Annotated in this window: 42 protein-coding genes and 6 pseudogenes (1 of these 48 only partly in view); 29 read left to right on the forward strand and 19 right to left on the reverse strand. The window is 69.8% G+C overall.

The features are described 5' to 3' along the window. The 6 genes from ACZ62B_RS17270 to ACZ62B_RS17295 all read left to right on the forward strand — a co-directional run. A protein-coding gene (locus ACZ62B_RS17270) for a ribonuclease J (RefSeq protein ID WP_469690936.1) crosses the window boundary here: on the forward strand, positions 1-1014 show its 3' portion. The gene continues 672 nt to the left of window position 1, outside the view; 1014 of the gene's 1686 nt are visible here — the last part of the coding sequence; the start codon falls outside the window, past its left edge; it ends in the stop codon at positions 1012-1014. Positions 1015-1904: 890 nt separating this feature from the next. Next, positions 1905-2126, forward strand: a complete 222-nt coding sequence (locus ACZ62B_RS17275) for a hypothetical protein (protein WP_468728679.1) — start codon at positions 1905-1907, stop codon at positions 2124-2126. A gap of 747 nt (positions 2127-2873) precedes the next feature. After that, positions 2874-3566 carry a TetR/AcrR family transcriptional regulator gene (locus ACZ62B_RS17280; protein ID WP_468728682.1) on the forward strand — a complete coding sequence of 231 codons (693 nt, stop codon included), beginning with the start codon at positions 2874-2876 and terminating at the stop codon, positions 3564-3566. A 48-nt stretch (positions 3567-3614) separates the two neighbouring features. After that, positions 3615-5138, forward strand: coding sequence for an FAD-dependent oxidoreductase (locus ACZ62B_RS17285; RefSeq protein WP_344569167.1), 1524 nt, complete (start codon positions 3615-3617; stop codon positions 5136-5138). A gap of 86 nt (positions 5139-5224) precedes the next feature. Then, the gene (locus tag ACZ62B_RS17290; RefSeq protein ID WP_468728688.1) at positions 5225-5527 is read left to right on the forward strand and encodes a hypothetical protein; all 303 of its coding nucleotides are present in this window, start codon (positions 5225-5227) and stop codon (positions 5525-5527) included. A gap of 313 nt (positions 5528-5840) precedes the next feature. Further along, the gene (locus ACZ62B_RS17295) at positions 5841-6971 is read left to right on the forward strand and encodes an alpha/beta fold hydrolase (RefSeq protein ID WP_468728691.1); all 1131 of its coding nucleotides are present in this window, start codon (positions 5841-5843) and stop codon (positions 6969-6971) included. Positions 6972-7120: 149 nt separating this feature from the next. Here the strand turns inward: ACZ62B_RS17295 and ACZ62B_RS17300 are convergent. The 4 genes and pseudogenes from ACZ62B_RS17300 to ACZ62B_RS17315 all read right to left on the reverse strand — a co-directional run. Beyond that, positions 7121-7285: pseudogene (locus ACZ62B_RS17300) on the reverse strand (IS701 family transposase); the annotation flags it as partial. A gap of 529 nt (positions 7286-7814) precedes the next feature. Beyond that, complete coding sequence (locus tag ACZ62B_RS17305; RefSeq protein WP_344569171.1) at positions 7815-8705, reverse strand: NmrA/HSCARG family protein; 891 nt, start codon at positions 8703-8705, stop codon at positions 7815-7817. A 98-nt stretch (positions 8706-8803) separates the two neighbouring features. Continuing rightward, positions 8804-9229 (reverse strand): MarR family winged helix-turn-helix transcriptional regulator, encoded by a 426-nt coding sequence (locus ACZ62B_RS17310; protein WP_344569175.1) that lies wholly within the window; start codon positions 9227-9229, stop codon positions 8804-8806. Positions 9230-9389: 160 nt separating this feature from the next. Then, positions 9390-9977: a TetR/AcrR family transcriptional regulator gene (locus ACZ62B_RS17315; protein ID WP_344569177.1), complete on the reverse strand. Its 588-nt coding sequence runs from the start codon at positions 9975-9977 to the stop codon at positions 9390-9392. Positions 9978-10097: 120 nt separating this feature from the next. On the opposite strand from ACZ62B_RS17315, the gene ACZ62B_RS17320 reads away from it, so the two are divergent. From ACZ62B_RS17320 to ACZ62B_RS17330, 3 genes and pseudogenes are all read left to right on the forward strand, one after another. After that, positions 10098-11219 (forward strand): saccharopine dehydrogenase NADP-binding domain-containing protein, encoded by a 1122-nt coding sequence (locus ACZ62B_RS17320; RefSeq protein ID WP_469690939.1) that lies wholly within the window; start codon positions 10098-10100, stop codon positions 11217-11219. Positions 11220-11229: 10 nt separating this feature from the next. Further along, positions 11230-11383: pseudogene (locus ACZ62B_RS17325) on the forward strand (IS481 family transposase); the annotation flags it as partial. A gap of 18 nt (positions 11384-11401) precedes the next feature. Then, positions 11402-11479, forward strand: a pseudogene (locus ACZ62B_RS17330) (DUF4262 domain-containing protein); the annotation flags it as partial. 60 nt (positions 11480-11539) lie between these two features. On the opposite strand, the pseudogene ACZ62B_RS17335 reads toward ACZ62B_RS17330, so the two are convergent. Continuing rightward, positions 11540-11761 (reverse strand): annotated as a pseudogene (locus tag ACZ62B_RS17335) (MFS transporter); the annotation flags it as partial. Positions 11762-11847: 86 nt separating this feature from the next. Further along, on the reverse strand, positions 11848-12114 hold the full coding sequence (locus tag ACZ62B_RS17340) for a hypothetical protein (RefSeq protein ID WP_469690941.1): 267 nt from the start codon (positions 12112-12114) through the stop codon (positions 11848-11850). Between the two features lie 151 nt (positions 12115-12265). Between ACZ62B_RS17340 and ACZ62B_RS17345 the strand changes: the two are divergent. Beyond that, positions 12266-13017: pseudogene (locus ACZ62B_RS17345) on the forward strand (transposase). Positions 13018-13432: 415 nt separating this feature from the next. Here the strand turns inward: ACZ62B_RS17345 and ACZ62B_RS17350 are convergent. Continuing rightward, on the reverse strand, positions 13433-13903 hold the full coding sequence (locus ACZ62B_RS17350; protein ID WP_053637133.1) for a nuclear transport factor 2 family protein: 471 nt from the start codon (positions 13901-13903) through the stop codon (positions 13433-13435). A gap of 161 nt (positions 13904-14064) precedes the next feature. On the opposite strand from ACZ62B_RS17350, the gene ACZ62B_RS17355 reads away from it, so the two are divergent. Then, positions 14065-14508, forward strand: coding sequence for an Rrf2 family transcriptional regulator (locus ACZ62B_RS17355; protein WP_344569186.1), 444 nt, complete (start codon positions 14065-14067; stop codon positions 14506-14508). Between the two features lie 175 nt (positions 14509-14683). Here the strand turns inward: ACZ62B_RS17355 and ACZ62B_RS17360 are convergent, their stop codons facing one another. Further along, complete coding sequence (locus ACZ62B_RS17360) at positions 14684-15181, reverse strand: hypothetical protein (protein ID WP_468890230.1); 498 nt, start codon at positions 15179-15181, stop codon at positions 14684-14686. A 171-nt stretch (positions 15182-15352) separates the two neighbouring features. Next, positions 15353-16039 carry a transposase gene (locus ACZ62B_RS17365; protein ID WP_469690988.1) on the reverse strand — a complete coding sequence of 229 codons (687 nt, stop codon included), beginning with the start codon at positions 16037-16039 and terminating at the stop codon, positions 15353-15355. A gap of 30 nt (positions 16040-16069) precedes the next feature. Here ACZ62B_RS17365 and rpmF point away from each other — a divergent pair, with 30 nt between their 5' ends. From rpmF to ACZ62B_RS17380, 3 genes are all read left to right on the forward strand, one after another. Further along, complete coding sequence (gene rpmF / locus ACZ62B_RS17370; protein ID WP_344569190.1) at positions 16070-16240, forward strand: 50S ribosomal protein L32; 171 nt, start codon at positions 16070-16072, stop codon at positions 16238-16240. A 6-nt stretch (positions 16241-16246) separates the two neighbouring features. Then, positions 16247-17434 carry a GTP-binding protein gene (locus ACZ62B_RS17375; protein WP_344569192.1) on the forward strand — a complete coding sequence of 396 codons (1188 nt, stop codon included), beginning with the start codon at positions 16247-16249 and terminating at the stop codon, positions 17432-17434. A gap of 74 nt (positions 17435-17508) precedes the next feature. Next, on the forward strand, positions 17509-18339 hold the full coding sequence (locus tag ACZ62B_RS17380; RefSeq protein WP_468877976.1) for a class I SAM-dependent methyltransferase: 831 nt from the start codon (positions 17509-17511) through the stop codon (positions 18337-18339). Positions 18340-18426: 87 nt separating this feature from the next. Here ACZ62B_RS17380 and rpsN read toward each other — a convergent pair whose 3' ends face one another. Then, a complete protein-coding gene (gene rpsN, locus ACZ62B_RS17385) occupies positions 18427-18732 on the reverse strand; it encodes a 30S ribosomal protein S14 (protein ID WP_344569196.1) in 306 nt (101 codons plus the stop codon). Beyond that, a complete protein-coding gene (rpmB, locus tag ACZ62B_RS17390) occupies positions 18732-18968 on the reverse strand; it encodes a 50S ribosomal protein L28 (protein WP_344569198.1) in 237 nt (78 codons plus the stop codon). Before rpmB ends, rpsN begins: the two co-directional genes overlap by 1 nt. 68 nt (positions 18969-19036) lie before the next feature. Between rpmB and rpmG the strand changes: the two genes are divergently transcribed. Genes rpmG through rpsR form a run of 4 tightly spaced genes read left to right on the forward strand, consistent with a single transcriptional unit; the run spans position 19037 to position 20931 of the window. Continuing rightward, on the forward strand, positions 19037-19201 hold the full coding sequence (rpmG, locus tag ACZ62B_RS17395) for a 50S ribosomal protein L33 (protein ID WP_129802794.1): 165 nt from the start codon (positions 19037-19039) through the stop codon (positions 19199-19201). A 46-nt stretch (positions 19202-19247) separates the two neighbouring features. After that, complete coding sequence (locus tag ACZ62B_RS17400) at positions 19248-19502, forward strand: type B 50S ribosomal protein L31 (RefSeq protein WP_310870305.1); 255 nt, start codon at positions 19248-19250, stop codon at positions 19500-19502. Then, positions 19502-20656: a CobW family GTP-binding protein gene (locus ACZ62B_RS17405; protein WP_469690944.1), complete on the forward strand. Its 1155-nt coding sequence runs from the start codon at positions 19502-19504 to the stop codon at positions 20654-20656. The genes ACZ62B_RS17400 and ACZ62B_RS17405 overlap by 1 nt, the downstream gene beginning before the upstream one ends. 38 nt (positions 20657-20694) lie before the next feature. After that, positions 20695-20931 carry a 30S ribosomal protein S18 gene (gene rpsR, locus ACZ62B_RS17410; RefSeq protein ID WP_344569206.1) on the forward strand — a complete coding sequence of 79 codons (237 nt, stop codon included), beginning with the start codon at positions 20695-20697 and terminating at the stop codon, positions 20929-20931. Between the two features lie 241 nt (positions 20932-21172). Here rpsR and ACZ62B_RS17415 read toward each other — a convergent pair whose 3' ends face one another. Beyond that, positions 21173-22819, reverse strand: a complete 1647-nt coding sequence (locus tag ACZ62B_RS17415) for a glycoside hydrolase family 27 protein (RefSeq protein ID WP_344569208.1) — start codon at positions 22817-22819, stop codon at positions 21173-21175. Positions 22820-23157: 338 nt separating this feature from the next. Between ACZ62B_RS17415 and ACZ62B_RS17420 the strand changes: the two genes are divergently transcribed. Beyond that, positions 23158-24768, forward strand: coding sequence for a glycoside hydrolase family 43 protein (locus ACZ62B_RS17420; RefSeq protein ID WP_344569210.1), 1611 nt, complete (start codon positions 23158-23160; stop codon positions 24766-24768). Positions 24769-24882: 114 nt separating this feature from the next. Here ACZ62B_RS17420 and ACZ62B_RS17425 read toward each other — a convergent pair whose 3' ends face one another. Continuing rightward, complete coding sequence (locus ACZ62B_RS17425; RefSeq protein ID WP_344569212.1) at positions 24883-25896, reverse strand: LacI family DNA-binding transcriptional regulator; 1014 nt, start codon at positions 25894-25896, stop codon at positions 24883-24885. A gap of 208 nt (positions 25897-26104) precedes the next feature. On the opposite strand from ACZ62B_RS17425, the gene ACZ62B_RS17430 reads away from it, so the two are divergent. Continuing rightward, a complete protein-coding gene (locus ACZ62B_RS17430; protein ID WP_468726540.1) occupies positions 26105-27070 on the forward strand; it encodes a glycoside hydrolase family 6 protein in 966 nt (321 codons plus the stop codon). Between the two features lie 330 nt (positions 27071-27400). Beyond that, positions 27401-27592: a hypothetical protein gene (locus ACZ62B_RS17435; protein ID WP_468726538.1), complete on the forward strand. Its 192-nt coding sequence runs from the start codon at positions 27401-27403 to the stop codon at positions 27590-27592. A 45-nt stretch (positions 27593-27637) separates the two neighbouring features. On the opposite strand, the gene ACZ62B_RS17440 is transcribed toward ACZ62B_RS17435, so the two are convergent. After that, positions 27638-28669, reverse strand: coding sequence for a GlxA family transcriptional regulator (locus tag ACZ62B_RS17440; RefSeq protein WP_344569221.1), 1032 nt, complete (start codon positions 28667-28669; stop codon positions 27638-27640). A gap of 118 nt (positions 28670-28787) precedes the next feature. On the opposite strand from ACZ62B_RS17440, the gene ACZ62B_RS17445 reads away from it, so the two are divergent. The 5 genes from ACZ62B_RS17445 (at position 28788) to ACZ62B_RS17465 (ending at position 32891) form a co-directional block, all read left to right on the forward strand. After that, positions 28788-29417 carry a cysteine hydrolase family protein gene (locus ACZ62B_RS17445; RefSeq protein WP_344569223.1) on the forward strand — a complete coding sequence of 210 codons (630 nt, stop codon included), beginning with the start codon at positions 28788-28790 and terminating at the stop codon, positions 29415-29417. A gap of 213 nt (positions 29418-29630) precedes the next feature. Next, entirely contained in the window at positions 29631-30995 is a 1365-nt protein-coding gene (locus tag ACZ62B_RS17450; RefSeq protein WP_468726532.1) for an MBL fold metallo-hydrolase, read from the forward strand. Positions 30996-31031: 36 nt separating this feature from the next. Next, positions 31032-31397: a rhodanese-like domain-containing protein gene (locus ACZ62B_RS17455; protein ID WP_344569227.1), complete on the forward strand. Its 366-nt coding sequence runs from the start codon at positions 31032-31034 to the stop codon at positions 31395-31397. Next, entirely contained in the window at positions 31394-32131 is a 738-nt protein-coding gene (locus ACZ62B_RS17460; RefSeq protein ID WP_344569229.1) for a sulfite exporter TauE/SafE family protein, read from the forward strand. Before ACZ62B_RS17455 ends, ACZ62B_RS17460 begins: the two co-directional genes overlap by 4 nt. A 184-nt stretch (positions 32132-32315) precedes the next feature. Beyond that, the gene (locus ACZ62B_RS17465) at positions 32316-32891 is read left to right on the forward strand and encodes a rhodanese-like domain-containing protein (protein ID WP_344569231.1); all 576 of its coding nucleotides are present in this window, start codon (positions 32316-32318) and stop codon (positions 32889-32891) included. Between the two features lie 550 nt (positions 32892-33441). Here the strand turns inward: ACZ62B_RS17465 and ACZ62B_RS17470 are convergent. The 4 genes from ACZ62B_RS17470 to ACZ62B_RS17485 form a co-directional block, all read right to left on the reverse strand. Then, positions 33442-34308, reverse strand: a complete 867-nt coding sequence (locus tag ACZ62B_RS17470; protein WP_344569233.1) for a cytochrome c biogenesis CcdA family protein — start codon at positions 34306-34308, stop codon at positions 33442-33444. Further along, positions 34305-35054: a DsbA family protein gene (locus ACZ62B_RS17475; protein ID WP_469690948.1), complete on the reverse strand. Its 750-nt coding sequence runs from the start codon at positions 35052-35054 to the stop codon at positions 34305-34307. Before ACZ62B_RS17475 ends, ACZ62B_RS17470 begins: the two co-directional genes overlap by 4 nt. A gap of 50 nt (positions 35055-35104) precedes the next feature. After that, on the reverse strand, positions 35105-35599 hold the full coding sequence (locus ACZ62B_RS17480) for a hypothetical protein (RefSeq protein WP_344569237.1): 495 nt from the start codon (positions 35597-35599) through the stop codon (positions 35105-35107). A 649-nt stretch (positions 35600-36248) separates the two neighbouring features. Continuing rightward, complete coding sequence (locus tag ACZ62B_RS17485) at positions 36249-36530, reverse strand: metal-sensitive transcriptional regulator (RefSeq protein ID WP_344569249.1); 282 nt, start codon at positions 36528-36530, stop codon at positions 36249-36251. 160 nt (positions 36531-36690) lie between these two features. On the opposite strand from ACZ62B_RS17485, the pseudogene ACZ62B_RS17490 reads away from it, so the two are divergent. After that, a pseudogene (locus tag ACZ62B_RS17490) lies at positions 36691-36835 on the forward strand (IS5/IS1182 family transposase); the annotation flags it as partial. An 8-nt stretch (positions 36836-36843) separates the two neighbouring features. Here ACZ62B_RS17490 and ACZ62B_RS17495 read toward each other — a convergent pair. Then, positions 36844-37731: a DUF1963 domain-containing protein gene (locus tag ACZ62B_RS17495; protein ID WP_469690950.1), complete on the reverse strand. Its 888-nt coding sequence runs from the start codon at positions 37729-37731 to the stop codon at positions 36844-36846. Between the two features lie 293 nt (positions 37732-38024). Here ACZ62B_RS17495 and ACZ62B_RS17500 point away from each other — a divergent pair, with 293 nt between their 5' ends. Both ACZ62B_RS17500 and ACZ62B_RS17505 read left to right on the forward strand, forming a co-directional pair. Next, positions 38025-39365 (forward strand): endonuclease domain-containing protein, encoded by a 1341-nt coding sequence (locus ACZ62B_RS17500; protein ID WP_468878014.1) that lies wholly within the window; start codon positions 38025-38027, stop codon positions 39363-39365. Between the two features lie 446 nt (positions 39366-39811). Then, positions 39812-40878, forward strand: a 1067-nt coding sequence (locus ACZ62B_RS17505) for an FG-GAP repeat domain-containing protein (RefSeq protein ID WP_469690951.1), incomplete at its 3' end; no start/stop codon positions are given.

The raw sequence follows: 40878 nt of genomic DNA on the forward strand, positions 1-40878 counted from the left end.
ATCGAGCAGGTGATGCGCACCGCGCCGCGCCGGGTCATCGTCTCCAGCTTCGCCAGCCACGTGCACCGCATCCAGCAGGTCCTGGACGCCGCCCACCAGCACGGCCGCAAGGTCGCCTTCGTCGGCCGGTCGATGGTCCGCAACATGGGCATCGCCCGTGACCTGGGCTACCTGAAGGTCCCCTCCGGCCTGGTCGTGAGCACGAAGGAGCTGGAGAAGCTCCCGGACCACAAGGTCACTCTGGTGTGCACCGGCTCCCAGGGCGAACCGATGGCCGCGCTGTCCAGGATGGCCAACCGCGACCACATGATCCGCATCGGCAAGGACGACACCGTCCTGCTCGCCAGCTCCCTCATCCCCGGCAACGAGAACGCCATCTACCGGGTGATCAACGGACTCACCCGGTGGGGCGCCCACGTGGTCCACAAGGGCAACGCCAAGGTGCACGTCTCCGGGCACGCCAGCGCCGGCGAACTCGTCTACTGCTACAACATCGTCAAACCCCGCAACGTCATGCCCGTACACGGCGAATGGCGCCACCTTCGGGCCAACGGCGACCTCGCCATCCGTACCGGCGTCGACCCCGACCGGGTCGTCATCGCCGAGGACGGCGTCGTCGTCGACCTCGTCGACGGGCGCGCGTCCATCACCGGCAAGGTCCCCGCCGGCAACGTCTACGTGGACGGCATGGAAGTCGGCGGAGCCACCGAAGCGTCCCTCAAGGACCGCCTCACCCTCGCGGAGGAAGGCGTCGTCACGGTGGTGGCGATCGTCGACGCGGACACCGGCGCCCTCGCCGAGGCCCCCGACTTTCTGGCCCGGGGCTTCGTCCACGACGACACCACCTTCGAGCCGGTCATCCCCGTCATCGAGAAGACCCTGGCCACCGCGGCCGAGGAAGGCGTCGGGGACGCGCGCCAGCTCGAACAGCTCATCGCCCGTGCCGTGGCGAACTGGGCCTTCCGCACCCACCGCCGCAAGCCCCTCATCATCCCCGTCATCATCGACGCCTGAGCCACAGCCCGGCAGCACGGCTTCCGGCCCCGGTCGCGGCCCCGCCGGCACCGAGGTCGGGCACGGGAGTCAGCAGCCACCCCCGGCTCCTGCCCGGCGGCCACCATGCAGGAGAAGCCGGTGCCCTGCGCACCGGCACGTCATGGCTGCGATCGCAAATTCAGCGTCCCCGCAACAGCACTGGAAGACAAAAACTGCATGACGAGCCGAACGCGTCACGCGTGCACGCACAGTCAACTTCACGGTGATGCCCCACCGGAGCGCTCCGGTGGGGCATCGTCCCATGGCTCCAAGCAGAGGCCCGCCAAGGATGCCCCCGGCGGGGCCTCGGTCTGTCACCGGCGCTGTCACGCGTCTGTCACCAACTCCACCGACGCCACCGGACCGCAAAGCCCTGACCTGCTACAACACACACCATGGACTGGCGTGGACGCCCATGGACGGTCTCTACAACCTGTGCCATGTGGTACCCAGTGAGGGGCCGAGGATCAGGACCGGGGCCTCTTCCGGCCCGTCAAAGCGGTATTGCAGGGTGTTCGGTGGTGTCTCACTCACGCCCCAGACCCTCTCACGTCTCACGAAATCTCACACGGCCAGGTGAACCCGGCAGCTCGTGACCCTCGCGGCGCGGCACGCCCGACGACGCCCCCACCCGCGAACTACGCCAGACCTGCATCGACGTCCTATGCGCCTACCTGCGACTTCCTTTCACTCCAGACCCTGGTGACGCCCCTGAACACCAAGAGGAACACCATCGCTGCCTGGCCTTTCGCAAGGTCCGGCACACAATCCTTCGCCTCATTGGTGACCACTACCGACGTCCCAAGGGAACTCCCGGGTCCTGGCAAGGATGTGACCTGGACTTCAGTGGCGTCACTGTCGACCAGCGCTTGGACTTCGCGAACGCGTGCTTCTCGGGCTGCAGGGTGTTGTTCGACGGCGCGGTCCTCTCCGACGGCAGGGTGTCGTTCACCGACGCAACCTTCTCCGGCGGCCAAGTCGAACTCGATGCGGCGACCGGGACCGTGCCCATTGGCCTGGTGCCGGGAGACGGATCGCCTTTGCCGACGGGGCTCAACCTGCCAGAAGCCTGGTATCCATCTGGTCAGTGACCTCTGCGGCAGGCACTCGCCAGGCCCTCCCTAGGACCGCACAGCGAGCGCGGGGACGACACTCCATGAGCTGCGGAGATGTGAGCAAGGGTATCTGTTTTCCTTCACCTCGTGGCCTTGCAAGGCACCTCGCGGGTGCGGGGACGACGCGTCCGAGTTGCAGACGAACCCGCCGAAGCGGGAGCTACCCCCGCGGGTGCCCGGGGAGTTCGTGGACGCACACTTCCGTGCCCGGGAGCGCAATAGCACCCTGACCAGCACCCAGCGGCGCGCGCCCCTCGATCCCTCCCGGCCGTGCGGCCCCGGCGTACGCGGAGACCGCCGCCCCGGGAGCCATCGCCGCCTGGAGCATCCTCGGGTAAGCAGACTGCCGCCGGACCGCTCCCCGCATGAAGGAGTTCCTCGACGCCATTGCGGACCACGGTGGTGACGGAGAGGCTCAGAGCGGGTTGAAGACGTAGCGCACGCCTGCCTTTGCAAGTTTCGGGAGGCTCGGGCGCAACCGGTGGACGAGGCCGCCTTCGTCTCCTTCGCCGCGGTGTGCGCCGTGAACGTCACCGTCCCGCTGAGCTCGGCGTACTCGCCTGGACCGACCGCGCGGTTCTCGCCCTTCACGTTTGTCGGTTTCGGGGCCCACTGGGCAATGGGCCGGCCCGCTGGGTCACCAGAACCCGCCAGGTCTGACAGGCCCCCTTTGGAGCGCTGCACCAATTTGGTGCAGCGCTCCAAACGTGTCATGGTTGAGGCATGGCAACGAGGAACCCCCGCTCGGCGCGGCGCAATCAGGTGCTCTCCCGGGAGCGGATCATCGAGACGGCGATCGAGTTGCTCGATGCGGGCGGTGAGGCTGCCATGACGACGCGGGCGCTCACCGAGCGCCTGTCCACCGGCTCGGGAGCGATCTACTACCGGGTAGGTAGCCGCGATGAGCTGCTGGACACAGTGACCGAGGCGCTTGTCACCGCTGCGCTGGCCGCCGACTCCGTGACGGTTTCATCCTCGCCTGAGGATGAAATCCGCACCGTGGCGCTTGCGCTGTTCGACGCGATTGCCGAGCACCCGTGGCTGGCGTCGCGACTGACCCAGCAGGTGGTCCGCAAGCCGTTCGGGCCGGTGACGGTCGGCATCTTCGAGCGGATCGGCCGTCAGGTCGGCGCGCTGAGTGTGCCGCGGGCTTCCTGGTTCGATGCGGCATCGACGCTGGTGCACTACATCCTCGGCGCCGTCAGCCAGAACACCCGGATGGAGGGCGACACTCCGGACGGTTCGCACAACCGTGACACGTTCCTCGATGCGACCGCGGCGGCCTGGCAGGGCCTCGACGCCGAGGACTACCCGTTCATGCACGCCGTCGTCTCCCAGATGCAAGCTCACGACGACCGCGAGCAGTTCCTCACCGGCATAGCCGTGATCATCGACGGCCTCTCCCGGCTCGGTTGACCCCGCACTGGGCGGCCCACCCCTTCGTGTTTCAGAAAGGAATCCCTCATGCGTGACGTAGTGATTGCAGGCGGCGGCCCAGTCGGCCTGTTCCTGGCCACCGAGCTCGCCCTGGGCGGTGCCTCCGTCCTGGTCCTGGAACGGGACGAGAACGCCGCCTCGCCGTGGAAGACACTCCCTCTGGGGCTGCGGGGCCTGAGCGCGGGATCGGCCGAGACGTTCTACCGCCGTGGCCTGCTGGATGCTGTGCTCAGTGCCTCGCACGCCGACCCGGCCAAGATCGGCGCTGCACCCGACCTGACCGAAACGCCGGCCCCCCGCGACGTGAGCCACTTCGCCGGCATGGGCCTGGACGCGGCCGACATCGACGTGGCCTCGCTCCCGTGGCGGCTGCCCAGCCCGGCGATGGAAGGCTTCATGACCAGCCTGGAGGCGGTCACCGCGGTCCTGGCCGAACGCGCCGCCGAGCTGGGTGTCCAGATCGTGCGCGGCACGCCTGTCACGGCTTTGGCACAGCACGCCGATCATGTCACGGTCGCCGCCGTCGGCCAGGAGTACCAGGCCCGCTACCTGGTGGGCTGTGATGGCGGGCGCAGCACGGTGCGCGGCCTGGCCGGCTTCGACTTCGTCGGCACGGACCCGCTGTTCACCGGCTACGCGGCCCAGGTCACCTTCGCCGATCCCGACCAGCTGTCCCTCGGCTTCAACCTGACGGACAACGGCATGTACCTGCGCACACCCTTCCCCGGTCATGTAGGCATGATGGATTTCGACGGCGGCTCCTTCGACCGGTCGCAGCCGCTGACCCGCGAGCACCTCCAAGAAGTCCTGCGCCGTGTCACGGGCGCCGACGTGACGCTGAGCGAGGTGCATCTGGCGTCGAGCTTCACAGACCGTGCCATGCAGACCACGACCTACCGCAACGGCCGCGTCCTGCTGGCCGGGGATGCCGCCCACATCCACTCGCCGCTCGGCGGCCAGGGCCTGAACTTGGGCATTGGCGATGCCGTGAACCTCGGCTGGAAGCTCGCGGCGACCGTGCGCGGCACCGCACCCGAGGGCCTGCTCGACACCTACACGAGCGAACGCCACCCCGTGGGCGCTGCGGTGCTCGACTGGTCGCGCGCACAGGTAGCGATCATGAAGCCGGGCCCCGACGCACCCGCGCTGCGCAAGCTGGTCCACGAGCTGCTGAGCACCACCGACGGCACGACCCTCGCCTACCGGCGAACGAGTGGCCTGTTCCACCGCTACGACCTGGGCGATACTCACCCCCTCGTCGGCAGCACCGCCCCCGACTTCTGCTTCGAGGACGGCACCCGCCTCGGTGACCTGCTGCGCCACGGTCAGGGCGTTCTGCTCGACTTCGGTGCCGACGACGCCCTGCAGCGTGCGGCCGAAAGTCACCAGGGCCAGATCGTGTACCGGTCCGGCCCGGCGCGCAACGACCTCGGCTTCACAGCGGTGTTCGTCCGCCCGGACGGCGTTGTGGCCTGGGCCGCAGCACAAGACCGTGACCCGAGCGCCTTCGAGCAGGCCGCAATACGCTGGTTCACCCCCGCCCAGCACTGACCCGGCCTCAGCCCATCACCGACAGGGCTGCCGGACACCCCGCCCGGCGCCGTCCATGACGGCGCACCACACGCAAGGAGCACGTCATGACCGATCCGAGCCAGCCGGGCACGGTCCTGCGGTTCAAGGCCAAGCCCGGCAAGGGAGAGGAACTGTTCGTCCTGTGCGCCAAGCTGAGCGACGAGTCCGCCGTCACCGACAAGGTCGTCATCGCGCGCGCCGAGGAGGCCCCCGACACCCTGTGGGCCATGGAATTCTTCAGGAGCGACGAAGCCCTCGCCGCCCAGGACGCCGACCCCACATGGGACGAGCTGCAATCCCAGATCGGCGCCCTCACGGAGGAAAACTTCACTCTCGCCCTGGTCCGCGCCGACTACGCGCACTTCTGAACCACTGCCCGGCACCGCCGGGCATTCCGTGAAGACGGTTGGCGCCCGAGGCGGGCCGCACCCAATCGTAGAAGGTATCCGCTGACACCACCGGCCCCCTCACGTGCACCCGCACAGAACGCAGCGGCACCTCCCTCTCCTCCACGAAGCTCGCCAGCGTCCCGCACTCGCACCGCCCGAGCCGCTCTGGTGCCGCACTCCACTCCGCCTTCATGCCGGACGTCTTGGCGCGAGCGTTCACACCGTCCGCGCCCACCGACGGTTCTTCGGCCACCTCTCACGCCCTTCACGGTCCCCTTCCTGGAGAACGATCATGACCGGACGCCGTCGTACCTTCTCGACGAAGACCAAAGCCTTCACCGCCGTGCTGACGGCCGTAGCGGCGGCGGGGATCGCCATACCGGTGATCGTGAGCGGCCAAGGCGAGCCAGCGACGTCCGCGAACGCGGGCACCACGCACACGCCCCCCAGCCGTGTGCAGAAGCTGCACCCCGACGCGGCCTGCCACGAAGTACGGGTCCCGGTGTCGGTGAAGGAGACAGGCAACGCCCACATCTACGGGGAGCTGTGCCAGCCGCGCCACCGGAGCACGACCAGCAAGACCGTGCAGCTACTGGTCCCCGGCTCCACCTACAACCACAGCTACTACGACATGCCGGTCGCCAACGGCCGCTACTCCTACGTCTCCTCGGCACTCGACGCGGGCTTCTCCACCTTCAACGTCGACCGCCTCGCCACCGGCAGGAGTACGCTGCCGCCCAGCTCCAAGTACACCCTCGCCACCGGCACCGACGCCCTCCACCAGGTCATCACCCAGCTGCGGGACGGCCGGATCAAGGACCGCACGTTCGACAAGGTCGTCTGGGTCGGCCACTCGCTGGGCTCGTCCATGGCCTGGGCCCAGGCCGCGAAGTACCCCCGTGACGTGGACGCCTTCGTGCTCACCAGCATGAGCCACGTCGTTCGTCAGGAAGAGCCCTCCGACGACGGCCCCGGCCAGGACGTCCAATTCGAAATCAAGGCGAAGGACGACCCCAAGTTCCGCGGCTCGATCGACGACCCCGGCTACCTGACCACAAACGCCGGCATGCGGCAGTTCTTCTACGACACCGCCCACACAGACCCTGCCGTCATCAAGGCTGACGAACGCCTCAAGGATGTCAGCACCGCGGCAGACTCTGACACCACCCCTCTTCCGCCCGCCAAGTCCCCCTCCCGCGCCATCAAGGTGCCCACCCTCCTGGTCACCGGCGACAAGGATCAGTACTGCACCGCCGGCACCTGCACCTCCAAGACGATGCTGGCCAGCGAACAGCCCTACTACTCCGACCAGGCCGGCCTCACATCGATCGTCGTGCCCAACAGCGGCCACAACGTACAACTGCACAAGAACGCACCCGAGACGAACACCCAGATCCTGAACTGGATCAAAACCACGAGCTGAGGGCGGCCTCGGACGCACAGGCTCCCATAGCCGTCCCTGTCATTCGTCGCTGCCGACAGAAGGCGTTGTCGGGATCGCCCTCCCTGAACCAGCGGGCGCAGGGCTGCTTCGGCGGTCCTGCCGTCTGGTGCTCCAGCCGTAGATCGTGATCAGGGTTGTTGGGCGGCCTGTCGCCGGTGGTGGCTGGTGCGGGCGCGGGCTTGGTGGCGCCGGCGCCAGTCCGACCAGCGGAGTCGGTGCGCGCGGCTGCGGGGCGGCGGGGTGGTGAATGCTGCGAAGAGGCGTCGGATCTCGCCGCACGTCAGCGGGGCGAGATCCGACGCCTCTCCAACTCGGCACTCAGGTGAGGGTCACCGCCGTAGACCTCGTCGCCGGTGACCCGGCGTGAGCTCTCACTGAAACCGATCCATGCCGAGCGGCGCTGAACTGCGGTGGATCAGATTCGGTGAGACATGAGGTGGACGACCATATGTCAATGAAGTCGACCTGCCTCTGGTCAGACGGAAACCATGCCTCAGCGGCGGTCAGAGACGCGCCGGGCACCGTTGCGGATGGCCGGCACGGTCAAGCCCGTTCCGGCCATCCGCTGTACGGGTCCAGACGCCGGCGCGGCGGCCCCGCGGGCCTGGTCGGTGAGGTCTTTTGGTTGGCGGCCCGGGGCCTCCTGGACATGGATCTTCACCTCGGCGTCGACTGGCGGCCTCTCGACAACCAGTGTGCCTGTGTCCGCCTCGGGCACGCCCCGGGAGCTCCGTGACTCCTTCAACCGTTGGCGGATGCGTTGCCGTGCCCGGAGCGCCGAGACCGTGGGCACGATCGCGGGCGTTCGTCGCGGCCGGAGGTTCAGGAACCAGCCGCGTTCGCGGGTGCGGTCCAGCCGGTGGCTCGGATCCACTCGACCAGGTCCAGGGTGGCCGGCTCGATCGAGCGCACCACCGCGGGGTCCGCAGGGTGTTCCGCCGCCTTCGCGAACTCGCGGAACATCACCCTGTCGAGGTCGTTGGGAAGCACGCTCACCGGGAGGGCCTCGTACCGTGCCGGGAGCCCGGCGCGCGCGCCGAACGCCGCGGCGATCTGGGGGCCCGTCAGCTCGTCACCCACGAGCTCGACGGCTCCGCCAGGCGCCTGGGCGATGCCGAGCAGGAGCGCGGCGGCGACCCGGCCGATGTCCCTGACCGAGATCATCTTCAGAGGGACGTCCTCCGGCAGCGGCATCCTCAGCACGATCTCCCCGTGCTCCAGGCTCGGTGCCAGCACGCTCGCGAAGTTCTCCATGAAGGCGGTCGCGCGAACCATCGAGGCCCTGAGACCGGACTTCCTCAGGTGCTCCTCGATCGCGTGCTTCGAGTCGTGCTGCGGCACACCCCGCTCCCGGTCCGCTCCGAAGACCGAGTTGAACACGACGTGCGGGACGCCCGCCTCGGCCGCCGCGTCGACGAGCGCGGTACCGATGCGGATCTCCGCCTCGACCTCTTCGAGGCTGTTCGCCTCCGGGGTCATGAAGTAGAACCCCTCGACCGCCGCCAGCGCGGCGGCCAGCGACGCCGGGTCGTCGGCCCGGACGGCCGCCAGCTCGACGCCGCGGGCGGCCAGCGCCTGAGCCCGGTCGAGCTGCGGGTCGCGGACCAAAGCCCGCACCCGCGCCTTGTGGTCCAGCAGCGCGTCGACCACCGCCCCGCCCTGCTGCCCCGTCGCGCCGAAGACGGCGATCGTGCCGGTCTTCTGAGTGCTCATCGCTGCCACCCTTCACTGGTTCACGGCATGAACGAAATTAGTTCACGGCATGAACTTCGTCAAGGCATGGGTGTGGCGAGACCTCGCGATGTGATGGGTCAGTCCGAGGCGGGCGAAGAGAGGTCCGAGGTGTCCACGATGGCGGTGGTCACGCGCTCGAAGTCGCGCTGGTCGTCAGCGTCAAGGTTCCTCGTGATCTCGGGCAGGCGCTTGGCGACCTCGGCGTAAACGGCCTCGGCGAGCACCTTCCCCGCGGGTGTCACGCTGAGCATGACGACCCGTCGGTCCTGCTTCGGGCTCGCCCGGTCGACCAACTCGCGCCGCGCGGTGCGATCGACCAGCTGGCTCAATGCGTTCTTGGTCATCCCCAACGACGCGGCGAGGTCGGCCATCTGCCGCGGCTCGTCCCTGACTGCGCAGAGCAGCGTGGCCTGCGAGGGGGTCAGGTCGAACTCGGCGCAGATCTGCGCGTACTTGCGTTGAATCACAACCGAGAGCCAGAAGAGCTTGTCGCCATAGTTCACGCTGACCTCCCCGGCCCGACGACGAACAGCATACTGGCCTCGGGCCGGCGGACCGCGCCACTCACCAGGAGATGCGCACCTCCGCGAGCCCAGCCCGGCACTCGCACCCCAACCACCGTGATCGACCCAATTGCCCCAGCTGTAGATCTTGGTGGAGTGGTCACTCGGAGCGAATGGTCTCGTTGTCCGCGATGAGCACGTCTCGAAGTGACGCAGCGGCTGCGTGGAGGCAGGCAGCGAAGTCCTTCTGACCGCGCGCGTCAGTCCAGCGGTCGAAGGCATTCTGGGAGGCGACGGTAGCGATCTGGGCCACCAGTTTCGCGCTGTCGTCGCCGACGCCTCGCTGCAGGAGTGCTTCGTGGATTGCGCTGGTGACTGCGGCGAGTTTGGTGCGTTCCCGCTCTTGGAGCTCCGGGCTCGAGGCGATCACGGCGCGGCGTTCGGCGATGTGGCCGATGTGTTCGACGAGGGTGGTGCCGAACCGGGCGAGGGCCTCAAGGGCTGCCGATAGAGGGGAAGCGGCCGGGCGGGCATCGAGGACCGCCTCACGGATCACGGAGGGCAGTCGTTCCGAGCCGGCGAACAGGACCTCGCGCTTGTCAGGAAAGTACCGGAAGTACGAGCGGCGGGTGATCCCGGCCCGCTCGGCGATCTGCGTCACGGTCACGTTGTCGTATCCGTGCTCCGTGTAGAGCTCGAGCGCCGCCTGTGTGAGGCGCTCCTCGGTTCCGGGGTCCCATCTGGCCATGGCCGGACGATAGCAAGTGACGTCTCACTGTGTCATTCATGCTAGGGTCGGTGATGACACAGTGAGACATCACTGTGGAGCGGGCGGCCACCGCATGTGCCGAACGACAGGAGGCAGCACATGACTGACACAACCCAGAGCGCACGATCTGGAGAGATCTGGATCCTGGGCGCTGGCGGGCGCATCGGAAGTGCCGTCACGGCGAATCTCGCCGCTCAAGGAATCAAGCCCGTTCTCGTCGGTCGCGAAAGCGACCGGTTGCGCGAGGCCGCCGCGGGCCTCGGTAGCCGTGTCGTCACCGCGAACGGCGTCGACGCCATCGCGGCGGAGATCACTCGGCAGCGACCTGCTGTGGTCTTCAACGGCATCGGCAACTACGCCGAGACGGCCACGGTCATCGCCCGGGCCTGTATGCCCGGTGGCCACTACCTGGACCTGGCCGCAGATCTGACAGCAGTCCCCCGCCTGCTCGAACTGAACCGGGAGGCCGAACAGGCGGGCAGCACACTGGTGACCGGCTCCGGATTCGGCGTGCTGGCCACCGAAGCCGTCGTGATCAAGCTGTGCGAGGACCGCCCGGCCCCCGCCGCCGTGCGCGTCGACGCCCTGGCCTCGGTGTCCCTCAGCGCCGGAGTCGTCGGCGCCGCCTTCGCGGCCTCCATGATCGACATGTTCGCTACGGGTGGACGCCGCTACACCGACGGACGCATGGTCGCTTCACGTCTCGGCGCCGATCTCCAGAACCTCACCCTGCCCGATGGGCAGCAGGCGAAGTCTGCGGGCGCTCCCAGCGCGGAACTCCTCGCCGCGCACCGGGCCAGCAATGCGCCGTCCGTCACCGTGACCACCGGGATGGCTCCCACCTCGCGAGTTACGCGGTCCGTGGCCCCGCTGGCCGAGAAGCTGCTGTCCATCGAGCCGCTGCGACGCTTCGCCGTCGGCCAGATGGCCAAGGCCAAGATGAAAGACGCCCCGGCCCCGCGCCGGCACTCCTGGGGGCACGCGGTCGTCACCTGGCCCGACGGCACCCGCCGCGAGGGCTGGCTGCGCGCCGACGACGGCATGGCCTACACCGCCTCGGTGGCAGCAACAGTGGCCGCCAAGCTCGCCCACGGCGAGGGCCGGCCGGGCGCCTACACACCCGGCGCCCTGTTCGGTGCAGGCGTCGCCGAGCAGGCGGGTGGACAGATCCTCCTCCCCGACGAGCCCCGTCCCGCCCAGGACGGATCGGTCATCGACTGAAGAGGTGCCCATGCCTCATCCCAACGCACGGCTGACCGCTCACGGCGTTCGACTCCTCGTCGACCGGGTTCGGGCCGGACGTCCCGTCGCCCACGTCGCTGACGAGATGGGTATCCCCGGGCTACGCCCACAAATGGGTTCGGCGCTGGCGGGCACGTCCAGACGCAGCGCGTCCCCCTGATGTTGTCCACGGGTATCGAGTCGCGCTCAGGCAGGTTGATCGCGGCTGGTACCGGCCCTTCTTCGGGCAGGCCATCGGGTTCTACCGGCGGCCACCGCTCCCCGTGCCGCAAGTCGCGTGGCCGGATGCCGAGGGCCGCGCCGCCCGCGAGCAGAAACACGATCGCAGGGACGGTGTCCGTGGCAAGCACCACACCGAGAGAGCCCGCTCCACCGCCTTGCTCGATGACAGCGTAGGCCAGGGCAAGAGGGGCCATCGCAGGCCCTGTTGCCGAGATGGGATTGGCCGACACAAATCGCCGGAAACTCGCGATCTGCAACAGCGTACTGATCGGCTTCGGTGACTCGTCGGCGATCGTCATGATCTCCCTATGGCTCGACGCAGCGAGCACCCTGGTGCAGAAACCCGGAGCGCCGAACGTCAGTGATCACAGTTGGCCGACGCCCCTCACTCCCCGAGGACCATGCACCAGGCCTCCGACGGTGAGTTCGGCCACCAGCACGCAATGGCGGGCTCTGCCCCAGCAGTGAACAGCGCAGCCCTGGAGTACTGCGGCTTCACCAGTAGGTCGGCGGCGAGCACCCGTGGACGGGGCGGACGTTCACCGCCGGGTGGGGCAGCCGCGACGTCCTGGAGGTCACGCTCGTCGACCCGCAGCTGGTGGTGGAAGTAGACGTGGACGTCGCCCGCGACACCGCCGTCCGATGGCGCCACCCCGGGCGCCTCCACCGGACGCGCCCGGACCTGTCCGCCGCTGACGTCCCGGCGTTCGGGGCCGGGAGGGGGTAAGAGAGCGTCTGATCCATGTAGTTGGTAGTTAGGGATGGTTCTGTGACTGTTGGTGTTGGCGGTCGTCGGGCGGGGTGTGAGTGCTCGTCGTCCGTACCGCAGTGATGTCTCCGACGCCCGCTGGGCCTTGATCGAACCGGTCTTCGCCGCCTGGCGAGCCAGGAGAACCGGTCCCGGCACGGCGGCCCGGGTGCACGAACTGCGGGAGATCGTCAACGCGATCCTCCATGTCAACCGCACCGGCATCCCGTGGGAATACCTGCCCCACGACTTCCCGCCGTACAAGACCGTCTACGGCTACTACGCCGAGTGGGAAGCCGACGGCACCACCCAGCAGGTCCACGACCTGTTACGCGACAAGACTCGTCGATCCCACGGCCGCAGCGCTCAGCCGACCGCGGCCGTGATCGACGCGCAGAGCGTGAAGACCTCGGCAAACGTGGCCGAGACCAGCCAGGGCATCGACGCCGGCAAGAAGATCATCCTGCTCGACGACCTGGCCGCTCATCCCTCCGTGGCGAAGGTCTGGGCCAACGATGGCTACCAAAGCAGCATCTTCAACCACGGCGCCGGCCTGGGGATCGACGTCGAGGTGGTGCAGCGGCCACGGACGAAGGGGTTCGAACCGCTGCCGAAGCGAGGGGGATCGAGCGGACCTTCGGCTGGCTGATGCAGCACCGCCGCCTGGCACGGGACCACGAAGCCCTCCCGCAGAGGTCCCGGGCGATGATCCACTGGGCGATGGCCAACAAAATGTCCCGCGAACCGACCGGAGAATCCGCACCGACGTGGCGAATCGAAACGGACATCCCACTCGCATCCGCGTGAACATTGATCAGTTGCTCTCTCACGCCGGCCTCCGCGCCGGTTCTCGTGATCGTCACGGACTCATGGCAGGCCGAGCCCTCCACGGTCCGCGCACGCGTGGAACTCGTCCACGGTCAGCGTCGGATGCGCAGGGCTTGGCGCCATGGGGAAGGGCAGTCCGGCCCCGCGTACCTCGATGACCTTTGGGGTGGGCTCTCGTCGCAGCCGCGTGCCTCGTGGAGGCGGGCCCGGAGAACGTCACTCGATGTGGGTCGTTGCCCTACCCGCCGGCCAGGGCCGCTGATACTCGATGAGTCGGCCTGCCGGGTCGTGTCGGCGGCTGGGTGCGAACAACAACTTCGTTCAAGAAGCAGCGCCGGGTATGCGGCCCGAAGAAGGGAGTGTCTTGTCGCATGCTCGGCGCTGACCGGCAGAGTTATGCCGTCGTGGCCGCTGTCTCGGTGGCTTCGACTGCGGACTTGAAGTCGGGGTGGACCCCGATTTGATCAAGCCACACGCTCATCGAGTTGTAGCAATTGAACCTTTCGATCTTTCCGTCACGGAGGTACCAGAGATCCGCCGCCGGCACGTCGATCCGGTTCCCGGTCGGCGGGATCTCGCCGACCGGAGTCGGAAACCCTCCGAGATGCGTGCCCTGGATTCGCAACTCGACGGCGACGACATCACCGAACGCATGCACCTCGAGCAGCTCACGGTGTACATCGGGGAACGAGCGGGCGAGGCCCGCGATCACCTGAGGAATCTGCTCTCCACGGAAACTCTGCGAGGTCGACATGTCGTTGAACGACCCGTCCTCGGTGAACAAGGCCAGGAAACCGTCACCGTCGAGAACGTTCCCTTCCGCGAGCCGGTAAGCCTCGCGAATGGTCTTTTCGTTACTTTCCATTCCTGTTCTCCTTCGAGTTCGCAACACGCTCACGGTCCGCGCCTGTCCTTGATCGACCCTTCCCGGCTGTCGTAACGATAATTGTTACGGCAGATTGTCGCAACCTTCACTGTTACGACTGTGCTGTCGTAACATGGAGCGTTGCGACCGGAGGAGGGATCATGAGCGCCAACAGCAGGCTGACCATTGCCGCCCATGCGCTGGCCTGGATCGGTCTCTACCAGCGCCAGGGCCACGAGGTCGCCACCTCCGAGCAGATCGCAGCCAGCGCGAACACCAACCCCGTGGTGATCAGACGGATGCTCGGCGAACTGCGCAGGGCCGGGCTCGTGGAGTCCCGGCGGGGCGCGGGCGCGGGCTGGTCGCTGGCGCGCGAGCTGGGGTCGATCACCCTGCTCGACGTGTACGAGGCAGTGGAACCCGGCCCGCTGTTCGCGATGCACCGCACCACCCCGGACCAGGGATGCGTGGTGGGTCACGGCATCCAGCCGGCGATGCGGGGCATCTACCAGGACATCGAGGAGACCCTGAGACACGAACTGGCCCGCGTCACGCTCGAGAACGTACTCAGGGACGTACTCGCGGCACCTCGCCAGCCTCTCTGATCAGCTGGGCGACCCCGTGCGAACCCTAGGGTTCGGCGTGGGTTCTGCCCACCGGGGCGGAGTGACCTGAGCGTGGAGATGGAATCCCGCGCCGAACGCGTTGGATCCGCCGCCGGAACAGACGGCGGGCGCAGGCCGAGCTCACCGCGGACCAGGCCGTGCTCGTCCAGCGGCTCTACGACGACGAGCGGGAGAAGACCGTCCAGCAGATCCCGACAGACTCGGCGTGCCCCGTGACCAGGGCCTCGACGAAGGCGAGCAGGACCGGAGAGACCTTGCCGCCCAGCCGCCGGACCACCTCGTCGGCCGACGCCTCCTCGTCCAGCCCCTCAACGGCCGCCCTGGTCTCGGCGGTCATCTCCGCGGCTTTCGCCAGCGCCGGCTGGGCCGGGCCGTCCGCGTCGATGTCCTTGAGCACGACGCGGTAGTTCCCGAGCAGGGCCTCGGCGATCTCCCGCTCGGCGAGCCGGATCTCCTCCAGCTCCGTCCTGGCCTTCTTGATCTTCGTGGCGACGCGCTTGCAGAACATCGTCGCCAGGTCGTCACGGACCCGCATCCCGGCCTTGTGGACCAGGAACGCGATCAGCGCGAGGCGCTTGACGGGCGTGCAGTCCCGAAGCGCCGGCGCGTCCCCCGCGTCCGCCTCCCCGGCGAAGTCGGTGATCGCCGTCAACGCCCCCACCCTGCTCGCCGACCCCAGCGGACTGACCCCCGACGACCCGAACGACGGGGAGCCCGAAGTGCGTCGAACCCGGTTCCCTGCAGTAACGTCCCCCGCCCGGCTCGACCGCGGCTCTGCGCCATCCCGTCAGGCCGCCGATTCCGACGAGGGCGATCTGCTGGGTCAGTTCTTCGGCGGCATCGGAAAAGACGTCGACGAACGCATCCCCGAAGGTGCCCGCTTCTTGCCCTCCTGGACACGGCGTTCGAAGTACGCCTGGGTGCGCGGGTCGTGGCGCAGGCGGGTGAACACGATGCGGTACAGGGCGGCGTTGGCCCGCCGGTCGCCGCCGTGGTTGAGCCGACGCGTGCTCCGACGCCCGGAGGAGCACGCGATGGGACTGACTCCACAAAGGGCGGCAAAGGACGCCTCGGTGTTCAGCCGCTCGGGATCGTCCCCCATGGTGATCAGGAGAGTGACGGCACTGTCCGGACCGATGCCCACCGGTACGAGCAGCTGTGGGGCGTGGTGTTCGACGAGCTGGGTCAGGCGTTGGTTCAGCTCGTCGATCTGCCCGGTGAGCTGTTCGATGCGCTCCGCGAGCATTCTCAGGGTCATGCGGGTGGCCCGGGCCACCGCGTTCCCGCCGTCCTCACCGCCACCTGGCCCGAGGCGTGCGCAGGTGCGGAACAGCTCACGGTCGCCCAGGCTGGACAGTCGTTTCCGCCGTGCGGGATCGGCGATGACCAGGACGACTTTGAGCCGGTTGGTCGCCTGGGCGCGGGCCTTGGCCGCCCCAGCCTGTCCTGTTTCAGGGCAATACCGGGCATCATCTACATAGTAATGACATCCATTTTCATGTATCGTCATCTCGCTCACCGATCGCACCCGGAGGTCCTCATGGCCGTACCCAAACGGAAGATGTCGCGCAGCAACACCCGGCACCGTCGCGCGCAGTGGAAGGCCACGACGTCCCAGTTGGTGACGATCACCGTCGATGGGGTTCCGTACCGCGTCCCTCAGCGGCTGGCCAAGGCGTACGAGCGCGGCCTGCTCCGCCCCGAGGGCTGACACCGCATGACCCACGTCCCCTCGCGGCGCCTGCCCGTCACCGTTCTGTCGGGGTTCCTCGGCGCCGGCAAGACCACCCTGCTCAACCACGTCCTCGGAAACCGCGAGGGCCTGCGCGTCGCGGTCATCGTCAATGACATGAGCGAGGTCAACATCGACGCCGCTTTGGTGCGTGGCGGCGAGGCCGCCCTGTCGCGCACCGAGGAACGCCTGGTCGAGATGACCAACGGGTGCATCTGCTGCACCCTCCGGGACGATCTGCTCGAAGAGGTGGACCGCCTGGCACGCGAGGGGCGTTTCGACTACCTCCTCATCGAGTCCTCCGGCATCTCCGAGCCCATGCCGGTGGCCGCCACCTTCGCCTTCGCCCGCGACGACGGCGCCACCCTCGGCGACCTGGCCCGGCTGGACACCATGGTCACGGTCGTGGACGCCGCCAACTTCCTGCCCGAGCTGGCCGGCGGCGACGAACTGACCGAACGGGGCCTGGACCAGTACGAGGACGACGAACGCACGGTCAGTGACCTGCTGATGGACCAGATCGAGTTCGCCGACGTCATCGTCCTCAACAAGCTCGACCTCGTCGACGCCGCGTCCGCCGACCGGCTCCGGGCCACCTTGGCACGGCTCAACCCCGCCGCCCGCGTGGTGCCGGCCGTGCGAGGCCGCCTCCCGGTCGGCGAGGTCCTGGGTACCGGCCGCTTCGACCTGGAGCGCGCGCAGCAGGCCCCGGGGTGGGTCAGGGAACTCAACGGCGACCACGTTCCCGAGACGGAGGAGTACGGCATCTCGTCGACCGTCTTCCGCTCCGGAAGGCCCTTCCACCCCGGGCGGTTGTGGACGTTGGTGACGGAGGCTCTGGACAGCGGCGCCTACGGGCAGGTTCTCAGGTCCAAGGGCTTCTTCACCCTCGCCAGCCGCCCCCGTGTGACGGGACTGTGGTCGCAGGCCGGTTCGGTGGCCCGCTTCGAGCCCTCCTCCGCACGTGACGCCGACAGTCCCTTCGCTCAGGAACTCGTCTTCATCGGAACCCATCTGGACGCGGAGCCGCTGCGGGCCGCCCTGACCGACTGCCTCATGCGGGACGGCGAAGCCCTGCCCGATTCCGACCCCTTCCCCGCCTGGGACACCTACGGATTCGACGAGAGCTGCGCGCACGAGCACGACCCCCTCACCACGGTGACAGGGCGCTGAAACTCCGGGTCGGGCGGTGGTCGCAGCCACGGCACCGTCCGGCCCGGTACATACCTGTGTCAGAGAGGCCGCTCATGGACGACAGGAAGAAGCCGCACCTGGGGACGGTGCAGGAGACCCTCCTCATACCGCTGTATGCCCGCGCCGTGGAAAACCGCAAGGAACACGCACTTCTGAGGGACGCGCGGGCCGAAGAGATCGTCGCCTCGATCGACTACGACTTCGAACGCTTCGACGATCTTCCGAGCCTCACCGGCGCGCTGCTGCGCACCCTTCTCTTCGACCGGTGGGTGACGGACTTCCTGTCCGCGCACCCCGACGCCACCGTGGTCGAGATCGGTACCGGGCTCAACACACGCCACGAACGTGTCGACAACGGCCACGCCCGGTGGTTCGACCTCGACCTGCCCGATGTGATCGGTCTGCGCCGGAACTTCTTCACGGACAGCCCTCGGCGGACGATGATCGCGGCCTCGGTGACGGACGAGGCGTGGGCCGCGGAGGTGGCCTCGCACGCCACCGGGCCGTACCTGTTCGTCGCGGAGGCCGTACTGCCCTACCTGCACGAACCCGATGTGCGCGGGGTCATCGACCTCCTCGCCGACCGCTTCCCGGGCGCCCTGCTGGCCCTGGACACCGCCGGTCCCGGCTTCTTCGACACTCAGGAACAGCACGACGCCCTCAGCAAGGTCGAGGCCCGCATGCACTGGTACTGCCCCGATCCGGCCCGACTGGCCGACTGGCGGCCGGGCGCACGTGTACTGGCGTCCCACACCCTCACCAGCCTTCCCGAACCCCTGGTGGCTCAATTGCCGCTTCCCTACCAGCAGATGGTGTCCGCCATCGCCGCGCAGCGGCTCCCCCAGGCCGAGGACTACCGGCTCAGCCTCCTGCGCCTGCCCTGACACCCACCGGCACGCTCCGCGGCCGGTTCCGGCCGTGACTCCGCCGAGTCACGGCCGGCGACTCCGCCCGCTGTGCGAGCGGCGCGGCTACCAGGAGGACTTGGTGACCCCGGGCAGGAAGCCGGCGTGGGCCTGCTCACGCATGCGGACCCGCGACAGGCCGAACTTCCGGAGGTGACCGCGCGGCCGCCCGTCCACGCCGTCCCGGTTGCGCACTCGCGTAGCGCTCGCGTTGCGGGGCTGGCGCCGCAGTTCTTCCACTGCGGCTCGGCGTTCGGCGTCGGTGGAGGACGGCCGGCGGATGATCTCCTTCAGCTCCGCGCGGCGGGCCGCGTACCGCTCGACGGTCGCCTTGCGCTTCTCGTTCTGCGCGATCTTGCTCTTCTTGGCCATCAGACCTTCCCTCCTCGGGCGCGGATGCGGGCCACGGCGGCCTCGATGCCGATGCTGTCCACGGTCTTGATCGCCTTCGCACTGAGCGTCAGCCGGACGTGCCGCCCCTCGCTGGGCAGCCAGTAGCGCTTGCGCTGGATGTTGGGGTCGAAGCGGCGCGAGGTGCGCCGATGCGAGTGGGAAATGGTGTTGCCGAAGCCCGGCCGGGCGCCGGTCAGTTGGCAGTGGGCGGACAAGGTCGTACCTGCCTCTCGTCGGACGACTAGTTTTTGGTAATGGAAACCATTCCCATATAGTACCGCTCATGGCACGCAACGAGGTACGCCCGATCATCAAGCTCCGCTCCACCGCGGGAACCGGCTACACGTACGTCACCCGCAAGAACCGCCGCAACGACCCCGACCGCATGGTCCTGCGCAAGTACGACCCGATTGCCCGGCGCCACGTCGACTTCCGCGAGGAACGCTGACCTCCAGCCACTCCGCCCCCACCGCCCCAGACCCCAAGGACGCCCCATGAAGCCCGGAATCCACCCCGCGTACGGCCCCGTCGTCTTCCGCGACCGTGCCGCGAACTACGCGTTCCTCACCCGCTCCACCATGACCAGTGACAAGACCATCGACTGGGAGGACGGCAACACCTACCCGGTCGTCGACGTCGAGATCTCGAACGTCAGCCACCCCTTCTACACGGGGACCGCCCGAGTCCTGGACACCGCCGGGCGAGTCGAGCGCTTCGAACGCCGATACGGTCGACGCGGGGCCAACTGATGCGGGAAGAGACCGGACTTCCCGTCGTCATCGTCGCCGGGCTCCACTCCGAGGCACGCCGCGAGGTCGTGGAGCACCTCCTGCGCCTGGTACCCGGCAGCGTCGCCCTGCACCACGACCTGTCCTCCGCGGCCGACGGCACCGTCCTGCGCCGGGTGCGCGACGCTTCGGGCGAGTTGTCCCGGGGCGACGCCCCGCTGGTCAACGACTGCGCGTGCTGTGCCCTGCGCGAAGACCTGGTCCCCGAGCTGGAACGGCTCGCCGACGCCGGCCTCACCCGGCTCGTCGTCATCGAACTGTGGGACTCCGTAGAACCCAGGGGAATGGCCGAGGTCGTCGTCCACCACGGCGGCGACGCGGTGCGGCTCACCAACGTGATCACAGCGGTCGACCCGGCTCTCGTACTCCCCTGCCTCGGCAACGGCGACGACCTCGCCGAGGTGGGCCTCGCGGCCGCAGCCGGCGACCGGCGCACGGTCGGCGACACCTGGGCCAGGCAACTGGAGTACGCGCCCGTCCTCGCCGTCGTCGAGAGCGAGGACGCCGACGACGAGGACCGCGCGCTGCTCACCCAACTCCACCCCACCGCCCACCAGGTGGGCGCAGACTCCGGGGAACTCGCACGGCTGGCCTTCGCCGGCTTCGACGTCGACGCGGCCGCCGCGGCCCAGCACCCGGCCTGCGCGCTGCTTCCCCAGGAAGCCGACGCGGCAGGCGTCACCACATTCGTCTGGCGCCGGCACCGCCCGTTTCACCCCGAACGCCTCTACGAGGCGCTGGAAGACCTCTGCTGTTCCGCCGCCCGCAGCCGCGGACGGTTCTGGCTCGCCGACCGCCCCGACACCCTGCTCGCCTGGGACGCCGCGGGCGGAGCCCTGTGCGTGGAGAGTGCCGGCCCGTGGCTCGCCTCCCTGCCGGACGCCGCCTGGGAGTTGGTCCCGCCCGTACGCCGAGCGGCCGCCGCACTGGACTGGCACCCCGAACACGGCGACCGCTGCCAGCACCTCGTCTTCACCTCACCCGGCCTGGACCGCGACGGGCTCGCGCGAGTGCTGGAGTCCTGCCTGCTCACCGACGCCGAGTACGCCGCGGGACCCGAAGCGTGGAAGCAGCTCCCGGCCGCGTTCGACTCTCTCCTCGACCCCGTCGCGTAACTCCGGCCCCGTCCGCATCGACACAGAAAGAGCACACCATGGCCCCCCGCCAAGTCCCCCGCAAGCCGCTGAAGTCCCGCCCCAACCCGCTGGACGCCGCTGGGATCACCTACATCGACTACAAGAACACCGATCTGCTGCGGAAGTTCATCTCCGACCGCGGCAAGATCCGCAGCCGCCGCGTCACCCGCGTCACGGCCCAGCAGCAACGACAGATCGCCACGGCGATCAAGAACGCCCGGGAGATGGCGCTCCTTCCGTACTCGAGCCGGTGAGGAACAACCACTCACCCCTGCGCAAGCCTTTCTGCGGGAAATTCGAAAGCACATGGAACGCGCCCCCGACGAGCTCGTACACGGTAAGCGGTGAGACGTCGAGCCTCTGATCATCGATCATGGCCGTGTGGTGGGGAACGCGTCTCGTGCGGCGATCATCAACGGCCGGAGGATGCGGCAGCCGTGCGGGAGGCCGTGGCCGGGGCGTTGTCGCTCCGGCCACGACCCGGTGCCGTGTCGCTCACGCACGGGTCCACTTCTGGTTGGCCTGGCCGTTGCAGGTCCACAGCACCAGCGGGGTCCCGTTGGCGGTGCCGGCCCCGTTGGCGTCGAGGCACAGTCCGGAGTGGACGTTGCGGATCGAGCCGTCGGAGCCGACGGTCCACTTCTGGTTGTTCTGGCCGTTGCAGGGCCAGGTGATGACACGGGTGCCGTTGGTGGTGCCCTGGTCGTAGGCGTCCAGGCACTTGTCGCCGTAGACGCGGATCTCGCCGCCCGCCCATGTGGTCCACAGCTGGTTGGCGGCCGTGTGGCAGTCCCACAGCAGAGTCGTGGCGCCGGCGGCCGTGGAGGCGTTGTCCACGTCCACGCAGCGGCCGGAGGCGTCGCCCCGCAGGCGTGAGGTGGTGGCGGCCAGCGGGCTGCCGCCGCTCACCCGGTACGCGGCGACGCCGTGCGCGGGGACGCTCGCCGAGATCCGCCCGGACGTGCTCGACGTGCCGCCGGTCCACAGGTCGGTAAGGGTGAACGGTCCTCCGCCCAGGCCGATCTGGGCGGCCGTCGTGGTGACCGTCGCCGCGCTCCCGCCCCGGTTGAACAGTCCCACCGCGACCGAACCGTCCGCCAGGGGCTTGGCGAACACCTCGATGTCGCCGTCGTCGCGCACCCTGCGTCCGCCCGCGCCCAGGGAGTCCTGGTTCACCGCCAGCAGGCGCGGGTTGCGCAGGATCGCGCTGACGTCGGCGGACATCGTGCGGATGTCGTTGCCGGCCATCAGCGGGGCGCTCATCAGCGCCCACAGGGCGAAGTGGGAGCGGGACTCGGTCAGCGACAGGCCGGGGCGGCCGACGACCAGCATGTCGGGGTCGTTCCAGTGCCCCGGGCCGGACTGTGCGGCCAGCGGCGCATTGACGTCCAGGACGTTGCCGACGCCCATCGGGTAGCTGTTGGTGTTGCCGTTCTGCCAGATGTCGAGCAGGTCCTCGGTCGTCCGCCACAGGTCGGCGACCTCGCCCCAGTTGTACGTGGACCCCGTGATGGCGTGGAAGCTGTTGGGGTTGATGCTGTAGACGATCGGCCGACCGGTGGCGCGCAGGGCATCGCGCATCAGCTTGAACCGCGCGACCTGCTCGTCACGCGTGCCGCTCGAGGAACACCAGTCGTACTTGAGGTAGTCGACCCCCCACGAGGCGAACGTGGCGGCGTCCTGGGCCTCGTGGCCCCTGCTGCCCGTGGAGCCCGGGTAAGTGCCCACGGTCTGCGCGCAGGTGCGCTCGCCCGGCACCTGGTAGATGCCGAACTTCAGGCCCTTGCCGTGGATGTAGTCCCCGAGGGCCTTCATCCCGCTCGGGAACTTCGTCGGGTTGGCCCGCAGGTTGCCCTGCGCGTCACGCTGCGGGTCGAACCAGCAGTCGTCGACCACCACGTACCGGTAGCCGGCGTCCCGCATGCCCGAGGACACCATCGCGTCGGCGGCCTGGCGGACCTGGGCCTCGGTGATCCCGCACCCGAAGCTGTTCCAGCTGTTCCACCCCAGCGGAGGGGTGAGCGCCGGACTGCCCGGCGCGGCCGTGGCGGTGGACTGCGCTGAGGCCGTCACGGACGCGGCCACCGTCAGCGCGGCGGCCGTGAGGAGGCGGAACAGTCGTCCGCCTGATCGTCTGGGCACCGGGACTCCTTCGTCGGGGAAGAGAGGAGAAGGTTCGAAATTTCGATCGACGTTCGGAAACTTCAGGTGCCCCACGGATACTAGAGAGGCGACCGGCCATGTCAACACCCGCTCAAGGAGCAGGATTTGTCGCGTGATCGGCGAGGGAGCACGGCCGAGGCGCACCGACTCCGCACCAGGCGCTTCGAACGTTTCGGAGCGGCGCACGACTTGTGCGAGAAGGGTTGACGGGGTACGCCAACCCCCTATCATCCAGAATGCTCGACGAGTCGCACCACGTTCGACATCTCGAATGCGACAGAGCCACTCCGACCGATGAACTCGAGGTGAACACCTCCATGGATCTGTCATGGTCACATCAACCCCTCACGCGTCGCCGCACGCTCGCGGCCGCCACCGGCCTGACCGCCGGCGCCCTCCTCCCCCCTGGGCCCGCCCTCGCGACAGCGGCGCAGTACACGAACCCGGTGATCTGGCAGGACTTCGCGGACATCGACATCATTCGCGTCGGCGACACCTACTACGCCTCGGCCTCGACGATGCACTACTCGCCGGGCGCGCCCGTTCTGCGGTCGTACGACCTGGTGAACTGGGAGATCGCCGGCCATTCGGTACCCGTCCTCGACTTCGGCGCCAAGTACGACCTGAACGGCGCCCGCGGCTATGTCAGGGGAATCTGGGCGTCGTCACTGGCCTACCGGCCCAGCAACAGGACCTTCTACTGGCTCGGCCAGATCGACTTCGCCCGGACGTACCTCTACACCGCCACCGCGGTGGAGGGGCCGTGGAACAGACTGACGACGATCAGCACCCCCTACTACGACGCCGGCCTGCTCGTCGACACCGACGACACCCTCTACGTGGCGTACGGCAACACCACCATCAGCGTGGCCCAGCTCTCGCCCGACGGCCGCAGCCAGGTCCGTACGCAGGAGGTGTTCAGGACACCGTCCAGCGTCGGCACCTTGGAGGGCGCCCGGTTCTACAAGATCAACGGGCGGTACTACATCTTCCTGACCCGCCCCGCGAACGGCCAGTACATCCTCAAGTCCTCGAGCGGCCCCTTCGGCCCGTACACGATGCGGCAGGTCCTCCTCGACCTGCGCGGACCGATCCCCGGCGGCGGCGTCCCCCACCAGGGCGGGCTGGTGCGGACGCAGAGCGGCGCCTGGTACTACATGGCCTTCGTCGACGCCTACCCCGGCGGCCGCGTGCCCGCCCTGGCACCGGTCGTCTGGACCGCGGACGGCTGGCCCGTCGTACAGCTCGTCGACGGCGCGTGGGGCACCACGTATCCCAGTCCGGCCGTACCCGCTCCGCCCCGCCAGGTCACCCCGATGACCGGCGTCGACACCTTCGACGGCACGACCCTGAAACCGGGATGGGAGTGGAACCACAACCCCGACAACACCAAGTGGTCGGTCGGCGACGGCCTGACGCTGCGGACCGCGACCGTCACCCACGACCTCTACTGGGCCCGCAACACCCTCACGCACCGCATCCAGGGCCCCACCTCCACCGCCACGGTCCAGCTCGACCACTCCGCGATGCGGGACGGCGACCGGGCCGGGCTCGCGCTGCTGCGTGACTCCTCCGCCTGGATCGGCCTCAAGCGCGACGGCGGTGCGACACGGGTGGTGATGGTCACCGGGCTGACCATGGACGGCAACTGGAACACCACCGGCACCGGCACCGAGATCGCGAGCGCGCCCGTCTCCGGCGGCCGCGTCTGGCTGCGCGCGAACGCGGACATCCGCCCCGGCGCACCGCGCCCCGGGACCTTCTCCTACAGCACCGACGGCATCACGTTCACCCGTCTCGGACCCGCCTTCTCCATGGGCAACGACTGGCGGTTCTTCATGGGTTACCGGTTCGCCCTCTTCAACCACGCCACTCAGGCCCTCGGCGGCGCGGTCCGCGTCACGCGGTTCGAGGTGTCCACACCCTGAACCGGTCCGCCGACCGCACCGCCCGACCACCCCGCCCGGCCCCCCGGACGCCCCGCGCCGCGTCCGGGAGCAACCCGTCCGGGCCGGGGCCCGCCCCTCCCGGGCAGTGAGGAGTCAGGCGCTGGCCCGGACGGTCAGGCGGGTGGGGAGGACCAGCGGGGTGGGGTCCTGCCCGTTGACGAGCGCGACGAGCATGCGCGCCGTCTCCCGTCCGAGGGCCTCTATGGGCTGATGGACGGTGGTGAGCGGCGGATCGGCGACCTGGGCGACCGTCAGGTCGTCGAAGCCGACCACGGCGACGTCGTCGGGGACCCGTCGGCCGGCCTCCCGTACGGTGCGCAGCGCTCCCGCCGCCATGTTGTCGTTGGCGGCGAACACTCCGTCCACGTCGGGGTGTTCCGCCAGCAGCGCGGCCATGGCGGCGGCTCCGCTGCGCTCCGTGAAGTCCCCCTCCAGCGGCGGGAACGGATCGAGACCGGCGCCCAGCATGGCGTCCCGGTAGCCGCGGTACCGGGCTCGCCCGGCCTCGGTGTCCAGACGTCCGCAGATCACGGCCACGCGCCTCCGGCCGAGTGAGACCAGATGCTCGGTCGCCTCGCGCGCTCCGCCGACGTTGTCCACGTCCACGTACCACCGGGGAGCCGGACCGACCGGGCGCCCGCCGAACACGACGGGCATCCGCGCCTCGTCGGCCATCCGGGTCAGCGGATCGTCCTCGCGCAGCGCCATCAGCATCACACCGTCCGCGCCCCCGGACCGCAGGAGTTCCTCGACCCGCTTGCGGCCCCGGTCGGAAGCGGCCAGGCACAGCATCAGATGCAGGTCCGCCTCGTCCAGGGCGGCCGACGCCCCCACGATCACCCGGGCGAAGAACGGATCGGCGAAGATCGACGGATCCTCTCCCGAGACGACCAGGGCGGCCGCTCCCGTCTGACGGGTGGCCAGCGCGCGGGCGGTCGGATTGGGTACGTAACCGAGTTGCCGCACGGCCCGTTCGACGGCCTCGCGCTTGGCGCGGCTGACGTGCGGGGCGTTGTTGAGGGCGCGGGAGGCCACGGAACGGGAGACGCCGGCGCGTTCGGCCACCTCGTCGAGCGTCGGACGCCGACGCGGCGCTGCTTCTGCCATGGCTCGTGAGTCTTTCACAGGCGGGGAGCGCCCAAAGACGCATGGGATGGGACCGCTTCCAGTGTGATGGCCTCCATGGCTCGCGTTCCCCTGTGAAAATCGAATGCCGCGCCGCCCATTGACAGCTCAACCACCCGCCCACACGATTGGGACCGCTTCCAGTGGGAGCGCTCCCAAAGCGCACATCCTCTGAAACCGAGGTACTGTCTTGAGCCGCAGAATCCGCACCCTGATGGCAGCGCTCTGTGCTCTGCCGCTGGCGTTCGCCGCCGCACCCTCCGCCCACGCGGCCGACCCCACCACCATGACCAACGGGTTCTACGTGGACCCCGACTCGAGCGCGAGGCGGTGGGCGGCCGCCAATCCCGGCGACGGCCGGGCCGCCGCGATCAACGCCTCCATCGCCAACACGCCGATGGCCCGCTGGTTCGGCTCCTGGAGCGGCACCATCGGCACCGCGACGGGTGCCTACGTCGGAGCGGCGGACCAACGGGACAAGCTGCCCGTCCTCGTCGCCTACAACATCTACCACCGTGACTACTGCGGCGGGCACTCCGCCGGCGGAGCCGCCTCGCCGTACGCATACGCCGACTGGATCGCCCAGTTCGCCGGAGGCATCGCGGCCCGCCCGGCCGTCGTCATCCTCGAACCGGACTCCCTCGGAGACTACGGCTGCATGACCCAGGCCCAGATCGACGAACGCGAGGCCATGCTCACCGGTGCCCTCGCCGAGTTCAACCGCCAAGCCCCCAACACCTGGGTCTACATGGACGCCGGCAACCCGCGCTGGGCCGACGCGGCGACCATGGCCCGGCGCCTCCACGAAGCCGGCCTCCGACAGGCCCACGGCTTCTCGCTCAACGTCTCCAACTACATCACCACCGCCGAGAACACCGCCTACGGCAACGCCGTCAACAACGAACTGGCCGCCCGCTACGGCTACACCAAGCCGTTCGTCGTGGACACCAGCCGCAACGGCAACGGCTCCAACGGACAGTGGTGCAACCCCTCCGGCCGCCGCATCGGCACGCCCACCCGGACGGGCGGAGGCGCCGAGATGCTCCTGTGGATCAAGACACCGGGCGAGTCCGACGGCAACTGCGGTGTCGGAGCCGGCTCCACGGCCGGCCAGTTCCTCCCCGAGGTCGCCTACAAGATGATCTACGGCTACTGATCCAGGACCCCCGCCGCCCGCACAGGCGACCGGCAGCCCGCCGGGGCGGCGGGCACTCCCCCGACCAGCTCACCGGGGAGGGGCCGACGCGCTCCCCCTTTGAGGGCCTGGACATGCGATCCGTTCCCGGTGAGGGTGGCCGAGGGCTGCGGCCACCTCCGGGCCGGTGCCGTCGAGGAACCGGTGGGTGCAGGTGCCGAGGATCTGCCGCTCCTGGAGACCGGCCGGGTGGACCTCGACCTCCTCCGGGGGGAAGCAGGCTGTAGGGCTTGCGCCGGAACGTCCGCAGCATGGCCGAGGCCGATCCGTCCCGGGGCGAGGGCCTCCGGCATGCCGAACTGCCCGGCGATCACCAGCGGCGCGTGGTCGGGCGGCGTGATCCCGCCCGCGCCGAGCCGGATGCGGCTCGTCCCGCCGGTCGGACGCGCCGGCATCGGCTGCGGCGAGGAGGTCTCCGCGGCCGGCATCGCCGCCGCGTACCAGGCGTACCTGGAAGGCCCCTCACCGGGAGATCACCCCTGAGCGTGCCGTCGATGTCGAGGACCGTGGCGCGGGCAGCGCGAGCGATCACGACGGAGACCGTGTCGAACCGGCACCGTGCACGATTCCGCCCGGGGCCGGGGCGAGGGCTCCTGGGGCGGAGCCGTTCGTCCGGGTGCGATCGGTGAAGCGGTGGCGGTAGGACGTCGGTGTGGTCGCGTAGTGCGCGGTGAAGTTCTGCCGGAAGGTCACGGCACTGGCGAACCCGCATGCCGCGGAGATGCGGGTGATGCTCCAGGTGGTCGTCTCCAGCAGTCTGCGGGCTTCGTCGAGCCTGCGGGTGAGGACCCACTTGGCCGGGCTCATGCCGGTCGTCTCGTAGAAGCGGCGGGAGAAGTTGCGGGTGCTCATGTGGGCGTGGGCGGCGAGTTCGGTGACGGACAAGCGCTGGTCGAGGTTGGCCAGGGCCCAGGTGATCGTGTCGCCGATGGGTCCCGCGGCGTCGTCGGGTACGGGACGGTCGATGTACTGAGCCTGGTCCCCCTCCCGGTGGGGCGCGATGACGAGATGACGCGCGACGGTGGCGGCCGCCGCGGATCCCAGCCGGTTGCGGACGATGTGCAGGCAGGCATCGAGACCGGAGGCCGTGCCGGCCGAGGTGAGCACGTCACCGTGGTCCAGGTAGAGGGCGTCCGCGTGCACGTCCACGGCGGGGTACCGTCCGGCCAGTTCCGCCGCCGAGGCCCAGTGGGTGGCCACGGCGCGCCCGTCGAGCACGCCGCTGCCCACCACGGGGAACGCGCCGAGGCAGAGCCCGACGATTCCTGCTCCGCGACCGTGCACGTCCCGGATCAGGGTGACGAGCCCGTCGTCCGGTTCCGGGAAATCGGCGGGCCAGGAAGGGAAGACGAGCAGGTCGGCCCCTTCCGCCGCGGCGGGTCCGGCGAGGTCGTCGATCACGATGCCCTCCGACGTGCGGACCGGGCGCGCGTCCGCACTCCACACCGTGGTCGTCCACTCGGGGGCCAGACCCTGCCGGGCCGCTTCGCCGAACACGAGCAGGGGCGCGGCGAGGTGGAACGCGGTGATCCCGTCGAAGGCGTGAACGGCGATACGCATGCTTGTCCCGATCTCATTGATTAACAGCTTTTCTGCCACTCACCGTAGCTCCCACTGCCCTCCGAGGATGGAATCCACGGCGCCGTCCGCGCCGTACCACCAGGAACAGGAGAGAACGTTGACCACCCCACGCCGCGCCCTCGTCCTCATCGACGTGCAGCAGGAGTACTTCGACGGACCGCTGAACATCCAGTACCCGCCCCGCGACGAATCGCTGAAGAACATCCTGCGCGCCATGGACGTCGCCGCGCAGGCGGACCTGCCCGTCGTCGCCGTCCAGCACGAGTACCCCGAAGGGACCCCGGTCTTCGCGGCCGGCTCGCCCGGCTGGGAGAACCACCCCGAGGTGGAGCGCCGCATCGGCCCCACGGCCAAGCGGGTGGTCAAGAACCACTCGGACGTCTTCACCGCCACCGGCCTCGCCGAATGGTTCCGGGAGAACGGGATCGACACCCTGACCCTGGTCGGCTACATGACGAACAACTGCGTCCTGTCCACCTCCGCCGCGGCCGAACCCCTCGGTTTCACGATCGAGGTCCTCTCCGACGCCACCGGCGCCGTCCACCTCGCCAACGAGGCCGGCACCGCCTCCGCGCGACAGGTCCACGAGACCCTGATGACGCTGCTGCACTCGAACTGGGCCGCGGTCACCACCACCGACACGTGGGCATCGGCCGTCACCGGCGAAGACCGGCTCGCCAAGAGCGACCTCGTCACCTCGGCCACGCAGGGCCTGGCCGCTCACTGACGGCACACCGCCCTCCGCAGGGTGAGAGCGCCACGCGCGAAGACGAGGCCGTGGCGCTCTCACCCGGCGGGCCGTGAGCCGCTGCCGGGAAGCGGCCTGCCCGACGGCTGCCCGAAGCGGGTCCCCGACCGATGGAATACCCCCCTGGGTATAGGTGTTAGTGTGGTCGTCAGATACCCCCCGGGGTACATCGTTCGAGAGGAGTGGTGAGCCGTGTTCTTCGTCGACACCCTGGAGTTCGAGGGTCTGGGCAACCGCAGCTACCTGGCCGGCGGGCCCGACGCCGCGGTGGTCGTCGACCCGCCGCGCGACATCGACCAGGTGATCACCGCCGCGGCCCGCCGCGGGGTGCGCATCGCCTATGTGGCGGAGACCCATGTGCACAACGACTACGTCACCGGCGGCCTGGAGCTGGCCCGCCTCACCGGCGCCCGGTACCTGGTGCCGGCCGGGGCCCGCGTGTCCTTCGCCCGTACCCCGGTCGCCGACGGCGACACCGTGACGGTGGACGAGCACCTGGTGCTGCGCGCGCTCGCCACTCCCGGGCACACCCCGCACCACACCTCCTACGTCCTGGAAGAGGACGGGCGCGGTGTGGCGGCGTTCACCGGCGGGTCGCTGCTGATCGGCACGGTGGGCCGCCCCGACCTGGTCGAGCCGCGGCTGACCGAGGAGCTGGCCCGCGCCCAGCACGCCTCCGCGCACCGGCTCGCCGACGAGCTGGACGACGAAGTTCCGGTGCTGCCCACCCACGGCTTCGGCAGCTTCTGCTCCTCCTCCCAGGCCGAAGGAGACGCGACCACGATCGGCCAGGAGCGCAAGACGAACGACGCGCTGACCCTGGACGTGGACACCTTCGTCGCCCGGACGCTGGCCGGACTGGACGACGTGCCCGCCTACTACGCGCACATGGCCCCGGCCAACGCCGCCGGCCCCGCACCGGTCGACCTCACCCCGCCCAGGCGTGCGGACGCCGAGGAGATCGCCGCCCGGCTGGCCGCCGGCGAGTGGGTGGTGGACCTGCGCAGCCGCATCGCCTTCGCCGAGGGGCACGTGGCCGGGTCGTTCAACTTCGAGGGCGAAGGCAAGCTCGCCACCTACCTGGCCTGGCTGCTCCCGTGGGGCAAGCCCGTCACCCTGCTCGCCGACACCCCGCGGCAGGTCGCCGACGCGCAGCGGGAACTGGCCCGGGTGGGCATCGACCGCCCGGCCGCCGCCGCCACGGGCGATCCGGCCGGCTGGGTCCGCGCCGGCCAACGGCCCGCCTCCTTCCCCCGCGCCCGCTTCGCCGACCTCGCCGACGCCCGCGAGCACGGCGACGACGTGGTCGTCCTGGACGTACGCCGGGACTCCGAGCGCGCGAGCGGCCACATCGACGGCTCGGTCCACATCCCCGTCCACGAACTGCACGGCCGCCTCGGCGAAGTACCCGACGGGACGGTATGGGTGCACTGCGCCGGCGGGATGCGCGCGGCGATCGCCGCCTCCCTCCTCGACGCCGCCGGCCGCGACGTGGTCGCCGTCGACGACGGCTTCGACGCCGCGGCGGACGCCGGGCTGTCCCTGGCCTCCGGCTGAGAGCGACCGTTTTGCCTGTAAGGAAGGAAGCGTGTGATGTTCCTCTTTCGCCGAACCGGGGCACGCGTCACGGTCGACGAGGCACGCAGCCGCACCAGCGGCGATCAGCCCGAGGCCGTCCTGCTGGACGTCCGTGAGAAGCCCGAGTGGACCGTGGGTCACGCCCCGGGCGCCGTCCACGTACCGCTGACAAGGCTGCTCGCCGGCGGCGCCCTGCCGGCCGAGGCGCAGGGGCGCCCCCTGGTGGTGATCTGCCGCAGCGGTCACCGCTCCCGGCAGGCGGCCGGGCTCCTGGCCGAGCGCGGGGCGCAGGCGGTGGACGTCGAGGGCGGCATGAACGCGTGGGCCGCCGCCGGGTACCCGGTCGTCGACGAACGCGGGAACAGCGGCAAGACGACGTGACCGTGCTCGTTCTCGCCCTCATCGCCGGGGCCGTCATCGGTCTGGCCCTCGGAGCCCTCGGCGGTGGCGGCAGCGTCCTGGCCGTACCTGCGCTGATCTACCTGCTCGGGTTCACCCCGGCGGCGGCCACCACGGCCAGTCTGATCATCGTCACCACCACCTCGCTCACCGCCCTGTACGCCCACGCCCGCGACGGACACGTGGCCTGGAAGACGGGGGCGCTGTTCGCCGCGGCGGGCATCGTCCCCGCCTTCCTCACCGGGGCCGTCGCCGGACGCCTGCCCCAGGCGGTACTGACCGCGGCGTTCGCGGTCATCGCCGCGCTGGCGGCCCTGCGCATGCTGCGGCCGTCCGCGGCCGAGCCGCCGCACCGGGTCCGTCCCGGCAAGGCGACCGGTACCGGTGCCGGACTGGGCGCCGTGACCGGGCTTCTCGGGGTCGGCGGAGGGTTCCTCGCCGTGCCCGCCCTCGTCGGCGTTCTGGGACTACGGATGCGGCAGGCGGTCGGCACCAGCCTGCTCGTCATCACCGTGAACTCGCTCGCCGCGCTCGCCGCCCGCACCGGCACCGGCCTCCACTGGGAGGTCATCGGGCCCTTCACCGGGGCCGCGATCCTCGGCGCCTGGGACGGCAAACGGCTCGCGGCGAAGATCTCCGGCACCACCCTCCAGAAGATCTTCGCCGGTGTCCTGCTGGCAGTGGCGGCGTTCATGCTCGCCGACGTGATCGCCTGAGACGCAAGGCTCACCGGCTGTGTCCTTCGTCCTGGCCCGCACCGCGCCGGCGGCCCACCCCGATGCCGACCGGACGCCGCTACGGCCCGTGGTCCGGCTCCCGTCAGATCAAGCTCCCTCCGACCCCGCATGACACCAGGGCCCCCGCCGGGGGCACCGTCGACACGCAAGGATGACCTCTCCCATGACCACGTCCACCGCCCTCACCACCGACCAGGCGCGCACCCGCCTGCACGAACTGACCGTCATCGACGTGCGCACCCCGGGCGAATACGCCGGAGGTCACCTCCCCGGCGCGCTCAACATCCCCCTCGACCGGATCCAGCGTGCGCTGCCCGACCTCCGGCACGCCGCCGACCGCGGCGACGTCCTGGTCGTGTGCGCCTCGGGGGCTCGCTCCGAGAACGCCTGCCGGATCCTCGCGGAGAACGGCGTCACCGCCGCCACCCTGACGGGAGGCACCGGCGCCTGGGCGGCCGAGGGCCACGAACTCCACCGTCCCCAAGGCACCCCGCGTGCCGCCTGGGGCATGGAACGGCAGGTGAGGCTCACCGCGGGAACGATCGTGCTGCTCGGCCTGCTGCTCGGCCTCGTCGTCCACCCCGCCTTCCAGCTCGTCTCCGCCGGCATCGCGGGCGGCCTGGTCTTCTCCGCCCTCACCAACACCTGCGGCATGGCCGCCGTGCTCGCCAAACTGCCCCACAATCGTCCCCGCGCCGCCGACCTCGACAACACCCTGGCCGCACTGCGCAACCGCTGAGCCGCCCGTTGGGGAGGGGACCGGATCCGGTCCCCTCCCCAACGCGTGTCAAGCGTGCGATCGACACTCGGTCGCGGTTTTCCGTCCCGGTGTTCGCTTCTACGGGCCCGGACGGCTCGTGTTCTGCGGCCGGGCGGGCGCCGAGGGCGGCGAGTGCGAGAAGGCCTGCGGCAAGGAGGACTCCTGCGGCGACGGTCAGGGCCGAGGCGAATCCCGGCCTTGTCCGCACCGACGCGGTGGACCGCGGCCCGGGTGAGGGCGAGGACAGCGACACCGGCCTGCGGGACGCGACGGCGCCCCCCACAGGCCGCCGGTCCGGCCCCCGAGCAGGAGCAGCGCTCCGAACGCGAGGACGTGGGCGTCGACCACCCGCGGCAAGCGCTCCGCCGTCACGCCGGACTCCCGCCGGATGCCCGGCGGCGCGACGTTCACGATCGGATCGTCGAGCACCAGCTGAGCGGTCGCGATGGCCGGCAGCGGGATCGTTCCGGCCCGCTGCCTCGTCACCTTCGCCGCGTCGTCTCCTCCACCCGGTGCACGCAACGATCAATCACTCGTGTGCGGCCGGCTCCGTTTCCGGCGGTGACTGCGCATCCCGCCTGCCGGCCGGCCGGAGCAGCACCAGCAGGGCGGCCGACGCCGCCACACCGGCCAGGACCAGCAGCACCAGCCGGTCGGACACCGCTGCGCCGATGTCGGACAGCCGTTCCTCCAGGGCGAACTCGGTGTCGGTGCTCAGCACCGACGGCAGCGCGGACGTCCCGTCGAAGGCCAGGAACGCCACCCCGAGAGCGACGAAGAACAGGCCACCGACGAGAGAGGTGCTGTGCAGCGCCACCGGTCCCACCCGGAAAGTCCGGCCCCGCAGCCAGCGCCTGCGGCCCAGATCGAACCGGTCCCACAACGACGCCAGCACGAACATCGGAACCGCCATGCCCAGGGCGTAGACGGCGAGCAGCACCCCGCCGTGCAGGGGGTCGCCGTCCACCGCCGCCACGGTCAGGATGCCGCCCAGGATCGGCCCCGCGCAGAATCCCGCCAGCCCGTACACCGAACCCAGGGCGAACACCGACAGGGCCGAGCCCGAACGGCGCCCGCCCGCGGCCTGCGCCATCCGACGGGACCCGAAGCCCACCCCGGCGATCTGCGCCACGCCCAGGGCGACGACCGTCCACCCTCCCACCGTCACCAGGGTGTCCCGGTGGCCGTAGAAGAGGCGGCCGGCGAACGAGCCGGCCACGCCGAGCGGTACGAGCGTCGTGCACAGTCCGGCGTAGAACAGGCCGGTGCGCGCCACCAGCCGGGTGCGGCTGGTGAAGGAGTAGGCGAAGAAGGCCGGCAGCAGCAGTGCGCTGCACGGACTGAGCAGGGCCAGCAGTCCGCCGAGGAACGCCACCGCCAGGCCTGCCTCGCTCATCGCCCGGCCGCCTTCGCCGCCGTCTCGACGGCTTCCTCGAAGGCGTCCGTGGGCTGGGCCCCCAGGATCGGCCGGCCGTTGACCAGGAACGCCGGGGTGCTGGTCACGCCGAGGCTGTAGCCCTCCTCCTGGTCCTTTCGCACGGCGCTGCGGGCCTTGTCGGACGTCATGTCGGCCTGGAAGCGCTCGATGTCGGCGATTCCCGCCTCGCGGGCCATGGCGATGAGCTTCTCGGCGCCGAAGTCACCGGCGTTGCGTTCCCGCGGCTTGCCGTAGGCGACGTCGTGGAACTCCCAGAACTTCTTCTGCTGCCCGGCCGCCCAGCCGGCCAGCGCGGCCTGCTCGGATTCCTCGCCGAAGATGGGGAAGTTGCGCCATTCGATGCGCAGGATCCCCTTGTCCACGTACGAGCGCAGCAGTTCGGGCTTGGTCTCGCGGGCGAACCGTCCGCAGAACGGGCACTGGAAGTCGGAGTACTCGATCATCACCACCGGGGCGTCCGCACGTCCGAGGGCCAGCGGGTCGGAGGTATCGCGGCGGGCGAGGGCGAGCAGGCCCTCGTCGGCGGGCGCGGGGGCGACGGACTCGGTGACGGCCGCGGGTTCGCCGGCCTTCTCGTTGCGGTTGTCCGCGTCGTCGAGCGTGAGGGCGAAGGCCGCGGTCACCACGGCGGCGGCGAGAACCGCGGTGGCCGCGACGGTCCGCCTGCGGCTGCGGCGGGACGAGGACGGGGTGGATCCAGACATGGGGCACCTCAGACGTTGAGGAGGAACAGGGTGCGGGACCGGGCCTCGGGTCAGGCGGAAGCCGTGACCGGGCACGCGGTCTGCGAGGACAGGCGGCGCAGCGCGGCTTCCGCCAGCAGCCCCGCCGACAGGAGGGCCAGCAGCGGTTGCAGGGGAGCCCAGTAGCTCAGGGCACCGGAAGCCCCGAGGAGCACGAGGACGAGCTTGTTGCAGACCGGGCAGCCGACGGCGAAGAAGGACAGCACCCCGCCGATCGCCCCGAGACGGCCACCGTCCGAGGGCTTCGGTTCCGAAGAAGTCGAGGGCTGACGCACGTAGGTACTCAGGACGATGCCGGCCAGGACGGCCGTGACGGCGAGGGCCGGGTAGTTCCACCACTGCACCGGCACCGACCGGCCGAACATCGGATTGGGCACCACGTCGGTGGGCGCGCCGACCAGGATCGCCGTGGCCAGGGCACCGACGCCCGCCACAGCCCACTGCCGGGGCCGCCAACCGCGCAGTGCCGTACCCGCCCGGCTCCATGAGCGCGAGGAAGAGGACATGCTGAAGGACTCCGTTCTTCGAGGATTCAGGGACGCGGCGAACGGGCCGGTCTAAATCCGCAGAACGGAGTGGAGTGTCACGGGCGGTGGAGCCGGGCCTGCCGACGACACCCCCGAGTGCGGTGGAGTACGGGGAACGGGGGCGGTGGGCAGTGGTTCGGAACCTGGGCGCGCGGCAGACGGCGGAGTGTTCTCGGCCCGCTGCGCGTTGTGATCAGCGATCACCTTCTTGCCGCACGGCGCCGCCGCACCGTCCGACGGTTCAGCGACGGTGAGAGTGTCCACGCGCTCCGCGACGGCAGGCGGCGCCCCCGGCCTTTCGCGTTCCGCGTGGCCGAAGACGCACAGCAGCGCCACCACGGCCACGAGCAGAGCCAGCACACCACGGAACCGAGCGTGTGCCCGCCCGTGCGCTGCTCGCTTCATCGCCACTCCCGCGCCCTGTTCGAAGACACGCCCACCCTGGTCACTCGCCCCGGTCCACGGCTCCCGGGCCGGCGAAGGAACCGTCCACGCCGTCCAGCCCTGGTCACCGCGCCGCCGTTCGAGGTGACGGCCCGTTCGTCCTCGCGCTGCCGCCCGGGCGCCATCCCTCGTACCCGGCGGCGTCCGCATCCGGCGAGCCGAGCAATCCGGTGCGGCCACACACTCAGGCCAGTGACAGGAACAGCTTCTCCAGCCGGGCCCGCATCTGCTCCCGGTCACCGGATACGGCCATGTCCTCATCGGTCAGGCAGTGCTGCAGTCCGGTGGCGATGATCGCGAAGCCCGCCTTGTCCAGGGCCCGGGACGCCGCCGCGAGTTGCGTGACCACGTCCTCGCAGTCCCGCCCCTCCTCGATCATCTTGATCACACCGGCGATCTGGCCCTGCGCCCGGCGCAGCCGGTTGACCACCGTCTTCAGTTCCTCAGCAGCCATCGCCAGTTCCACGACCACACCCCTTCAGGATACCCCCTAGGGTATCTTATCGGAGGGGTGACCCCGAACAGTTCAGCCGGATTTCGATCTCGCACGGTGGAGTCGGATCACGGCATTCGAACCGAAGAGGCAGTCGCACGGCCAACGATACGGGGACCGCGCGGACAACCGGCGGCGATACGGGATGCGCGTGCGGATCCTCACCGATCCCATCGGCCGGCTGCCGTGGGCCTCACCGGCTCTCCCCCCGCGCCATCCACGACGTCCGCGCGGCTCGCGAACACGGCGTCGTCGACGCCCTCGCCGCAATCGGCGTCGAGCCCGGTCACGGGGCCTCGAAACTGGTCACGGCCAGCGCCTTGTCCACCCGAGCGGCGGCCAAGTCGTCGTGGCGGATCACAAAACTCGTGCGGTACTCCTCGTAGGCCCGGGCTTCACTGGCGAGCGATATCCATTCGCTCGTCAGCCGGTGCTTTTCCTCCTCCAGGTGGGAATACCATTTCGCGATCGGGACGGCCGGGATCTCGCCCGCCTTCTCGCGTCCCGCGAGGGTCTGCTCCGCGATGCTGTTGATCACCTCGTCATCGGCATACCCGCCGATGACGACGCCGGCGCCGGACGGCCAGAGGTCGTGGGCCAGAGCCCGAAGTCCGTCCAGGTGCGGCAGGTCACGCTCCATGTACCGGAACAACCGCTGCTGGAAGGGCGACATGTCCTCCCAGTCGAGATCCTCCCAGAACTCGTGCCAGTCCTCGTCCTCGCTCTCCTGGAGCCAGAGGGGCAGTTCGGCTCCGAGCTCGGCGCTGACGTCGAGCCGCTCGCGGACGCACTCGGAGCCGGGGGCTTCCGCGACCGCGGTTTCGGTGCCGTCCGGTACGTACACGACTCGCGCGTACCTCCCGGAACCGTCCTCATGGTCCATCTCCTGGTTCACGAAGAAGAGCAGCGTCCCGTCCGCCGGCAGGTCGAATCCGTCGACTCTCGGCAGCGCCCCACAATCGACGGAAAGGAGCAACGGCAACGGAACGTCCCCGGCGGACGGCCACTTCATGCCCACCGGCAGCCGGGGCAACCCGCCGAACTGCCCGACCGGAGGACCACCGCCCACGGACAATCCGATCGACAGACGAAGGTGCCGGCTGAATCTGCCGATCTCGTCGTCCGGGACGCCCAGCTCAAGCGCTGCCCGACGGAACTCTCCCTGATGATCCATGCCCGAGAAGATAAGCCCTTTCCAACCCGGCTGTGCCGTCGGGGCGTTGGTGGGCGCGGGCTGTACGAGGTGGAGCGAGCGGTCGGTCGCCTTGGTTCATCCCAGTGGATCCGCCTCCAGGAAGCCGCGCGGTTCCAAGGCGAGGTTGCGCATGTCCTCGGAACACCGGGCTCGGGCACCGTTCGCCCACGAAAACCTTCCGTCGGCTCTGCCGAGAACACATCGAGTCCATGGCCCGGCCGGCCGAGGTGCTCGGGACTCGTCGCCGTGTTGCGGGCCGTTAGCCTGTCGGTATGTCGGAGCGTGTCATGCCCGGTCGCACGGACGGCCTGATCACCCTGGCCGCCGCGGACGCTCTGTGGGTCGATCTGACGGCCGACGGTGCCGTGCCGACGGCTTCTGGGGCATTCACCTGCTCTCCTGCCCGTGCCCGGGCGGGGTACGTCCTGCTCGGCAACCATGTGGTGGCGACGGTGGGGGCGAGCGGCGGTCAGTGGAGTGTTCCGGAGGCCCGGGTGCGCCGGGCGGCCGCGGAACTGAACGCGGTGGGGATGGATCGGCAGGACCTGGTCCGCGTCGGCCCGTTCCGTGGGGCGCCGAGGCAGGAGGGCTGCGAGGAAACCCCGCTGCGCTGGCGCCGACGCATCACGGAGGAACTCCAGGAACCGAGCGGCCCCGGGCGGGCAGCACGACGTGAAGTCGGCCGGTCACACCATCTGGCGGGGATCGACTGGCGGCAGATGCTCGTGGAGCGGACCCGCGACGGGACGCAGCGCACGTGGTGGCTGCCGCGCGCTGTGGTCAGGCTGCTGGATGCGGCTGAGCACGCCGAAACGCAGTGGGTGCGAGCCGCGCGGACCCGCCGGGCAAGCGCAGCCGTCGCCGAGCCGTCCTCCCACCCCCGGCAGGAGGACGCCGACGGCCGGCGGACGACGAGCCCTCAGGGCCCCACCGCCTCACCGCGCCCGTACAACGGGGAGTTGGGGGGCCAGCTGTACTCGGTGCTCAGCAGGAAGCCCGGTACCTCCCGCCGGGTGGCCGGGTGGACGTGCCCCGTCTGCCGCACCACGCCCGCCACCGTGCTCGACCACTGCCACGAACACGGTTACGTCCGCGCCCCCGTCTGCCAGTCCTGCAACACACTGGAACGCCCCGACCACCTGTACGGCAACGACATCCGCGTGGCGAGCCGCTACACACGCCTCTTCGACACCGACACCGACGCCTGGCTCCGCCACTGGCACCGCTGCCCCGGCTGCCGCGCACGCACCACCCTGCCCCTGCCCCACCTCGCCGCATGGACCGCCCACACAGCCTGCCGATCGCTGCGCCCGACCCACCGCGCCCCCCGCGGGCGCAAGCCCTGCGGCATCCTGCGTGCCTCCTGGACCGGCAGTCAGAACACGCCCCGCTCCTGCCTGCTCACCGTCGCCGTCGACTTCTGCCCCTCCGGCGAACACCGTGTCCTGGCGCGAGTCCCCTACCGCGAGGCCGCCGAGCGGTTTCGCGCCTGGCTGGCCGAGACGGCCCCCGCCGTGGCCGCCGCGGCCGGCCCCGACCGCCTGGACGGCCTCCCCGCCCGGCCCCGGCCCGTCGTCGCGGACACCAGCGGCAAGGACCTGGAACTGTTCTGAGCGGGCACCGGGAGACCCGACACCCCACCGTCACCTCACAGTTGCCGGCCGCCGACACGGTCACCCCACACCCCGTCGAATCCATCTCCAGTTCACGGCTGTGCCGTTCGGGCTCCTCGAGGCGCGCCCACTCACCCATTCACGGTCAGCTCCGCATCGGGGCCGGCTCCGGCGGACGGTCAGCACCCCGATCTCCACGCGGCGACAAGCACCCTGAAAAGTCATAGGTACTCCACGCGGCGCAGGCACCCCAGACTGTGCCGTCGGACGCCGCAAGTCCGGTGCACGACGGCGAGTCACACGGCCGGCAGCCGGATCCGTGGCGACGAGCGCGTCAGCACAGAACCAAGGCAACGAACTCAACGGGAAACACCGTGCACATCACCGACCAGGGCGTAGCGAACCGACCGGCACGCCCTCCCGGAAGACTCGACCGAAGGAGTGCCGTGTTCAGAACGAGAGCAAGACCCCAGGCGGACTCGATACCGTCCACCGGTCCGCACCCGGGGAGCCGGTGGCGGCCGGCCACCGCGCTGACAGCCTGGATGGTGGGGCTCGTCGTCGCCGCGGCGACGATCCTCGTGGCGACGCCCGCGTCGGCCGCGCCGTCCACCCCGGACTTCGGGCCGGCCATCGACGCGTACGCCTCCTACGACCCGCAGGACACCTGCGATCCGACCGCCAAGCCGGGCACCCTGGGTCTCCGGGACCTGCTCGACGAGGCGTACGGCTCTCACACTTCCTACGTCACCCGCGCCTGCGGTGACGGTGGCACGAGTGAGCACAAGGAAGGCCGTGCGCTGGACTACATGCTCAACTACAACAACTCCGGTGAGCGCGCGATCGCCGATGACATCCTCACCTGGCTGCTGAAGACGGACAGGCACGGCAACAAGCACGCCAACGCCCGGCGGCTCGGGATCATGTACCTGATCTGGGACGACAAGATCTGGTCGTCGAGCCAAGCCGCAGACGGGTGGCGGGAATACAGCGGCAGCAATCCGCACAGGGACCACATCCACTTCAGTCTCAGCTGGGCCGGTGCCCGCAAGCAGACAAGCTGGTGGCAGTGGGAGGAGCCCGAAAGGACCACCCACAGCGTGACGGGTGATTCGTTCTCCGACCTGGTGACGACGAAGTCCGACGGCACGATGTGGCTGTACTCCAACAACTTCGTCCGCGACGACGGCACGCCATACAGCAGCAACCGCCAGATCGGCCACGGCTGGAACACCTACGACCGCATCATCCCCGCCGATGCCACCGGCGACGGATTCACCGACCTGGTGGCACTGAAGCCGGACGGCACGATGTGGCTGTACTCCAACAACTTCGTCCGCGACGACGGCATACCGTACAGCAGCGGCCGTCAGATCGGCCACGGCTGGAACACCTACGACCGCATCATCCCCGCCGACGCCACCGGCGACGGATTCACCGACCTGGTGGCACTGAAGCCGGACGGCACGATGTGGCTGTACTCCAACAACTTCGTCCGCGACGACGGCATACC

This window comes from Streptomyces sp. NPDC053426, assembly GCF_055585405.1.

Coding starts and splice junctions, on each gene's coding strand:
- ACZ62B_RS17280 (WP_468728682.1), top strand. CDS start 2,874: ATGGCAACGAGGAACCCCCGCTCGGCGCGGCGCAATCAGGTGCTCTCC.
- ACZ62B_RS17285 (WP_344569167.1), top strand. CDS start 3,615: ATGCGTGACGTAGTGATTGCAGGCGGCGGCCCAGTCGGCCTGTTCCTG.
- ACZ62B_RS17290 (WP_468728688.1), top strand. CDS start 5,225: ATGACCGATCCGAGCCAGCCGGGCACGGTCCTGCGGTTCAAGGCCAAG.
- ACZ62B_RS17295 (WP_468728691.1), top strand. CDS start 5,841: ATGACCGGACGCCGTCGTACCTTCTCGACGAAGACCAAAGCCTTCACC.
- ACZ62B_RS17305 (WP_344569171.1), bottom strand. CDS start 8,705: ATGAGCACTCAGAAGACCGGCACGATCGCCGTCTTCGGCGCGACGGGG.
- ACZ62B_RS17315 (WP_344569177.1), bottom strand. CDS start 9,977: ATGGCCAGATGGGACCCCGGAACCGAGGAGCGCCTCACACAGGCGGCG.
- ACZ62B_RS17320 (WP_469690939.1), top strand. CDS start 10,098: ATGACTGACACAACCCAGAGCGCACGATCTGGAGAGATCTGGATCCTG.
- ACZ62B_RS17350 (WP_053637133.1), bottom strand. CDS start 13,903: ATGGAAAGTAACGAAAAGACCATTCGCGAGGCTTACCGGCTCGCGGAA.
- ACZ62B_RS17355 (WP_344569186.1), top strand. CDS start 14,065: ATGAGCGCCAACAGCAGGCTGACCATTGCCGCCCATGCGCTGGCCTGG.
- ACZ62B_RS17365 (WP_469690988.1), bottom strand. CDS start 16,039: ATGACGATACATGAAAATGGATGTCATTACTATGTAGATGATGCCCGG.
- rpmF (WP_344569190.1), top strand. CDS start 16,070: ATGGCCGTACCCAAACGGAAGATGTCGCGCAGCAACACCCGGCACCGT.
- ACZ62B_RS17375 (WP_344569192.1), top strand. CDS start 16,247: ATGACCCACGTCCCCTCGCGGCGCCTGCCCGTCACCGTTCTGTCGGGG.
- ACZ62B_RS17380 (WP_468877976.1), top strand. CDS start 17,509: ATGGACGACAGGAAGAAGCCGCACCTGGGGACGGTGCAGGAGACCCTC.
- rpsN (WP_344569196.1), bottom strand. CDS start 18,732: ATGGCCAAGAAGAGCAAGATCGCGCAGAACGAGAAGCGCAAGGCGACC.
- rpmG (WP_129802794.1), top strand. CDS start 19,037: ATGGCACGCAACGAGGTACGCCCGATCATCAAGCTCCGCTCCACCGCG.
- ACZ62B_RS17400 (WP_310870305.1), top strand. CDS start 19,248: ATGAAGCCCGGAATCCACCCCGCGTACGGCCCCGTCGTCTTCCGCGAC.
- ACZ62B_RS17405 (WP_469690944.1), top strand. CDS start 19,502: ATGCGGGAAGAGACCGGACTTCCCGTCGTCATCGTCGCCGGGCTCCAC.
- rpsR (WP_344569206.1), top strand. CDS start 20,695: ATGGCCCCCCGCCAAGTCCCCCGCAAGCCGCTGAAGTCCCGCCCCAAC.
- ACZ62B_RS17420 (WP_344569210.1), top strand. CDS start 23,158: ATGGATCTGTCATGGTCACATCAACCCCTCACGCGTCGCCGCACGCTC.
- ACZ62B_RS17425 (WP_344569212.1), bottom strand. CDS start 25,896: ATGGCAGAAGCAGCGCCGCGTCGGCGTCCGACGCTCGACGAGGTGGCC.
- ACZ62B_RS17435 (WP_468726538.1), top strand. CDS start 27,401: ATGCCGAACTGCCCGGCGATCACCAGCGGCGCGTGGTCGGGCGGCGTG.
- ACZ62B_RS17440 (WP_344569221.1), bottom strand. CDS start 28,669: ATGCGTATCGCCGTTCACGCCTTCGACGGGATCACCGCGTTCCACCTC.
- ACZ62B_RS17455 (WP_344569227.1), top strand. CDS start 31,032: ATGTTCCTCTTTCGCCGAACCGGGGCACGCGTCACGGTCGACGAGGCA.
- ACZ62B_RS17465 (WP_344569231.1), top strand. CDS start 32,316: ATGACCACGTCCACCGCCCTCACCACCGACCAGGCGCGCACCCGCCTG.
- ACZ62B_RS17470 (WP_344569233.1), bottom strand. CDS start 34,308: ATGAGCGAGGCAGGCCTGGCGGTGGCGTTCCTCGGCGGACTGCTGGCC.
- ACZ62B_RS17475 (WP_469690948.1), bottom strand. CDS start 35,054: ATGTCTGGATCCACCCCGTCCTCGTCCCGCCGCAGCCGCAGGCGGACC.
- ACZ62B_RS17480 (WP_344569237.1), bottom strand. CDS start 35,599: ATGTCCTCTTCCTCGCGCTCATGGAGCCGGGCGGGTACGGCACTGCGC.
- ACZ62B_RS17495 (WP_469690950.1), bottom strand. CDS start 37,731: ATGGATCATCAGGGAGAGTTCCGTCGGGCAGCGCTTGAGCTGGGCGTC.
- ACZ62B_RS17500 (WP_468878014.1), top strand. CDS start 38,025: ATGTCGGAGCGTGTCATGCCCGGTCGCACGGACGGCCTGATCACCCTG.